The 57671-nt window shown below is 44.9% G+C and carries 42 protein-coding genes and 2 pseudogenes (1 of these 44 running past the window's edge); 32 read left to right on the top strand and 12 right to left on the bottom strand.

Annotated features, from left to right (window positions below):
- Positions 1-226, bottom strand: the 5' portion of a protein-coding gene (locus D829_RS34380; protein WP_017690584.1) for a DUF6713 family protein. The gene continues 140 nt to the left of window position 1, outside the view; 226 of the gene's 366 nt are visible here — the first part of the coding sequence; its start codon is at positions 224-226; its stop codon lies beyond the left edge, outside the window.
- Between the two features lie 168 nt (positions 227-394).
- On the opposite strand from D829_RS34380, the gene D829_RS0119385 reads away from it, so the two are divergent.
- The 7 genes from D829_RS0119385 to D829_RS0119355 all read left to right on the top strand — a co-directional run bounded on the left by D829_RS0119385 (position 395) and on the right by D829_RS0119355 (position 12237).
- Entirely contained in the window at positions 395-2368 is a 1974-nt protein-coding gene (locus tag D829_RS0119385; RefSeq protein WP_017690583.1) for a serine hydrolase domain-containing protein, read from the top strand.
- Between the two features lie 54 nt (positions 2369-2422).
- Positions 2423-3097: a response regulator transcription factor gene (locus tag D829_RS0119380; protein ID WP_017690582.1), complete on the top strand. Its 675-nt coding sequence runs from the start codon at positions 2423-2425 to the stop codon at positions 3095-3097.
- Positions 3094-4446 carry an ATP-binding protein gene (locus D829_RS0119375; protein WP_017690581.1) on the top strand — a complete coding sequence of 451 codons (1353 nt, stop codon included), beginning with the start codon at positions 3094-3096 and terminating at the stop codon, positions 4444-4446. The genes D829_RS0119380 and D829_RS0119375 overlap by 4 nt, the downstream gene beginning before the upstream one ends.
- A 305-nt stretch (positions 4447-4751) precedes the next feature.
- Positions 4752-8207 carry an S-layer homology domain-containing protein gene (locus D829_RS31545; RefSeq protein ID WP_017690580.1) on the top strand — a complete coding sequence of 1152 codons (3456 nt, stop codon included), beginning with the start codon at positions 4752-4754 and terminating at the stop codon, positions 8205-8207.
- A 193-nt stretch (positions 8208-8400) separates the two neighbouring features.
- Positions 8401-9780, top strand: coding sequence for an amino acid permease (locus D829_RS0119365; RefSeq protein WP_017690579.1), 1380 nt, complete (start codon positions 8401-8403; stop codon positions 9778-9780).
- Between the two features lie 302 nt (positions 9781-10082).
- Positions 10083-10985, top strand: a complete 903-nt coding sequence (locus D829_RS0119360; RefSeq protein WP_017690578.1) for an SDR family oxidoreductase — start codon at positions 10083-10085, stop codon at positions 10983-10985.
- Positions 10986-11241: 256 nt separating this feature from the next.
- Positions 11242-12237 (top strand): hypothetical protein, encoded by a 996-nt coding sequence (locus D829_RS0119355; protein WP_017690577.1) that lies wholly within the window; start codon positions 11242-11244, stop codon positions 12235-12237.
- Positions 12238-12307: 70 nt separating this feature from the next.
- On the opposite strand, the gene D829_RS32570 is transcribed toward D829_RS0119355, so the two are convergent.
- The gene (locus tag D829_RS32570) at positions 12308-14830 is read right to left on the bottom strand and encodes a transglutaminase-like domain-containing protein (protein WP_017690576.1); all 2523 of its coding nucleotides are present in this window, start codon (positions 14828-14830) and stop codon (positions 12308-12310) included.
- 278 nt (positions 14831-15108) lie between these two features.
- Between D829_RS32570 and D829_RS34095 the strand changes: the two are divergent.
- Positions 15109-15216 (top strand): annotated as a pseudogene (locus D829_RS34095) (ester cyclase); the annotation flags it as partial.
- Between the two features lie 130 nt (positions 15217-15346).
- Positions 15347-17725: a hypothetical protein gene (locus D829_RS0119340; protein ID WP_017690574.1), complete on the top strand. Its 2379-nt coding sequence runs from the start codon at positions 15347-15349 to the stop codon at positions 17723-17725.
- Between the two features lie 186 nt (positions 17726-17911).
- On the opposite strand, the gene D829_RS0119335 is transcribed toward D829_RS0119340, so the two are convergent.
- Positions 17912-18667, bottom strand: a complete 756-nt coding sequence (locus D829_RS0119335; protein WP_017690573.1) for a GNAT family N-acetyltransferase — start codon at positions 18665-18667, stop codon at positions 17912-17914.
- A 152-nt stretch (positions 18668-18819) separates the two neighbouring features.
- Here D829_RS0119335 and D829_RS0119330 point away from each other — a divergent pair, with 152 nt between their 5' ends.
- A complete protein-coding gene (locus D829_RS0119330) occupies positions 18820-19482 on the top strand; it encodes a SprT family zinc-dependent metalloprotease (protein WP_036661651.1) in 663 nt (220 codons plus the stop codon).
- Between the two features lie 117 nt (positions 19483-19599).
- Here the strand turns inward: D829_RS0119330 and D829_RS0119325 are convergent, their stop codons facing one another.
- Together D829_RS0119325 and D829_RS0119320 are read right to left on the bottom strand one after the other, a co-directional pair.
- Positions 19600-20682 (bottom strand): hypothetical protein, encoded by a 1083-nt coding sequence (locus tag D829_RS0119325; protein ID WP_017690571.1) that lies wholly within the window; start codon positions 20680-20682, stop codon positions 19600-19602.
- A gap of 99 nt (positions 20683-20781) precedes the next feature.
- Entirely contained in the window at positions 20782-21102 is a 321-nt protein-coding gene (locus tag D829_RS0119320; protein ID WP_017690570.1) for a metalloregulator ArsR/SmtB family transcription factor, read from the bottom strand.
- A gap of 184 nt (positions 21103-21286) precedes the next feature.
- Here D829_RS0119320 and D829_RS0119315 point away from each other — a divergent pair, with 184 nt between their 5' ends.
- Together D829_RS0119315 and D829_RS33015 are read left to right on the top strand one after the other, a co-directional pair.
- Complete coding sequence (locus tag D829_RS0119315) at positions 21287-21673, top strand: DUF1801 domain-containing protein (RefSeq protein ID WP_017690569.1); 387 nt, start codon at positions 21287-21289, stop codon at positions 21671-21673.
- A gap of 117 nt (positions 21674-21790) precedes the next feature.
- Positions 21791-21916: pseudogene (locus D829_RS33015) on the top strand (cysteine hydrolase); the annotation flags it as partial.
- 395 nt (positions 21917-22311) lie between these two features.
- Here the strand turns inward: D829_RS33015 and D829_RS0119300 are convergent.
- Positions 22312-22599 carry a DUF6809 family protein gene (locus D829_RS0119300; protein WP_017690567.1) on the bottom strand — a complete coding sequence of 96 codons (288 nt, stop codon included), beginning with the start codon at positions 22597-22599 and terminating at the stop codon, positions 22312-22314.
- Positions 22600-22736: 137 nt separating this feature from the next.
- Here D829_RS0119300 and D829_RS0119295 point away from each other — a divergent pair, with 137 nt between their 5' ends.
- From D829_RS0119295 to D829_RS0119250, 10 genes are all read left to right on the top strand, one after another.
- Positions 22737-22952 (top strand): helix-turn-helix transcriptional regulator, encoded by a 216-nt coding sequence (locus tag D829_RS0119295; protein WP_017690566.1) that lies wholly within the window; start codon positions 22737-22739, stop codon positions 22950-22952.
- A gap of 103 nt (positions 22953-23055) precedes the next feature.
- A complete protein-coding gene (locus D829_RS0119290) occupies positions 23056-23265 on the top strand; it encodes a helix-turn-helix transcriptional regulator (protein WP_017690565.1) in 210 nt (69 codons plus the stop codon).
- Positions 23266-23463: 198 nt separating this feature from the next.
- Complete coding sequence (locus tag D829_RS0119285; protein ID WP_017690564.1) at positions 23464-25047, top strand: glycosyltransferase family 39 protein; 1584 nt, start codon at positions 23464-23466, stop codon at positions 25045-25047.
- A 4-nt stretch (positions 25048-25051) separates the two neighbouring features.
- Positions 25052-25600: a hypothetical protein gene (locus D829_RS0119280; protein ID WP_152417092.1), complete on the top strand. Its 549-nt coding sequence runs from the start codon at positions 25052-25054 to the stop codon at positions 25598-25600.
- Positions 25601-26004: 404 nt separating this feature from the next.
- Complete coding sequence (locus D829_RS0119275) at positions 26005-27000, top strand: phosphotransferase (protein WP_017690562.1); 996 nt, start codon at positions 26005-26007, stop codon at positions 26998-27000.
- A 337-nt stretch (positions 27001-27337) separates the two neighbouring features.
- Positions 27338-31960, top strand: coding sequence for a non-ribosomal peptide synthetase (locus tag D829_RS0119270; protein ID WP_017690561.1), 4623 nt, complete (start codon positions 27338-27340; stop codon positions 31958-31960).
- An 11-nt stretch (positions 31961-31971) separates the two neighbouring features.
- A complete protein-coding gene (locus D829_RS0119265) occupies positions 31972-32976 on the top strand; it encodes a TauD/TfdA family dioxygenase (protein ID WP_017690560.1) in 1005 nt (334 codons plus the stop codon).
- A gap of 68 nt (positions 32977-33044) precedes the next feature.
- Positions 33045-36140, top strand: a complete 3096-nt coding sequence (locus D829_RS0119260) for an amino acid adenylation domain-containing protein (protein WP_017690559.1) — start codon at positions 33045-33047, stop codon at positions 36138-36140.
- Positions 36141-40166 (top strand): non-ribosomal peptide synthetase, encoded by a 4026-nt coding sequence (locus D829_RS0119255; RefSeq protein ID WP_017690558.1) that lies wholly within the window; start codon positions 36141-36143, stop codon positions 40164-40166.
- Positions 40167-40235: 69 nt separating this feature from the next.
- The gene (locus tag D829_RS0119250) at positions 40236-41579 is read left to right on the top strand and encodes an MFS transporter (protein WP_017690557.1); all 1344 of its coding nucleotides are present in this window, start codon (positions 40236-40238) and stop codon (positions 41577-41579) included.
- A 228-nt stretch (positions 41580-41807) separates the two neighbouring features.
- Here the strand turns inward: D829_RS0119250 and D829_RS0119245 are convergent, their stop codons facing one another.
- The gene (locus tag D829_RS0119245; protein ID WP_017690556.1) at positions 41808-42410 is read right to left on the bottom strand and encodes a hypothetical protein; all 603 of its coding nucleotides are present in this window, start codon (positions 42408-42410) and stop codon (positions 41808-41810) included.
- A 293-nt stretch (positions 42411-42703) separates the two neighbouring features.
- Here D829_RS0119245 and D829_RS0119240 point away from each other — a divergent pair, with 293 nt between their 5' ends.
- Genes D829_RS0119240 through D829_RS0119230 form a run of 3 tightly spaced genes read left to right on the top strand, consistent with a single transcriptional unit; the run spans position 42704 to position 44092 of the window.
- Positions 42704-43180 carry a GyrI-like domain-containing protein gene (locus D829_RS0119240; RefSeq protein ID WP_017690555.1) on the top strand — a complete coding sequence of 159 codons (477 nt, stop codon included), beginning with the start codon at positions 42704-42706 and terminating at the stop codon, positions 43178-43180.
- A 25-nt stretch (positions 43181-43205) separates the two neighbouring features.
- Positions 43206-43655, top strand: a complete 450-nt coding sequence (locus tag D829_RS0119235) for an SMI1/KNR4 family protein (protein WP_017690554.1) — start codon at positions 43206-43208, stop codon at positions 43653-43655.
- A complete protein-coding gene (locus tag D829_RS0119230; RefSeq protein WP_017690553.1) occupies positions 43652-44092 on the top strand; it encodes a hypothetical protein in 441 nt (146 codons plus the stop codon). The genes D829_RS0119235 and D829_RS0119230 overlap by 4 nt, the downstream gene beginning before the upstream one ends.
- A 113-nt stretch (positions 44093-44205) precedes the next feature.
- Here the strand turns inward: D829_RS0119230 and D829_RS0119225 are convergent, their stop codons facing one another.
- On the bottom strand, positions 44206-44610 hold the full coding sequence (locus D829_RS0119225) for a CBS domain-containing protein (RefSeq protein WP_017690552.1): 405 nt from the start codon (positions 44608-44610) through the stop codon (positions 44206-44208).
- Positions 44611-44793: 183 nt separating this feature from the next.
- On the opposite strand from D829_RS0119225, the gene D829_RS0119220 reads away from it, so the two are divergent.
- A complete protein-coding gene (locus D829_RS0119220; RefSeq protein ID WP_017690551.1) occupies positions 44794-46881 on the top strand; it encodes a penicillin-binding transpeptidase domain-containing protein in 2088 nt (695 codons plus the stop codon).
- Between the two features lie 112 nt (positions 46882-46993).
- Here D829_RS0119220 and D829_RS0119215 read toward each other — a convergent pair whose 3' ends face one another.
- Positions 46994-47749, bottom strand: coding sequence for a class I SAM-dependent methyltransferase (locus D829_RS0119215; RefSeq protein WP_017690550.1), 756 nt, complete (start codon positions 47747-47749; stop codon positions 46994-46996).
- A gap of 279 nt (positions 47750-48028) precedes the next feature.
- Between D829_RS0119215 and D829_RS0119210 the strand changes: the two genes are divergently transcribed.
- From D829_RS0119210 to D829_RS0119200, 3 genes are all read left to right on the top strand, one after another.
- Positions 48029-48445 carry a VOC family protein gene (locus tag D829_RS0119210; RefSeq protein WP_017690549.1) on the top strand — a complete coding sequence of 139 codons (417 nt, stop codon included), beginning with the start codon at positions 48029-48031 and terminating at the stop codon, positions 48443-48445.
- A 147-nt stretch (positions 48446-48592) separates the two neighbouring features.
- Complete coding sequence (locus D829_RS0119205) at positions 48593-49192, top strand: TetR/AcrR family transcriptional regulator (RefSeq protein ID WP_026081288.1); 600 nt, start codon at positions 48593-48595, stop codon at positions 49190-49192.
- Between the two features lie 33 nt (positions 49193-49225).
- Entirely contained in the window at positions 49226-50446 is a 1221-nt protein-coding gene (locus tag D829_RS0119200; protein WP_017690547.1) for an MFS transporter, read from the top strand.
- Positions 50447-50545: 99 nt separating this feature from the next.
- Here D829_RS0119200 and D829_RS0119195 read toward each other — a convergent pair whose 3' ends face one another.
- The 3 genes from D829_RS0119195 to D829_RS0119185 all read right to left on the bottom strand — a co-directional run bounded on the left by D829_RS0119195 (position 50546) and on the right by D829_RS0119185 (position 54947).
- A complete protein-coding gene (locus tag D829_RS0119195) occupies positions 50546-51955 on the bottom strand; it encodes a glycoside hydrolase family 1 protein (RefSeq protein WP_017690546.1) in 1410 nt (469 codons plus the stop codon).
- Between the two features lie 42 nt (positions 51956-51997).
- On the bottom strand, positions 51998-53893 hold the full coding sequence (locus tag D829_RS0119190) for a beta-glucoside-specific PTS transporter subunit IIABC (RefSeq protein ID WP_017690545.1): 1896 nt from the start codon (positions 53891-53893) through the stop codon (positions 51998-52000).
- A gap of 193 nt (positions 53894-54086) precedes the next feature.
- Positions 54087-54947: a PRD domain-containing protein gene (locus D829_RS0119185; protein ID WP_017690544.1), complete on the bottom strand. Its 861-nt coding sequence runs from the start codon at positions 54945-54947 to the stop codon at positions 54087-54089.
- Between the two features lie 312 nt (positions 54948-55259).
- Here D829_RS0119185 and D829_RS33010 point away from each other — a divergent pair, with 312 nt between their 5' ends.
- The 3 genes from D829_RS33010 to D829_RS0119170 all read left to right on the top strand — a co-directional run bounded on the left by D829_RS33010 (position 55260) and on the right by D829_RS0119170 (position 57281).
- Positions 55260-55427 carry a DUF3934 family protein gene (locus D829_RS33010; protein WP_017690543.1) on the top strand — a complete coding sequence of 56 codons (168 nt, stop codon included), beginning with the start codon at positions 55260-55262 and terminating at the stop codon, positions 55425-55427.
- Positions 55428-55593: 166 nt separating this feature from the next.
- Positions 55594-56025 (top strand): MarR family transcriptional regulator, encoded by a 432-nt coding sequence (locus D829_RS0119175; RefSeq protein ID WP_017690542.1) that lies wholly within the window; start codon positions 55594-55596, stop codon positions 56023-56025.
- An 80-nt stretch (positions 56026-56105) separates the two neighbouring features.
- The gene (locus D829_RS0119170) at positions 56106-57281 is read left to right on the top strand and encodes an ABC transporter permease (RefSeq protein WP_017690541.1); all 1176 of its coding nucleotides are present in this window, start codon (positions 56106-56108) and stop codon (positions 57279-57281) included.
- The last annotated feature ends 390 nt before the right edge of the window (positions 57282-57671 follow it).

Here is a 57671-nt window from a genome sequence, read left to right as displayed (position 1 = left end):
TATCCAACACCCAAAATGTAATGGTCTGATATGAGCTAAAAAGAAGAGAGAGGATGATGGTATACATTGGCAGGTGAATCCAAGTGAAATACCTATAGGCTTTATCATCTTCCATATCTTTTAACACCATAAACAATTTCCACTCGGACCGCCTGATGGCATCCATTTCGTGAAGCAGAAAGAGAGACAGGTTAAACAAAAATAAAACCAGTAAAAAGTCAGGCATGCAAAGTCTCCTTTTCCTATTCAATCTGCTCCTATCTTACTAAAGGTAATTTAATTTGGCAAAATATGAAAAAAAGGTTCACGCTCCGTTCATACGTGCTTGATATGCTCTCGAAAGAAAGCGTAAGGAACAGGTATCAAAAAATATGCGGAGTGGTGGGGGCAATTCATGTCATCGTTGATAAGAAAGATTTTTGGGAAAATGATTTTACTGGTGTTATTGTTAGGCATGATATTAGGGGCAACTGGATTAGGGACCATGCCACTATCGGCAGCAGTATCCAATCCGGGATTAAATTCGGGTAAATTGGAGCAAGGAGTCGTCGCTAATCTGGAGGATACTGATCAGTTAACGGCATTCATGGATGGGATGATGGATGTGCAAATGCGATCTTTACAGATTCCAGGCGCAGTCATTTCGATTGTGAAGGATGGGAAGATCCTGCTCTCCAAAGGGTACGGACATTCGAACATCGAAGAAAATAAACTCGTTGATCCCCAAACCAGCTTATTTCGAATTGCTTCAACAACAAAGCTGTTCACATGGACGGCCGTGATGCAATTGGTTGAGGCGGGCAAGCTTGATCTCGATACAGACATCAACATCTATCTAAAAACGGTGAAAATACCGAAAACCTATGAGGAACCGATTACGTTGCGCCATCTCATGACCCATACCGCTGGGTTCGAGGAAGGCGGTGTAGGTTACCAGATCACTACCGATCCGGGGAAACTGCCCGTCTCTATTGCCGAAACGATGGCGAAACATATGCCTGCACGGGTTAAGCCTCCAGGCGAGATGCTATCGTATTCCAATTACGGTGCCTCACTCGCGGGACTTATCGTCGAAGAGGTCAGCGGTGTTGCCTATAATGACTATATACAGAAAAATATATTTGATCCGCTGGGCATGAATTATGCTACGGTAGAGGAGCCTGTTCCAGCGTCTCTTGAACCTTATGCCGCCCTTGGATACGCTCGAGCTAACGGCGAGTTTGTAACCAAACGGCCAACGTATGAGGGCGGATTCCGTCCTGCGGGATCAGGGAGCGTGTCGGCGAACGATATGGCTCATTTCATGATTGCCCATCTTCAAGACGGGCGATATGAAGATAAACAAATGCTCAAGCCGGAAACAGCCAAGCTCATGCATTCTCCGGCATTCCAGTTTGATGAACGTTTACCCGCCATGGATCTGGGCTTTTACGAGTTGAATATGAATGGACTGCGTGTGATCTCTCATGGAGGGGCCGATGAGCTGTTTAATACAGCCCTTTATCTTGTACCGGACAAAAAAGTGGGCATCTTTGTTTCCTATAGTGGAGGGGAAGGCGGAACGGCAGCAGAAGGGTTGGCGCAAGCCTTTTTTGACCGATACTATCCTGTACATGCAACTGAGCAGCCTAATGAAGGTTCTATCGAATTAGGAGAGTCCCTGGAAAAATATGCAGGCTCTTATCAATTTACCCGTCGTAATCACACAAAAATTGATAAGTTTTTCAGTTTTCTGACTCAAATCAATATTGAGGTTTCGGATAACCGACTGTTTATTGGAAGTGGTGCAGATAAGCAAGTATATACTCCGATTGGCGTGAATTTATTCCAGGAGGTCGGAGGAAAACATCAGATGGGGTTCCGCACCAATGCAGAGGGCAAGGTCACGTATCTATTTCTGGATATGTTAAACCCAATGCCGCTGGAACCTGCACCGTTAATGAACCAATCGAAGTTCTGGCTCCTGTTGCTCGGCATTTCGGTTGTTCTGTTCATCACCGTATTGCATGGATTTGTTTATCGCAGACGCGAAATCAAAGTGATGCCAAAAGCGCAGAAATGGGCAGTCCGGCTGTCGGCCGTTACGTCCGTGTGGGCATTGGTAACCTTGGGTGCAACGCTTCTGGTGATGAACATGAATCTGATTGATCGGCTTAGCCATATTTCATTATCTTTACGTCTCTACCTGATCATGCCCGTGATCTTTGTAGGATTGACTGTGGCCCTATTCATGATGAGCTTGCTGGCATGGAAAAACCAATATTGGACGTTACTGAAGCGTGTGCACTATACGTTTGTAACGGTAGCAGCAGTGATCTTGAGTTTATTTTTCTATCATTGGAACCTGCTGGGCTGGCATTTTGGTTGAAGGCCTCCTCCCAAGTGGAAGAAACAAGATAGATATCGGAGGCATGCATTTGATATGACCAAAATCCTAGTTGTGGATGACGATGTGCATATTCGTGAGCTGATTACCTTGTTTTTGCGTAATGAAGGATTCGAGATTGTGGTAGCTAAAGATGGTGCAGAAGCATTGGATATTGTGGAGAAATCCCCAATCGATCTGGTTATCCTTGATATTATGATGCCACGATTGGATGGTTGGGAACTATGCCGGGAGATCCGGCGCATGGATCTAAATATGCCGCTCTTGATGGTCACGGTGAAAGGGGAATCGGCTCAGAAAGTGAAGGGATTCCAGCTGGGAACAGACGATTATCTGACGAAGCCCTTTGATCCACTAGAGCTTGTGATGCGAGTAAAAGCTTTGCTGAAACGTTACCTGATTGTCTCCTCCCAGACCATTCAACTAGGGGGCATTGTGCTGAATCGACGCAGCTTTCAAGTGATTCGTGGAGAGGAAACAATCAATTTGCCTTTAAAAGAGTTTGAGTTGCTGTTCATGCTGGCAAACCAGCCTGGGCAGATTTTTACCCGGGAACAATTAATCATCAAGATCTGGGGAAGTGACTATGAAGGGGATGACCGGACAGTTGATGTTCACATTAAGCGACTACGTGAAAAATTCGCTGGGGATGCACACCATTTTCAGATTGAAACGGCTCGTAGTCTGGGCTACCGGTTAGTCATCACATGATCAAAACCTTATATGTTCGTATTATTTGCACGTTTCTGGTCGTCATTGTTTTCAGCTTGCTGACCTCTTTCTTCATGGGGATCTTCCTTTTCAAAAAAGAAGTAAATCATATCGGTCAGAATGACATGATTTCTGTAGGGGAGGAACTGATCCATCTATATGAGCAAACGCAACCTGAGGACAGGGATGCTTTCATCAAAAGTATGGTGAAAGTGTCCACCTATCCCATTCATCTATATGACGTTTCGGGTAACGTAACCTATTATGACCTAGACCATACAGAGACCGTTGAAATCGCACCAGAAGTGGTTCAAATGGTGTTGCAGGGTCAGATCTATCGCTCTCCCGGAGAAGTGGAGCAGACGTTCATAGGTCTCCCTTTTCCATACAAAGGGGAACCACAAGCCATGTTTATGCAGTATTCTCCGCAGAATGAAAATATCATTAATCGGATGGTTTTGCTGGTATTATTGCTTGCACTGTTGATCGGAAGTTTGTGTATCCTTATTGCTGCAAGGTATTTGGTCAAACCGATCCAGGTGTTGACGCGGGCAACCAAACGACTGGCGAAGGGTGATTTTAATGTGGAAATCCAAACAAAGCGCGTGGACGAAATGGGAGCATTGACGCAGAGTTTCAATGAAATGGCGAGTGAGCTTAAACAACTGGAACAGATGAGACAGGATTTTGTTTCCAATGTATCTCACGAGATTCAAACGCCGCTGACCTCTATTTCCGGTTTTGCCATGGCGTTGAAAAACAGCAGCCTGGTTGCGGAGGCCGATCGTAACTATTACCTCGATATCATTATTACGGAGAGTGGACGACTATCCAGACTAAGTGATAATCTGCTGGAGCTTGCGTCTCTGGATTCCGATCATCATCCGTTCGAGACAACCACCTATAATCTTGATGAGCAAATCAGGCAAGTGGTGGTGACTTGCGAGCCTCAATGGTCAGCCAAAGGCATTCCAATTCACTTAGAATTGGCGGACGGTATCAAAATCAGGGCAGATCAGGATCAGCTTAACCAAGTGTGGATGAATTTACTAGGCAACAGCATTAAGTTTACTCCCGTGGGTGGGCGTATCGAAATACGCACGAGCCAGTCGGTAGATGGAATCTTTTTCACGATAACCGATTCGGGCATTGGAATAGCGCCAGAGCAACTGGATTATGTTTTCGAGCGGTTTTATAAAACAGACCTGTCACGCGATCGTAGCATCAGTGGTAACGGTCTGGGCCTCGCCATCGTCAAAAAAATCGTGATGCTTCATCACGGAACTGTTGAAATGAGAAGCCAGGTGGGCGTGGGGACAACGGTGATGGTTCATTTGCCTTCCGGATGATTACAGAAATCAATTTGGGGCTGCCAAAGATATTTTTCTGGTAGCTCTTTTTTTATGGGTTTTCAGATCACTATTCCAGTGGCGATAAATGGAGGATATAAAATAGTTTAAAAATAAATATTTTATTGTTTAATGCACTAAAGGATTTCGCAGAAAAATGTCGAATAATGTCTATCGATAAGGCATATTCAGTTGATGGGGGTCGATATGAAGCAGCAATGGTTTGGACGGTATCTCATTTCATAACGAGGAAGGAACTGATGACTATCAACAGTTCAGTTAACATGTACAAGAGAGTCTTAATCATGCTTCTATGCTTTATCTTGGTTTTAGCCAATGGATTCTTCGGGAGTCGGTGGGCTGGAGTAGCAGCGGCATTAGCATCCCCAACAACAGTAACGTTTTCTACAAATGATGAGGCTGCATGGGATGATGGTGTCGCCGAAGATGGCACTGGGTCTTCCGAAGATATTCCTGATAAGGTTTTTCAATTTTATAGGATCAGTGACACCAACGGTACGATGTTTCCCGGGACATTGTTCTTTTCTGTAGGCAGTGACGAATTCAGATATCTCACCATGTACGGTGATCCTTGGAAAGGAATGGGGATAAAGAAGGATGATGGTTCCGCTTTTCAGATTAATAGCTTCGTTTATTCTAACTATGGAGAGACTTCTCCAATAAACATCACGGTAGATGGATATCGTAACGGAATAAAAGTGGCATCATCTGTATTCCAAACCGAGCTAATCAATTTTTACGAAACAAAACATGTCTCATTAAACGAGGACTTTGATAATGTGGACAAGGTTCTTCTATATTCAACTAACGATAGTTGGCATGGTATTAATAACATTGTACTTGATGATGCTGTCCTTTCTGCAGTAGCACCAACGATCAACTCACAGCCAGCGAATGAGACGGCCAATGAGGGAGCGAGCAGTCCAACACTGAGCTTAGGTGCTACGGTCAGTGACGGGGGAACGCTGAGCTACCAGTGGTACAGCAACGTAACCAATAGTACAACGGACGGCACGCCAATCAATGCGGCAACGGGCTCAACGTATGATGCGCCAACGACGAGTACAGGCACGACCTACTATTATGTAATCGTGACGAACACCAACAATGGCGTAAATGGGACCAAGACGGCAACAACAACAAGCAATGCGGCACAAGTAACGGTGAATGCGCTGGTTCATGCAGCAGCACCAACGATCAACACACAGCCAGCAGATGAGACAGCCAATGAGGGAGCGAACAGTCCAACGCTGAGCGTAGGCGCTATAGTCAGTGACGGAGGCACGTTGAGCTACCAGTGGTACAGCAACACGACCAACAACAATACAGGCGGTACGCTGATCAATGGGGCAACGAATCCAACGTATGCCGCGCCAACGACAAGTGTGGGAACGACCTACTATTATGTGATCGTGACTAACACCAACAATGGTGTAAATGGAACCAAAACCGCAATAACGACAAGCAATGTTGCTGTAGTTGCGATTCAACCAGCACTAACGTATATCATTGAGAATATTGCGGATCAAACCCCAGCAGCACTGATTCAGGGCTATGTCTCGGGTAGTCAAGAAACATTAACCATTACCGTGAAAAATATCGGTACGGGTACATTGACTAACTTCGAGGTAACATCTGGTGGGACGAATGGAACGGATTTCGAAGTAACACAACCTACAGTGTCGACCCTTAACCATGGGGCTGAAACCAGCTTCACAGTGAAGGTCAAGGATAGTTTGCCTGCGGGTACCTACTCTGGAACGGTTCTTATATCTGCGGAAAATATGCTGGACCAGACATTCCAAGTTGTTCAAGCGATCAACTTGCCAAATGCACCTGCCAATCCTCAGGATCTGGTAGTGACCCCTGGAGATCGTCAGGCTCAGCTGAATTGGAGTAACGTGCCGGGAGCGACATATTACGAAGTTTATTCATCAACAGTATCCGGTCAATTTAGCAGTAACGCCATCACCACCGTGACGGATGGGAATTATCGTGTGGAAAATCTGATTAATGGAACGACTTATTTCTTTATGGTGAAAGCAGGCGGATTGGGTGGCTTGAGTGCGGATTCCAATGTGGTAAGTGCAACTCCATTAACAGTTCCGGGAGCACCATCATCCGTGATAGCAGTCGCTGGTAACGGACAGGCTGCCCTTAGCTTTAATCCTCCAGCAGACAATGGAGGAAGTGCCGTAACGGCATATGAGGTGAATGTTCTACCAGACAATAGAGTCGTGACTGGAACACGTAGCCCAATAATCATCACGGGATTAACCAACGGAACGAGCTATACGTTTACAGTGAAGGCAAAGAACAAAGCAGGAGTTAGTGAGTCTTCGTTACTATCCAATGCAATCATTCCGTTGGTACCAACAGGTAATGGCGGCAATACCGGTGGCGGAGGAGGAAGTACTGGCGGTATTGGAGGCAATATGACTCCAAGCCAGCCACCTACATCAGGAACTCAAGTTCCGAACCCAGGAAATTCAGGGGTGGATGTAATGGTCAACGGGAAAGTGGAAAACATCGGATCAGCAACTTCAAGTGAGCGAAATAGTCAAAGTGTAACCACAATAACGGTAGATTCCGTGAAACTGGATGAAAAGCTCTCGGCTGAAGGAAATGGGGCTACGGTCACCATTCTGCTAAATACACAATCTGATGTTGTCATTGGGGAACTTAATGGTCAGATGATCAAGAACATGGAGGAAAAAAACGCAACTCTGAAAATTCAAACGCCTTCTGCGACCTACACATTACCTTCTCAGCAAATCAATATCCAAGCGCTGTCCAATCAACTGGGGCAGTCAATTAATCTCAAAGATATTCAGATTCAGATTGAGATTTCGACTCCTGGAGCAGAGATGCTGCGGGTAATAACAGATGCGATTGAAAAAAACAGATTTACGCTTGTTGCCCCAACATATAATTTTGAAGTACGCGGCATTTACGGTAATCAGACGATTAACATTTCTAATTTCAACGCGTATGTTGAACGAACGATTGCGATTCCTGAGGGAGTAGATCCTAACCGAATCACGACAGGTATAGTCATCGACACGGATGGATCAGTTCGTCACGTACCGACTCAAGTCGTTGTTAATGATGCCAAATATTATGCCAAGGTGAACAGTCTGACCAATAGTACTTATTCTATTATATGGAATCCAATTGAGTTTCAGGATGTTCAGAACCATTGGGCTAAGGCCCAGGTAAACGATATGGGTTCACGTATGGTCATGGATGGAACGGGAAAAGGTATGTTCACTCCTGATCGAGATATTACGCGAGCAGAATTCGCCACGATATTGGTACGCGGTTTGGGACTGAAACTGGATACATCCAATAATGTTTTCTCGGATGTATCCACCGATGTTTGGTACAGTAGGGCGATCAATACGGCATATGAATACCAATTGCTAGATGGCTTCAAAGATGGAACTTTCCGTCCTGATGACAAAATTACACGGGAGCAAGCCATGAACATTATGGCAAGAGCCATGGCAATTACGGGGCTAAAAGCAAAGCTTCCTGTTCCATCTGGATCAGCTGGTCTTCAGATGTATACAGATGCAGCAGACTCATCAGTGTGGGCATACAGTGGTATGGCTGAAAGTGTACAAGCCGAAATTTTCTCAGGGAGAAGTGATGGGAAACTTGCGCCTAAGGCATATATTACAAGGGCTGAAGTGGCTGCAATCGTCTCGCGGCTTCTCCAAAAATCAGGATTGATCTGATTGTAATAAACTTTAAGGGGTTATCCTAATCATGTCCAATAAGGGCGTGAGGAGGAGGCCCTTTTTTGCCATACAAGAGTCGTCTCCACCCAACTTCCTCACATTCCTTGTTGTATTTCTGCGGCACATCTCGTACAATTTGGTGAAGTAATTCTGCATTGCGTTAATGTGAATGTGAAAAGGGGAGAATCGTTTGGAGTCAAAGCAACTATCTAGAGGGCTAAAGCCCCGCCATGTAGAGCTGATTGCACTCGGAGGTACAATCGGCGTTGGTTTGTTCATGGGATCGGCAAGTACGATCAAATGGGCAGGTCCATCCGTGCTGCTGGCTTATTTATTGGCTGGTATCGTTATCTTTTTTGTCATGCGCATTATGGGGGAAATGTTGATTCAGGAGCCGGTCACGGGTTCGTTTGCAACATTTGCTCACAAATATATTAGTCCGCTTGCCGGATTTCTGACCGCCTGGAGCTATTGGTTCCTGTGGGTTACGGTTGGTATGGCGGAAGTTACGGCGATTGGCATCTATGTCGGGTATTGGTTCCCGGATATTCCACAGTGGCTGCCTGCACTTGCTGGGGTGCTGATCATTGCAGCAGCGAATCTGGCGGCGGTGAAGTTCTATGGGGAATTTGAATTCTGGTTTGCGATGATCAAGGTGACGGCTATTGTGGCGATGATCGTGATCGGAACCGGGCTCATTTTCTTCGGCTGGGGGAATGGGGGTCAGGCCATCGGGCTGTCGAATCTGTTCAGCCATGGTGGCTTCTTCCCTGGGGGCATCAAAGGTTTCCTCTTCGCGCTGTGTATCGTAACGGCTGCGTATCAGGGAGTTGAAATGGTCGGTATTACAGCAGGCGAAGCGGAGAATCCGAAATACACCTTGCGTAAAGCTATCAAAAATATCGTGTGGCGTATTCTTATTTTCTACGTTGGTGCCATATTTGTTATCGTAACCCTGTACCCTTGGAACGAAGTGGGCGAGACGGGCAGCCCGTTTGTGCTCACCTTTGCCAAAGTTGGTATTGTTGCTGCAGCGGGGATCATTAACTTTGTGGTGCTCACGGCGGCCATGTCGGGATGTAACAGCGGGATCTACAGTGCAGGACGGATGTTATACACACTGGCTGAGAATGGGCAGGCACCTGCCTTTTTCAAAAAGCTGTCCAAAGGCGGGGTTCCCCGCAACAGTATCGTCATTACAATCTCCTTGCTGCTGATTGGGGTTGTGCTGAACTACCTGATGCCGAACTCCAAGCTGTTCCTGTACATCTACAGTGCAAGTGTTCTTCCGGGTATGGTTCCATGGTTCGCGCTGGCGTTCAGCCAGTTCCGATTCAGAAAGCGTTGGGGCAACGAGATGGCGGATCATAACTTCAAGTCCAAATGGTTCCCGATCAGCAATTACATCATTATTGTGTATCTGATCCTCGTCATTATCGGTATGGCGTTTAACCCGGATACGCGCTTGCCTCTGGTTGTTGGAGCTACGTTTATGGCCATCGTGGTGGCTGGATATTTCGCATTTGGCATTGGCAAAAGACAACGGATAGATGGCGGTGAAGATCGCTAGTCTAATATTCAAAAATCAACTTATATCGTAATATCATACATGCATTCCTTGAAACAATTGGAGAACCTGAGGGTGATTCAGCGTCATTCAGGGAGTGCATTTTTTTATCCGCAAAATGGCATGGATTTAGAGGAGATTCAATGTTGGGCGGTTGTCAGGGAATCTGGTTAGCTTAGTTTAAATAACGCCCAACTCGGTTACAAAGGAAAGAGTGCAACTTTTACGCAAATTAAATTCACAACAAATAAAAAAATACGTTTATACGATGGGTATCGTGTAAATAACCAAGGAGGAAATTGAACATGGCTAATCAAGACCAGCACACCATGCAAGATCCAACGACCCAATATCCAAAGGCGACACCGGAGTGGAAACAGCAACAGGATGAGCCGGGACTTCAGCGTGAGATGACTCCTGTTCCTGATGCGGGTGAGAAAAGTTATAAAGGTAGTGGACGTTTAACAGGACGCAAAGCGGTTGTGACCGGAGCCGACAGCGGAATTGGCCGAGCGGCAGCGATTGCGTTTGCTCGTGAAGGCGCAGATGTCGTTCTGGCCTATCTGCCGGAAGAGGAAGCAGATGCGCAGGAAGTTGTGAAGCTGATTGAGGAAGCCGGTCGCAAAGCAATCACGATGCCAGGTGACCTGAAGGATGAGAAATACTGTGAGGAACTCATTGAATCTGCGGTAAAAGAGCTTGGTGGGATTGATATCCTCGCTAACGTGGCAGGTAAACAGCAGTTTGTAGAGCAGATTGCGGATCTGACCACCGAGCAGTTCGATGCAACGTTCAAAACAAATGTCTATTCCATGTTCTGGCTCTGCAAAGCAGCTGTGAAACATATGAAGCCGGGCAGCTCCATTATCAACACATCATCGATTCAGGCGTATAAACCTTCGCCAATCCTGCTGGATTATGCAACAACGAAGGCATCGATCAATACGTTTAGTAAAGCATTGGCCCAACAGGTGGGTAGCAAAGGGATTCGTGTCAACGTTGTTGCACCAGGCCCAGTATGGACACCGCTCCAGGTCGTAGGTGGACAACCGGTCGAGAAGCTGGCCGATTTTGGCTCCAACACACCGCTTGGTCGAGCAGGACAACCTGCCGAGATGGCTCCGGCATTTGTGTTCCTGGCAAGCCAGGAATCCAGCTATGTGAGCGGTGAGACATTGAATGCAAATGGCGGTACGGTTAGTCCGTAAAAAGTTTTAGGTAATCCGATCATTGTATAAGAGGATACGGTCTCCATATTGGGGGCGGCATCCTCTTTTTTGTCGTTAAGATGAGAGAAATAAAATATTTTTTTATATGAAAGCGTTCTTATATAAAACAGGAAAGGTACATGGTAATATATTCAAGAACATGATCTTCGCTCCCAGCTCTGAGAGTGCGTTGCTTATACAATGAATCTGTTCAGATCAATACACTATGCCTAGTAATCGAAGGAGGAATTCTGTAATGGCCAAGAATGTACTTAAACTAGGTGACCCTGTCATAAGCACGTACACATCATATGGGACATTAACATCCGTTATGCACGAAGATTTATGGCCATGGATTTTCAATAACTTTATACAAATCAGGTATGCACATGGATGGGGAATTTTTTCGTTTGATTCTCATCAGTTTCTGCTAAGTACCTGTCCGGGAATTTCCTTTTACAACCTGCCACAAGAAATTGTAATTAGCAAATGGGGAACATCACTTAAGCAAGTGATTACGGAAGCGATAGATATGGGGTATTATCTATATATTTATGCAGATAGATACTACATTGCGTGTACAGACTATTATCAGAAAGAACATCTCATGCATGAATTATTGGTGTACGGGTATGACCTGGATCAAAATTTGATATACATTGCTGACAATCTTGATGATGGTAAATTCATACAAAGCGTATGTAGTCTGGATGAACTTGAGAAAGGCTACTGGACCATGTCTAATGAGTACAGTTTTTGGACAGAAGTGAGATTTCTCAAGCCTATCCAGAATATCAATTATGCAATTCATGTGGAGCAGATTATAACGGCGATGGAAAACTATCTTAACTCAAGCGAGACATATGACTTAGTGAGAGATCAGAAATACGATTTTGGAATGCAAGCCATTCAACGCATCTTTACAGACATTGAGCAGGCAGCCCTAGTTGGAGAAGCATTGGATTCACGAGTCTTTCATCTTTTGTATGAACATAAGCTACTAATGGAGTTACGTTTATCTTATTTAATGGAGATATCAATCATTGAGCCAGATGCAACTTTTATGGAGTTAAGCACTGTTCTGAAACAGGACTACTTTAAATTGAGAAATATAGTTCTGAAGTACAATATAACGCGTGATACAAGTACACTAAATAAAATAAGTGAGAGATTGCAAGAGAATCTCATGAAAGAAAAAGCATTTATTTCTTCTTTTATTACCAGATTGCAACAGGTTAAATCAATGGCTTGAAGTCATCTAATAATAGACAAAAAATCCCCTTTGCTTGTTGAAAAGCAAAGGGGATTCCTGTGTAACTAAGTTACTTCTGTTCTGGTTTCGGGTCCAGAATGGCATAACTGCCTAGCGTGGCTAATTGTGCTGTATTCAGAAGCGCTTCATCCACTGCTGCGAGGGCTTCGCCGGCAGCTGTCATCAGCTCATCAGAGTCAACAGGTGAGGCGAAACGGAGAATGACCCGGTTCTCTCCTTTTTTGAGTTCACTCTCAGCCTTGGTTTTGTACTCATTAATGGACGCGACTTCGAGATCATTCTGTACATAATAATCATTGGCATCGCTATCGCCATTAAACATCGCGAGCTCGGAATCAAGCCAATAATCTTGATCCGCTATTGTTTTCTGACTTGCAGCAGTCTCATCGTTGGCATTATACAGGAAGTATGGGATGCCGGAGTTCGTCAGGTTGTTGGTGGCATCGACATGGAACCATTCGTTCCCGATTTTGACCTTGTTCCATGCATGTGGAACGCCGCTGGAAGCGCCCGTTACAACGATGCTTTCCAGTCCCGAGAGATCGGAGAGCAATTTGTAAACGGAAGCATAGCTGGCACATACCCCAACTCCTTTGACCAGAATACCGTATGTGGTGAACGAGTCATTGAACTGCGGATCGACATTTTTGAAGTTGTTCTGCTCCGCATTTTCCAGCGCTGCATCATCATACTTCGCGTTATCGTTCAGATAATCGTAGATGGCTTTACGTTTCTCATCTTCGTTCATGCCATCCTTAATGATGGAAGCCACCACTTCGTTCGCTTTGGCAATAATCTCATCTTGCTTCTTTTGGATACCACTAGCCAATTCATTGTAATGAATCGAAAGGGTAAGCGTACCATAGTTGTATTCGAAACCTTCCACACCAAGAATCAATGGATTCTGGTACATCACTTTCAGGACAACATCCGAGAGTGTCGTGAAATTTTGAGCTTCGGGGAAAGCTTTTAACGAAATTTTATCTTGTGCCGCAATCATGTTTTTGGCTAAAACTTCTTCTAATGCGGAATCTGCATTAATCATTGCATCGCCTGTAGCAGGCTGAGGTACGGTTTCCTGATTACCTTGTTCTACATTTTGCTGTGTATTGGACTTTTGTTCATCTACCAGATTGTCTTCTTCAGCTTCAGGAGCTGGAGCAGGTGTTTCATTGGAAGTTTCTTCAGAAGCCATATCTGAAGAATTATCAGAATTATCATTAGAAGCCTCGTTGGATACCGGATCTGCTGCATTCTCTGAAGTCCCAGTATCGGTTGTAGACTCTGTAGTTGGAGTTTCCGAAGCCGGTGCTTCTTCTGTTTCTGTTGCAGACTCAGGTGTATCATGATTGTTGATGATCGTTGGCACATCAGGTGCAGGGACGTAAGGTGTGTCATTCTTCGGTTCCACCAGTCCGTTGCTGGAATCGGCTACGGTTTGATGAGCAAGTTTGTCCAAATCTGCTTGAGTCACATTCTCTACGCGCACGTAACTTTTCAGAGCTGTTCCTTTAATATGAAAAGGAATATTCGTTTCATTGAACTCTGAAATTTCTACGCTTTTGGTATCATAGACTATGGTTTCACGAGCTAGAGAGCCGTCATTGTACTCAACTGTTGCTTTCTGAGGAAGTACATCTATATTCTTTAATTTCTCCCTATACAATTGTTCTTTCAGAGATGTTGGCAACTGGGAAGCAAGCGGAGCTGTAGGGACACCTCTGCTAAAATTGGATTCTTTGCCTCCGCCGATTGCAGTGACGTAATATTCTCCTCGTATACCATGGTTCTGAGTGGTAGTTATCATTTCATTATAAGTGCCTAGCCCGCCTTTTCCGTCTCTCAAAAAATCATTGAAAGACGTCTCTGTTGTTACCGCAATATCTAAAGGCAGACTATTACTGAAAGCGTCCTCTGCGCCAGTTAGAGGTACATTTGTATCGAAGTTGGTTAGGTCAGAACGTTTATAAATTTTATATTCTGTGGCACCTTCAACCTTGTCCCAGACCAACTTGAACCGTCTATCTTTGTCAATTTCGTATCTTAGGTTAGGTACGGGTAACTCCGATTTCACTGTAAACGGAATAATGATGGGCTGATCGAGTAGTGTTAGCTTCTCAGCATCTGGATCATAATTCAGACGAATGTAATAAATGGGGGCACCGCCCCAAGAACTTTGATCCTTGTTCATCATGGAATCTGAACTTAAAACGCCCCATCCAAGAGGCTTAATGGAAACACTATTGTCGTTTGTCTCTGGAATGGCATATACATCGCTTGCTTTGAGTGCTTTAATATCGGTATGTACACTAATAATGTCACTAGCTCGCAGGTTACTTTTACGTAAATCTGCTTTAAACTTGAACGTAAATTCTTCATCCTGAGCTACATTGTACATCGGCATGATCGCTTGCTCCGATTCAGAGCCGTATTTCTGTTTCAAACTTAAAATGGTAGAACCTTCTACTACTTCTGTAGGATTATTCTCGGACGGACTGCTTTCCTGCTCAGTACTCTGGCATCCAGCCAGTAACAGGGTGAGTGCAAACATAATGAAAAATAGACGTTTCATGATACACCGCTTTCTTGTTTTTCTGAGTTGCTCTAATGCTACATTTCTACACACCGAAAGATTATCAGATATGGTTAAAACCCTTACTCGAACCTCTTAACGGCCAAACCTCCTATTAATTTCCTGATATCCTTTGCTAGTTTATGGTCATATTGACGCATTGTCAAGGTGAGAGGGTAGGTTTCAAGTCCTGTAGAACAATAGAACAGTTGTAATTCCGTAGCGGGGGGACCATGTTAAAATACAAGAGTTACTACATATTTATATATAATAGAAGAATAATTGAAATTGCCAGTGCGGTATACCGAGTGGAAAACGAACAAATTGCAGAGTATTGGATACAGATCGACAGGTTGGGCATCGAAAAACAACGTAATCAGGGCTGAGTTTCTCAGCTCTTTTTTTAGTTTTCAATTCTTTGTAAGCGTTCCCGTGTTATAATGGACAAAGTTGTATACAAGTTACCTAAAACGTTTTCTGTCTTTTGACTCCATAATCTGAAAGTGAGGTTCAGTGATGATTAAAGCAACGGAAGATAATCAATATGTTGAACTGACAAGCCCGACAAGTTTACCGAAGGCATCCGGATTCCTTTGGAATGAAAAGATGATGATTCATGTGAATTGCCGGGGGTACGCGGTGGCCCAATTCATGCAGCCCGAACCTGCCAAATACTCGTATGCGCCCAACCTGGAAGCCAAGACGTTTATGCAGCCGGAGCAGCCATACTATGCCCACCATCCGGGACGGTTTGTGTACATTAAAGATGAAATAAGTGGCGAAATCTTCTCCGCCCCGTATGAACCCGTTCGCAAGCAGGCGGATAGCTATACGTTCGCTGTCGGCAAACACGATATTCACTGGAAAGTGATTCAGGACGACATTTGCATCGAGATGTCCCTGCGTTTGCCGAAGGAAGATGTCATGGAGCTGTGGCGTGTGAAGGTGACCAATCTGTCTTCGAGAAAACGCAAGCTTAGTATCTACCCGTATTATACGGTCGGTTATATGTCATGGATGAACCAGTCCGGTTCATATGTGGAAGATTTGCAGGGCATTGTCTGCTCGGCGGTTACGCCGTATCAGAAATATCAGGATTATAGCAAAATCAAAAACTATAGTGACAAAACCTATCTGCTCGCAGATCACCAACCGACCGCGTGGGAAGTGAATCATGAGACTTTTGAAGGCGAAGGTGGACTACATAATCCTTCGGCCCTTCAGTCGGAGACGCTCGCTGGTGGAGATGCCTGCTATGAGACACCTGTGGCTGTATTGCAATACAGAGTAGAGCTGGAAGCGGGAGCTGAGCAGGCATATCGATTTATCTTTGGCCCGGCTCATGATGAGACAGAGATCGAAGGCATTCGTCAGCATTATTTTGTGAAGCAGAATGAGGCAGGAAAGGATGGTTTCACCGCAGCCGAGCAGGAGTATGCTGAGTATATTGCGGAAGGGCAAGGAAACATCCAGATCGAGACACCGGACAGCTGGTTAGATAATGTCGTGAATCATTGGCTGCCTCGTCAGATGTACTATCATGGCAAAACCAACCGTCTGACAACCGATCCGCAGACGCGGAATTATTTGCAGGACAACATGGGCATGAGTTATATTCAGCCGCAGATTGCGCGGGCTGCGTTCTTGACCGCTTTGTCTCAGCAGCATATAAGCGGTGCGATGCCAGATGGCATTATTTTGCACCCGGACGCAGAATTGAAATATATTAACCAGGTTCCTCATACCGACCACTGTATCTGGCTTCCGGTCTGTATGAAGACCTATCTAGATGAAACGAATGACTATAGCATTTTGGAGGAACTGGTTCCTTTTACAGACAGTGAACAGAAGGTTAGTGTACTCGAGCATATGAATCTTGCGATGCGCTGGTTGATCCATGAGCGGGATGCGCGCGGGTTGAACTATATCAATCAGGGTGACTGGTGTGATCCGATGAACATGGTGGGATACAAAGGCAAAGGAGTATCCGGCTGGCTGACCATTGCGACGGCATATGCGTTCAATGTGTGGGCATATATTGGTGAACAGGCGGGACATGCCGAGGTTGCAGCGGAATTCCGTCAGGAAGCCACTCAGACCAATGCGGTAGCAAATGAGTATCTGTGGGATGGGGACTGGTATGCCCGAGGAATTACGGATGATAATGTAGTGTTTGGTGTAAGCAAAGACGTGGAAGGACGCATCTATATCAATCCTCAGAGCTGGGCACTTATGAGCGGTGCTGCGGATCAAGATAAACAGGAGAAGTTAATCCGCGCCGTAGAGGAGCAATTGGAGACGCCGTATGGTGTCGAGAAGCTCGCGCCGTCTTTCACAGCTATGCGGGAAGATGTAGGTCGAGTTACGCAGAAACATCCGGGAAGTGCAGAGAATGGAGCAGTGTACAATCACGCGGCGGCGTTCTATATATATGCGTTGTACCTGGTGGGCGAGAAGGAGAAGGCGTATCGTTTGCTGCTTAAAATGATTCCGGGTCCTGATGGCGAGGATATTCTCCAGCGGGGTCAGCTACCTGTATTTATCCCGAATTATTATCGCGGAGCTTATCGGCAATTCCCACGTACAGCTGGGCGCTCCAGTCATCTGTTCAACACCGGCACAGTACCTTGGGTGTATCGCTGCCTGATCGACGGATTGTTTGGCCTGCAAGGTCACGCACAAGGGCTTCAGGTTCGTCCGCAGTTACCAGAAGATTGGAACGAGGCATCGGTTACGCGGTTGTTCCGCGGAGCTGAGCTGAATGTAAACATGAAAAAGGATGCAACTGTCCAGACGATTGAAGTGCATGTTGACGGTCAACGAATTGCAGGGGACATCATTAAGAATATACAAGCTGGCGTGAAATATGAGGTGCTGGTGAAGCTGCCTTTGTAGAAAAGCGCAAGGAGTAATGCTGAACGATGTGAAGAGTTTTGGAAAATTACGAAGACAAATTAAAAACTGCCTTTCCTTCATAGGAGGAGGGCAGTTTTTGCTTTCAAGATGTTGTTTTGAATTGATACGTTTGTCAGACTGAATATGATGAAAGAATCCACAAGCTAAGCTTGATTAGCAAACACTCTATTCTTTGACTCTGTACCAATAGCTATAAATCTCTGAATAACCCAGCTTGGCGTAAAGCTTCAGGGCAGGTGCATTATTCGCAACCACTTGCAGGAAACTGGAGGTAGCACCTTGTTTTTTTGCCCAATGCAATAGATGCAGGATCATCTGTTCAGCAAGTCCCCGATTCCGGAAGTTAGCGTCTGTAATGATGTCATACAATCCAATATAGCCACGTTCGATGACACCAAACCCACAAGAGACGACTTGCCCATCGATCAACAGCGAGATGAAACCTACCTTTGTGCGGATATTGTCCAACATTAGTTCCGTCGTTTCCCGTTGCAGATCATTCACCTGATTCAACCGGCAAAAGTGATCCAGCCACGCTGCGGTCAACTGTTCGTCGATCTGTACAGCTTGGTGCACAGGCTCTTTGATCTCTTCCAGACTCCGAGTCTGGATACGGGTCAGATCGACAACGCCATACCCTTTGTCTTGCAAAAGTTGGTCGAGATGATCCGGCTGAATAAACGGCGTGATTTTGAATATGGTATTTAACTGATTGGAAGCATAGATGCGCTCACATTCCTCAATCTTTTCATGCACATCCAGAGTGGAGTAATGGATAGGTTGAACGGAGTTGGCACGTTTGGTATATCCTTTGGCGAAACGCAGTACCCAGCCGTCATACAGTAAGGTGGACAAGGGCTGCCAGTGATTAAGGGATAGTTCTTCAATGGTTTTGTATTCTGTATCCGTAGTATGAGTCATATCCAACCTCCGATTTTAGAATTAAATAATAATACATAATAATGTATAAAAATACAACAAGGATATTATATCGCCGAACAGTATGCATTATGGTCGGAGATGGTATACAATTTGATTTGGTTGAATGAATAACTTCAGAAGCGGAGCGCATTATGTTAACTATAGAACTAAATAATCATAGCATTAACTGTCATATCCAATACGGCAAACGTAAGAAAGTGTCCATCACGATGGACTTGCCTTATATGGTAACAATCAAAGCACCCAATGGCACCAGTGAAGACATGATCCGGCAACTTGTAGAGCAGCACGGGGATGTGATTTTGAAGAAATCCGCTCTGATGCAGCGGGCGCTCGACGGTCCTCAAGCCAAGGAATACGAAGATGAGGGCAAGGGGAAGTTTCTGCTTTTTGGCAAGGAGCATGCACTGCATGACTTAATCCTTGTAGAGGGGCTGACAGAAGAAGAGCTGCGAGCGAATCTGAAGAAGTTTTATTTTGCCGAGTGTAAACGCATGATTGGGGAGCGCATCGTTCGTTATCAGCAGGAGTTGAAGGTGAAGCCGAAGTCAGTAGAGATCGTAGATTCTCCCACGAAGTGGGGCAGTTGCAGCTGGGACAAAAAGCTGACGTTCAATTATCGCCTGGCGATGGCGCCACTGGAAGTGATGGATTATGTCATCATTCATGAACTGTGCCATATTCACCACATGAATCATGATCGCTCCTTCTGGCGGCGGATCGGTAGCATCATGCCGGATTACAAAACAAAAGAAGATTATCTGATGCGCAATGGTCGAGCCATGACGCTATAATTTCAGACCCAAGTTTGTACTTGATACGATAGATCCCTCCATTATTATTCGTAAAATCCGCGAAGGTCCCACTGTTTGCAGGGAGCGGCTTCGCGGATTTTTTGTTATGTCTGGATATCAGGAATGGGATATTTGAACGCCGTATTGTTTGAAAAAATGAGTAACCGCATCCATGTCCATTCGATCATCGAACAGATGCTCAGGATAATAGATGCCTGGAGCCATAGGCTTGTCCGTTGGCATCATCAGTATCTTCTCGGCTTGAACCGCAGCGCCAAGTGCAGTCATATGGGTCTGACCAAGTGGGTCAGAGACCGTCATCGTTCGTTCAACCTCATTCCCTTTCGCATCCAATCCTTTCAATTGAATGACCAGATGATGTGCACTCCCAGTTCCTGGATTATAGAGCAACTTTCGCCGGAATGGCTTGAAACGTTCACCGCTGATCATCTTCCATACTCCAGTTTTAACCAGTCCCGTGAGTGCATAGGTAGATACTTTACTATCGAATGCAATGCGGAAGCTGGTTGAATCAATATGACTGGTATGAGGTAATGTGACGTGATCGGGTGTATCCAATCTGTAACATGGAGTCGTATACCCGTTCGGGAAATGAACTTTGATCGGATCTGTCATGGGATAGACGAGTCGATGCGTATTGGATTCGGTTATCTGAAAAGGAATACTCATCCGGTCCATGAAGGCTGCCGAATCAGGGCCGGCCTTATCCCGCAGCGACCATAGGGCATGAATGTTTACTTCGACATGTTGCAGAGAGTTAGAAAGTATCATGGCAAAGAGTGACGCCGTTCCTGCCATCCATCCAGAGGACAGCACTACCGGAGCATGAAGCTCTTCCTGCTCTATTGTACGGATCGCTTGATTGAACACCTCAGTCCAGCGTGTTATATCGATGAGGGGAATTTTTCTCTGTACGGCCGACACCAGTAACCGATCATCCAGATCGTTCACTGCATTAATGATTAATGATATATTCTCTCCTGCGTGAATCAGTGGATCGTCTGCATTGGTATCAACAACAATCGTTTGGACACGATTGGATGGAAAAGGTGCTGCTTTACCCGCAGAACGGCCTCCCAATACCAATTCCAGATCAGGATGCCTGTCATGTAAAATGCGGGCAAGCTGTGCACCTACAGCACCATAACCTCCAGCGATAAGAACTCTTTTTCTATTCATTCGATAAACCTCCGTTGATATGTTTATGTACTTATATGTTTAAACTATTGAACATAATAGAGTGAAGAAAAGGAATGCGGTTCACCAGCGCGGTATGCGCTAGCTCTGACATTCCACTTCTACGAGATGAACGAGCTGTTTGAGTAATTCGATCGCATCGTTGAACTCCAGCTTGTAATACATCTCCGTACCTTTTTTCTGAACCGATAACAGCCCGGATTGACGCAATATTTTCAAGTGATGAGAGACCGTAGGGCGTGACATGGGGACATGCTCTGCAATCTGCGATACGTTCATGCTCTCTTGATCAATGAGCAGCGATATGATTCGCTGGCGAACGGGGTCTCCCAAACCTTGAAGATAAGGACTTAGATTCTCGAAAATATCAATAACTTTTTGGTTACCCATCGATTCGTTCATGGCTCACTCCGTTATAATGTTTAATTGTTTAAACGTATTATAAGGCTTAGTTCACTTAAAAATCAAATTTAACATTCCAAGTTGCAGGAAATTAGCTGTTCCGCTTGTCCATTTGAAGTACAATATAAGCAAATATGCCCGTACCACGGATCCATTGATGTATCCGTGGTGGAAGGAGTCCAAGATGGCTGAGAGTAACCATTATTCGGTGCTGGTAGATGAATATATCTCGGAGTTTGCACCTGATGTACAGGTGAGATTACAGGCGTTAAGACAGATTATTCGTGAAGCGGCTCCGAACGCCGAAGAGAAGATCAGTTACAAGATGCCTACGTATGCACAGCATGGGAATTTGGTTCATTTTGCCGCATACCAGCATCATATTGGATTTTACCCTGCTCCAAGGGGAATTCAAGCTTTCAAAGAGGAACTCTCCAAGTATAAAGGGGGGAAGGGATCTGTCCAGTTTCCACTGGATCAGCCATTGCCGGAGGATCTAATCCGCCGGATTGTGGAGTATCGGGTAAAAGAAAATGTGGAAAAAGCTCGGGAGAAGAAGCAGAAGAAGTAGTAAATGGTAAAAAACGGATCTCACAGTTCAGTTGGGCAAGATTGAAGCGGTTATCGCTGATTTTGAACAGCAACATGAGCCAATCATATACATGAAACATGTAGATTACGATCAGAGGTAACCTTGATTGAGGACGCAACAGGTTCGGTGAACACAGCGGAGACGTATGAGATGCCGGGCCTGGACATTCAGGATTTTGTCGGTTCGATTCTGAATTGGTCGAATTGTATTGAAGTTTTATAAGTGGATGAGTATAAAGAAATGTATCGTATCTAGCGTGGTTTACATGTGACGCCGGAGATTTGAGTATGGTATAATAAGAGCAGATTAGACGTAAAATGCAAAGAGAGCCGTGCTGGTAACACGACTCCTCCGAGCAATAGCCGCTTTTAAGGGCGGTGGGCTTCGGTAACATAAGGGCACGATGAAATAGACCGCATTCCTTTGCTACGGGGGCGGTCTATTTGCGTTTATCGGACAGAATGGCAACGATGAGCGTACCAAAGGTAAGCATCAGCAAGATTGCTTCAAAAACTGTCACAGGGCATCCCTCCCTTCATGGCGAGGTAGCCGACCGACCCTTTAAGCCTATTCTATTGCTTTGTTGATTATAGCATATTTTGTAAGAAGCCAAGTTGTTAGAAGCTGTTTATATGTAACTCGTTCATTAGCTGAAGGGCATCCCGAAACCCTTGTAAATAAATCTCTCTTTCGAGAAGTGTTTGCATAGAGAGTTGAGTATCTTCATATAGAAAAAGGGTTTGATTCAGTTGCTCAGGTAAAGCTTGGCGAATATTATGAAAGTAATGATCAGATTCTTTAGATAGTTGGGTATAATCAGGCTGCGTGTGAGATAAATTGTTGTATAATAACTCTAAGCGCGTTCGGATTAACGGTTCTGCTAAAGATTCCAGAGATTCAAGCATGTTTTCTCCCTACTTTCTATATGTATAGACTAATAATAACTCGTTGCGTTATGTTTGTATTTATATTAACTCACCGAGTTAATATCGTCAAGAGTTATTGAATGTGATATAAAATAAATATTGAGGGATGTTCATAGATGATAAAATTTACTCTCGACGAGGTTCTCAAAGATAAAGGAATGACCATGTACGCCTTAGCTAAAAAATCCGGTGTACGACCCAACACAATAGGTCAGTGGGTAACGGGTAATGGTGCTGAGGTCAAATCCATCACCATCGATACACTTGAACGAATTTGTCTTGCCTTGGAATGTAAGCCAGGAGATATAATCAAGATGATTGATAAAAATTAAATAGTTGTACAATAGTTTAAGGCGTGTGAGAATTAAGTTTTCATATAAGTAATTCTGCAACTCTGTATCATCTGCTCTTTATGCTTTCTGGAGGGGAATTCGTATGATCAAGATTCATTTATCTCGTATTATGGGTGAGAAAAGAATTAATATTGCTGATTTATCCCGACTAACCGGATTACATAGAAATGGGATTGCCAAATTATATAATGAAGAAACCGATGGTGTGAAGTTCGATACGCTGAATCGAATATGTGAGGCTTTGGATTGTGAGATCCAGGATATCATTGAGTTTATTAAGGACGAGAAGTGATCTTCAACAATTAGCTAAGGCCCTATACTTTTAAAAAATTGGATATATAGACCGTTACCTTATCGAAGGGACGGTCTTTTTCTGTTTGTATACACATACTGATCCGCACCGATCGCAAGCGTTACTCCCTTTCAGCGATTTTTCAGCCAGAGCCATTATAATACTCACGGAATCCTGTAATCGAAAAGGAGTTTTGGCATGTCTAAGGTGCTGCATAAGTCGTTTTATCTCATTTTGCTCGTGTTTGTTGCGGTGTTTATTGCTTCGTCCTTGTTGGTTCGGGCACAGTACAACTACGCCTTGTATGGGGACAATCCCATTTTGGGCATGCAGCAGTGGGGTGTTTTTCTCCCGGTCATTCTTTTGCTTCTTGGTTCAGGTGTCGGGTTATATGCTCTGTGTCTGAAACTGAACAAATACAGCCCGAAGATTGTCATTCCGATTGTGCTGTTATGTTCTCTGGTCATTCAGATCATCATCATTTTTGTATTTCCGAGAGTGCCCACCGATGATTCACAGACCGTTCTTTCACTCGCCATGAACATGCTGTATGACCAAGACTACTCTTCGTTTGAAACGGGTGGTTATCTGCACATGTTCCCGTTTAACTACTCGATCGTGTTGTACCTGAAGACATTGCTGTACCTGTTCCAGGATAACTATCTGGTCATCAAACTATTTAATATTTTGTTTTCAACGTTAACAACGTTCATGATTTATCTTATTTATAAAAAAGTGAATGACAGATCTACGGACCGTGATTACGGTGTGTTGATCTTTGCAGCCACGTATCTGCCGTCCCTGTTCCTGAACAACCTGATCTATAACGATGTGATTGCCACAGCTTTTCTGACATCTTGTTTATACTTTGTTATTCGTTTTGTACGTGAAAAGTCTTGGAAAACAATTGTCATTGCCGCCGTTTTTCTCGCGATGGGCAATTACTTCCGAAGCATCGGCGTGATCGTGCTAATCGCTGCCATCATATATATCCTGCTAAATATGCGGAGCATCGGAGCGAAGAAAGTTGTCATTTCCATCGGTGTGCTGTCTATGTTGTTTAATGTACCAACCTGGACTCAGAATGCGGTTCTTCAATCCTCCGGTGCTGTGAGCGAACCTGTTGGAGAGAATTCTGCACCGGTCTATATGTGGCTGAACATGGGGATTAATCTGGAGCGTTTTGGCTTCTGGGATAATATGGAGAGTTATCAGATCTATCAGAGGCAGGCCAACTACAATAAGGCTGAGAGCGCAGCATTGTTCAAACAAGAGATTGGCAACAAGCTGTCTGAAGCAAGTGCGAGTGAATTGGTGCAGATGTATTACAAAAAGATTATATGGACCTGGACCGAAGGGACATACCAGATGGACCGCTACGGAATCGGCAATGAAAGTTCCATGGGTGCCGGAAGAGGAAGGGGAGGCGGAATCGCGGGCTCCTACAGTTACACCAATGCGATAACAGAACTGTTGCAAGGGAATTCGGCTTATCGGACAGGTTTGCTCTGGATCGTATATGTGATGAATTTCTTGATGTACTGTTTTATTTTCATCCGGTTGGTCGGTGGAATTCGTCGTAAACGGTATGATGAAGTCTCCTTGATCCTGATCATTCTCGGATTCATCGGATTTTATATTCTGTGGGAGATTAAGTCCAGATACATCTACCCTGTATATCCGTTGTTGGTTGTGCTGTCCTATATGGGTTTCAAAGATACGTATGACTTCATATTCCATCGTAAAGGTACCTTGGAGAGATATTCCCTGAGAAAAAGGTGATCATATGCGAAAAAATAAATATTTCACATCGGTTACAATACTCCTTTTGCTAGTGTGCTCGGTTATGCTTACGGCCTGTGATGTTATAACCGCCCAGAATATTACCAAGACCAGTTCTGTGCAAGGCATGAACGGTGACGGTATGCCGAATGGTGGTGGCCTGGGAATGAATGGAGGAACACCGAGAGGTGGAAGAGGCACCGCGGGCATGAATGATCGAACAGGCAGTCCTGACATGACGCAGGGGATGATGAATGCCGACATTACGGGTAGAGTCATCTCCGTGAATGGAAACACAGTTACGCTGGCGTTACTTGAGGTGCAGGATACCTCATCTCCAAGCATGGAGTGGAAGGATACCGGAATGGAGATGAAATTGAATATAAGTGATGATGTTGCTATCACGGAAGGCATAAGGATGCCGGGTTCGGGCAATTCCAGCCCACGTGCGAATTCGTCCATTCAAATGTCTGATCTTCAAAAAGAAAACATCGTGATGGTGTGGTATAAGGACAACACCGAGACGGTGGAACGGGTGATGGTTGTCCAGTAAAAAATGATGGGATTATCGTCATTTTGTAATTGCTTACATTTGGCTTATCGGCTATTATGGTAACAACTGGTTTTTTGAAGGGAGTGAGCGTCATGAAACGACGGTCTAAGATGGTATGTTCTATCACTACAATGAAGGTAAGAATGAACTGAATAATTCCGGCAGACCATCAAATACAGGGTGGAAACATCTAGTTTCCCAGTCCGGTCTGAACTCTGCCGATAAATAGGGATATAACTGCTCAATTTTTCTGGCGTATGCGAGGTTTGTTTGCTTGTGCAAATTTCTCATACACTCAGAATTTTTAAAAGCCGCAGGCATAGCCTGCGGCTTTTTGCGCGCAAAAATAGGCATTCGTTGGCTACAAGCAATGCACATGAAATGACCAAAAAGGAGAAATGTCCATGTTAAAATTAAAATATTTATTTCAAAATAAAGACCTTGCCGAGATGATTCTAAAGAATTGGAGTTATGATCCTGAGTCGCTGGACATGTTTCAGTATTATCGTATATCCTCCAATGCCGTGTATCCGTTCAGAGATCAGGGCGAAGTGAGATTACTTCGATTTGCCCCGGTAGAGGAAAAAAATCAAGTCAATCTCAGCGCTGAACTGGAGTTTCTCCGTTATCTTCGAACGAATCAGTATGGAGCCATGGAGGCTGTACCTGCCCATTCAGGAACAGAACTTGTAGAAGCTCATACGCCATGGGGAACGTACTATGCTTCCGTATTCAAGCGAGTCCCCGGATCGCAGTTAGGAAGCATCAATTTAAATGACTCCATCCTGTACAGCTATGGTCAGGCTTTGGGGGAGCTGCACCAGCTATCGCGTACATTCACGCCTGAGCAGGAGGAGAAGCGGCGCTGGACCTATACGGATGTATTGAATTGGATGCAGGAGATCCTGAAGGGTTTTCCTGCCGAGATGGCTGCTCTCAGTGAGGTGGAGTTTCTCCGAACATATTTTTCGGCTTGGCCGATGAACAAGCAAAATTTCGGACTCATCCACTACGATTTTGAACTGGATAATGTCTTCTATGACGAAGATAGCCAGTCTTGTTATGCCACTGATTTTGATGACTCAATGTATCACTGGTACGCGATGGATGTGGAGCAGAGTCTGGATAGCTTATTAGAGGAAATCGAGCCTGATCAATGGGAGCAGAAGAAACAATTGTTCCTGAACGGGTATTGGTCCAAGGTGGGAGAACGTTATGATCTGGAGAGCATGTTCCCCGCATGCCGCCGGTTTGCCAATCTATATGGATATGTGCGTGTGCTTCGGTCTGCTGCAGAGCAGTTTTCGCATGAGCCGGAATGGATGAGTGGATTAAGAGCAAGATTGAGTAGGAAGATGACGGAACATGCAGAGCAATTCGGAAAGGGAGTCGATAGCTGAAATTTTTCCAATTCCGTTAGGCTAGTCATGATCGATAAGCACTGAAGTTCGGAATAATTCACGTTAATCCGGCCCCGCGGTCAGATGCAGATGCTCTGTATCGATCACGGGGCTTTTCATTTGTTCGAACTTTACCGAATAATGAAACGGAAGTGGATATCTTGTAGAAGGGATGGTTGGGACTTTCATTCTTTCCATGAAATAAATGGTGTTTTAATGTCGAAATATATAAAATTTTGTTAAAAAAACAAATAAAATAGTTATTGATTAAATTTTGGTGGGGTGATAAGTTGTTATTAACTTATTTTAGGATAAATTATATATAAAGGAGAATTAGATGGGAAATGTATGCGTCGATCTGCATCCTTTAACAGAGCATCAACGAAGAATATGGTATATGGAAATGATATATCCGAATTCAGATGTATGGATGATTACATCCAAGATGAGCATACCGGAACCGATCGATTTCACCTTGTTAGAGCGGTCGATTAACAGGGTTTTGAAGAATAACGAACTGCTTCGAACCCGAATTATACTGGATCAAGGTGAGAATAAACAATACATCCAACCTTATGAGTACAGATCACTCAAGCATATTCATGAAGATCCAGCCTTGACGGGTGTGACATGGACTGAGTATGTGGGTAACCATCCGATTCATGTACATAGTGAAGATCTATGTCAGTTTTATACGTATGAAGGTCATGGACAATACGGATACATCATTCAGGTTCACCATATCATCTGTGATGGCCTGGGGTTATTCCAGTTGACGAATGAGATTACGGAAACCTATCATGCCGAACTGAAAGATGGTAATGCAAGCAGGATTGAATCTACGATTCACGATTATGAATACTATATTAATAGTGAACAACAATATCTCGCTTCCAAACGCTATGCGAAAGATCAGGACTTTTGGAGAGAGAAGTTTCATACGATTCCCGAATTTATGGAACTGAAAGCGCACAATCCCCTTCTAACTCACACCGCAGCCAGAAGAAAAACGATGAATATGGATTACTCCATGTATGTACGTTTGAAAGAGTTCTGTCGTCAGAAGAATGTCAGCGTATTCACCTTTTTTCTCTCAACCCTAGCTATTCTGCTGAATAAACTCACTCACCAAACCGATTTGGTCGTTGGAACCAACTACGCGAACCGCACTAGTAAAACAGATAAAGATATGATTGGCATGTTTGTCACAACCATACCTGTCAGGATCGGGGTAGAACCCTCTGAATCCGTGTTATCCTTGCTGCAACGCATTTCCAATGAACAGAAAGAAATGTTGCGTCATCAGAAATATCCCTATAATCAGCTCATCCGTGATCTGAGAGAGTCACTCTCGTTACCGGAACTGAACAGACTGTTCGGCATATCACTGGTCTATCGACCAGAACGTTTTGACAAGATGCAGGGACATGATGTCTTCATGGACAACAAGTTTAACGGTCATGAGACGAATGATCTGCTTATCAACATTATTGAGAAAATCAATGAGGATCGTATCATATTTCAGATGGATTATCGGACCCAGTTGTTCAGTGAAACGTTCATGGACAATCTGCTCGATCAGTTTCTTACGGTTACGGAAGCCATTCTGGAACATTCCGAACAAAGAATTGAACAGATCAGTATTGTGAGCGAAGCCGATAAACAATCGATGCTAACCGAGTTTAATGATACCGGGGCGGTGTACCCAAGCGACAAAACCGTCATCCAGTTGTTTGAAGAACAGGCAGCTGCTACCCCTCAACATACAGCACTTATCCTGGGGGATCAGGAGATGAACTATGAACAATTGAATGCCAGAGCTAACGGCTTGGCTACAGTATTGATCAGCAGAGGAATCAAGCAGCGAGAACTGGTAGGCATTATTGCAACACACAGTATGGAGATGGTTATCGCGATTCTGGCTGTTATGAAAGCCGGGTGTGCTTATATTCCGATTGATCCCGAGTATCCCGATGAACGAATTCAGTATATTTTGAAAGATTCTCAAGTAAGGTTTGTCCTGGTTAACCAGCGTATCACTTTGCCGGACAGTCTAAAAGTCATTCATATTCTTGAAGATAATGATGGGCATATACCAACAGATAATCTGAATCTGACCATAGATATGAAGGATCTGGCTTATGTCATCTACACATCAGGGTCAACTGGAGCACCGAAGGGTGTATTGGTGGAACATAAGGGATTGACGAACTATATATGGTGGGCGAGTCAGACGTATGTTACTGACAGGAAAACGACTTTTTCACTGTATTCATCCATCGCGTTTGATCTGACCATTACCTCCATCTTTACACCGTTAATTACGGGCAACACAATGATCATATACAATTCGTCTCATAACAAGGCATTGATTACTGATGTTGTCCTAGATCCGCGAGTGGATCTGGTCAAGCTGACGCCGGCTCATCTGCAATTGATTCAGGATATGAACATTATGGACAGATCCAATGTCCGAACATTTATTGTGGGTGGCGATAATCTGAGTGCTTCACTGGCTGCGAATATTACCCGGCAAAGCAAGCATGAGGTTACCATTTTCAATGAATATGGACCGACAGAGACGGTGGTGGGCTGTATGATCTATGCCTACGATCCGCATGTTGACCAAACGGAGTATGTGCCCATCGGCAAGCCCATTCAGAACACATCCATATATGTGCTTGATCAATCACTGCAATACGTTCCTGTCGGTGTTCAGGGTGAATTGTTGGTTGGGGGAGACGGGGTGACCAGAGGCTATCTGAACCAACCCGAATTGACGGGCAGAAAATACGTCGAACACCCGGATCGTCCTGGCGAGCGATTGTACCGGACTGGGGATCTATGCCGGTTAAGAGAAGACGGTCAGATGGAATACCTCGGAAGAATGGACGACCAAGTGAAGATTCGCGGGTATCGAATTGAACTGGGTGAGGTCAAGGCGGCTTTCTTGAAAATTAAAGGAGTTCGGGATGCTGCTGTAAGCGTCAAGACGGATCAGCAATCCCGTCAGTTATGTACTCATTACGTCAGCGATGCACATGTAACCCGAAGGATGATTCGGGATACCTTGCTATCTCTGTTGCCGGAGTATATGGTTCCCACACATCTGATCAAGGTGTCTTCCATTCCACTTACGATTAACGGCAAGATTGATTACTTGGCGTTATCGATAGAGAAGCCACAATCGGATGAAGAAAATGTGTATGTGGCGCCGAGTTCTAGCATGGAACAGACGATATCTGCCATCTGGTCTGAGATTCTTGGCCTGGAAGAGGTGGGTGTGACGGACCATTTCTACGAACGGGGTGGTGATTCACTTAAGTTGATTCAGATCTACACAAGGCTTTCCGAGATAGGTTTTAATTTTTCGATTAACGATATGTTTAATTTCCCTACAATCCAATCCTTAAGTTCACATCTGGATCAGATCATGGAAGGAAAGGAAGGCATGATGAGCATGGAACACAACACAGTGAAGAGATCCAAAGTGGATGTATTGAACGGAATTATGGACAAGCCGATCTTCCTGTCAACAGATATTCCCAGAGTAGATCCGGCGCTCAAAGGTGTAATGTCATTCAATCAGGAATCCCTGTGGCTGGTTGAACAGTTCGAGGGGAAGAGCACCAAATATAACATTCCCGGACATGTCCTTTTCGAAGGCGCATTCTCGGAAGAGGCTTACATCTATGCATTGAATCAGATTGTGCAGCGGCATGATGTATTGAGAACGTATTTTGTTATCGAGAACAATTCACCGGTGCAGCGAATCAGGCCTTATGAGCCTTTTGACATCGAGGTCCAGCATACGCTGAGGGATAATTCCCAAGCCAGTCTGAAGCGTGTGATTGAAGAAGAATCCAGACACCAGTTCAACCTGGAAACCGGGCCGATGTATTATTTTGGATTGTATCAGATCCATGCACATCAATATTTTGCCTATTTTAATTTTCATCACATTATCTTCGATGGCTGGTCTCAGGATATCCTGATGGCTGAACTGGGGTCATACTATAATGCTTATCTGAGGGGAGAAAATGCAGCAATAGAGAATTTGAGTATTCAATATTCCGACTATTCACATTGGCAAAAAGGAAAATGGATGACTGAAGAATTTCCGACAGTTCTAGATTATTGGCGCAACCAGTTGGGAAGTACCGTCAACCGATCGGTAAAAGTATTGCCCTATGACCGGGAGCCTTCGCTGAACAACGTGGATACCGGAGATATACTGCTCGCAGAAATTCCGATACAAACCATTGAAATGATCAAAAAGGCCGGTATGAAAAACAATGCCAGTCTGTACATCACCATGCTCACCGCCTACAAAATGTTGCTGTACTTTTACTCGGGTGAAACCGAGATCGTCGTAGGAACACCCGTTGCAAACCGTAATCGTGCCGAGGTTCAGAGATTGATCGGATATTTCTCCAACAGTCTTGCCTTGAAGACGGTCATGGACCCGGAACAGTCCATAGACGCCCAGATTATTTCGGTTAGAAATACGGTATTTGAAGCGTTTGATCATCAGGAGATGCCTTTCGGCAAGCTGATTGAACTGCTGAACCCGGATCGTGCTTCTGGGCTGACCCCTTTCTTCCAGACGTGGTTTGTACTTGATGTCAAAAATACGTACAACATCGAAGGGCTGAATATTGCTCAGAATGAAATTTTGTGGGGCCACAGTGGCAAGAGCAAGTGGGATCTGACGTTGAATCTCATCGAGGCTGACCATGTCATGAATGCAGTAGTTGAATACAAAACAGAGTTGTTCGGCAAATCCACCATGAAGAGATTTCTGCATGATTATATGGCTGTAGTGAAGCTGATTGCAGCTGATTCCTCGCGGAGTCTTCAAGCTGTACGCCATGATTGGGAGGTGATGGCCCACGAGTACAAGATGGAGTTGCTGAATAGCAGTAAGAGCAAAAAGAAATTCAACAAAATCAAATCTTAGGAGGAATACACATGAAGAAAAAATTTGATAAAGGTGCGCAGATGGTCATTCAGAAAGAAATCGTGAAGCAATCGTTTCTGAAAGAAGGTCAAGAGCTGCCATTGGTAATTAAACCCAATGTAGCCGGTCTGGATCTGAATCAATGGTATCTCAACAATAAGGGTATGGTGGAAGAGAAAATTTTGAAATATGGTGGCGTCCTGTTCAGAGGTTTTGATACTACCACACCAGAAAGCTTTTATGGTTTCATCGATGTAAGCTGCCCCGAACCGCTCAGTTATAAAGAAGGAGCGACACCGAGAACCCAAGTACAGGGCAAGGTGTATACGTCAACGGAATTTCCGAACGAGGAATCCATTGCACCGCATAATGAACTGTCCTACGTCATGACATGGCCCAAAAAAATCTGGTTCTCCAGTATCGTTGTCGCTGATGAAGGAGGAGAAACACCTATTGTGGATGTACGGAAAGTATATAACCTCATTGATCCGGACATTCGGGATGTTTTTGCAGAGAAAGGCTGGATGTTGGTTCGAAACTACGGAACCGGATTCGGACAGACCTGGCAGTATGTTTTCCACACGGAGTCCAAGGACGAGGTCGAGCAATATTGCCTGGACAACAACATGGCTTGCCAATGGAATGAGGATGGAACATTGACAACGAAGCAGGTGAGACCGGCCATTACGATCCACCCGGATACAAATGAGAACCTGTGGTTCAATCATATTGCCTTCTGGCATAGCAGTAGCTTGAACGAGGAAGTTCGCAACTTGATGCTCGAAGAATTTGGAGAGAGCGGCTTGCCATACCAGACGTATTATGGAGACGGAACTTCAATTGATGCTGATGTGGCTGCACATATTCGTCAGGCTTATGCCGATGCCACGATCGCCTTTCCATGGCAAGAGGGAGATATTCTTATGCTGGACAATATGCTGGTGGCGCATGCACGGAACCCGTATCAGGGAGATCGAAAAGTACTCGTAGCCATGGGAGAACCCGTGAGCCGTTAAGCCTCAATTGCGCCTAAATGAAATTACATTCGAACTGAAAATACATTAGAAATGCAGGAGGATTGAACATGGAAAATGTAATGCTGGGTTATCCCCTTTCACCACAACAGAAACGACTGCATGAACTGAATAATAACGGATTAACATCACTGGTCCCAAGTGTAATTGCTGTTAACATCGAAGGTGAGTGCTCGAATGGTCAGATTGAATTAGCCGTGAAGAGAATAGCCGAGAAATACAGCACACTCCGCACTTCCATAGAAGCCGATCCCAATTATGGGGTCCATCTTCAGAAAGTAGATTCGGAGACCAGAAGCCGATTCCGTACTGCATATTCCGATGAACCGATCCAAGAGCAGGATATCCAAGGGCTGATCCGAAAGGAGTTGGACACATGGACAGGTGATTATTCGCTGGAAGCCATTAACGTGGATCTGTCCGAACGTACCAAAGTGTTGATTCTCGCTTTTGATCCACAGTTCTCGGATATTGAACCTGCCGTTATTCTAGCCGATGTATCACAATTAATCGTGGCTGAGGTGGACCCTGAACTTTTGGAAGAAGAGGTACCGTACTATGCTGTATCCGAGTGGTTGAATGACCTGTTGACCAATGATGAGCACGCGGAGGAAAGAAGTTTTTGGAACAATAAACGGTTTGATCATGTTGATAAACAATTGTCCATGGTATCCGGTAGCGGAACCACGAGTATTACGATGGCAAGTTTCCCTGTGGAAGGGTCACCAGAATTGTGGGTTGAACTTGAGAAGGTAGCGGAGAAGGCTGGAAGTACAATAGATAACGTTGCGCTCGCCTGTTGGAATCTGACTTTGCATCTGCTGGGCGAGGATAAGGAACTAACGGTTGGCGTACATACGCGTGGCCGACAAGATGAGGATTTGGAGAAGGTTGTCGGTGCATTGAATCGATACGTACCTCTGTACTCGGGCTTGAAAGAGGACGACACGCTGACTCAGTTTTTCCAAAGAACGACGAGTGAAGCGAAAGATAGTGCAGAATATGCAGATTATTTTGACTTCAAAATGTTTAGCAAATCGGATTCGAGTCAGTCGGTGTTCTCCTATGGATTCGAGAGTCGGGATGCATCATCCGTGGTGGAAGCGAGTGGTCACACATTTCGTGTTGTGTATCAGTCGGAACAGATTGAACCGGTTCACCTCGGACTCAATATCCAGCAATATCCTGAACGTAGAGATATCGTTCTTCGATATAACGAGGAAGCTTACACTCCGACAGAGATTGGCTATGTGGCGGATATATTCACACATATTTGCAACAAGGCCTATGTGAATCTGGATGAACCCGTATCGTCCAATATCATTCCTGATCATCTGACAGTTACATTACAATCGATTCTTCAAGGAGAGGTTCGGGAATATGCAACATCGACATTGGTGGAGATGCTGGACGAACAAGCCTTGAAGACGCCAGATCAGATTGCGGTTGTGTCTGGTAACACGCTGTTTACATTCCGGGAAATCCATGAGAAGTCCAAACAGCTTGCCCACTATCTGCATCGGACAAGAAGTGTCGGACATGGAGATGTAGTCGGGGTAAGCGTGGAGAGATCTCCTGAGCTGGTCATAGCCCTTCTGTCGGTGCTTCGAGCAGGTGCGGCTTATGTACCACTTGATCCGGATTATCCCAATGAGCGATTGTCCTATATCCGTGAGAATGCCCGCATTGAAACGGTGCTGTTGTTGAATAAAAACAATGAACGGCTCAATTCCCTTTTTGCCAATCCTGTATTTCTTGAAGAAGAAGGTGAGGCAATTGCGAACGAGCCCACGGACGCACCGGGAATCGGAGTAGATGCCAGAGACATCGCCTATATCCTCTATACTTCCGGTTCCACAGGCAGACCCAAAGGGGTCAAAGTGTCACATCAGGCCATCAGCAACCATATGCATTGGATGAACAATGAATTTCCACTGAGCGGGGAAGACGCTGTATTGCAGAAAACATCGATTAATTTCGATGCATCGGTATGGGAATTCTATGCACCGCTCACTACGGGCGCAAGGCTGGTTCTTGCTGAGCCGGACAAGCATGCTGATCCCGACTATCTGCTCGATATTATTCATAAGGAACGAATTACGACGTTACAGGTTGTACCTACCATGCTTCAGGCTTTGGTGGAAAAAGAAACCCTCTCTTCAGCACCGTTAAAAAGGGTGTTCAGCGGCGGAGAGAGACTGGGAATTCCACTCCAGAAGGCTTTCTTTGCTGGATCCAACGCTCAGTTGATTAACTTGTATGGCCCAACTGAGGCGAGTATTGATACGACGTATCATATCTGTGATAAGGATAACGTTCATGAAACGATCGGCAGACCCATTCATAATACGGATCTGCTCGTGCTCGACTTGAACCTGAATCTTGTCGCGCCAGGTGTTGCGGGAGAGTTATATATCAGTGGAAAGGGCCTGGCAGATGGATATGTGGATGAACATCTAAATGATCAGGCTTTCCTGACACATGCTTATACGCCGGACAAGGTGATGTACAAAACCGGTGACAGAGTTCGTTATTTCCCGGATGGTCATATCGAATACATTGGCAGGGTTGACCGGCAGGTGAAGTTAAGAGGGTACCGGATCGAACTCGGTGAGATCGAGAAGGTTCTAAATGAACACCCTCATGTGCGACTTGCAGCGGCGAAGTTGCTAGAGAAGACAGAACCATTGCTGGCTGCCTATGTAGAACTGGATACCGCTGGAGAGATTCAGGATGTCAAACAGTGGATTTCATCCGCACTTCCAGAATATATGATTCCAAACGTCATCCAGGTGTTGGAGCATTTACCGCTGCTGAGCAATGGGAAAATTGATTATCACGCCCTGCCGGACGTGGATGTAAGTTCCGGGACGGAATATGCCGCACCAACGACAACCGTTGAGCAGATTGTTGCTCAGATCTGGAGAGCGGTATTGAAGCGGGAGCAGATTAGTATTGATGAGAATTTCTTTGCACTCGGAGGGCATTCGCTTATCGCAACGCAGGTCATCTCTGGAATCAGACAACAGGTAGGTGTTAATCTGCCGCTACGTAAAATATTTGATGCGCCTACCATTCGTGAATTGTCCGCAGTGATTGAGAATCTGTTATTGGAAGCGAATGGTTATTCTACGGAGGGTAATTAAGTGAAAAAATCCGGTGCAGTAATAAACAAAAGCGAACTGATTGATCGAATATTAAGTCAGATGAACGTTACCAATACAGTACAGCGCACTTCTCGCGACATTAATCGCTTTCCGCTATCTTTTGCTCAGAAGAGGTTGTGGCTTCAGCAGCAGATTGAGCCAGCAAGTACGGCATATAACATGGTTTTTGCCAATGAGATTATGGGAGAGTTCGATAAGTCTGCATTTGAACAAGCCATCGGACTGCTGGTGGAGAGGCAAGAGGCACTACAAGTTCGGATGGATGTCGAGGAAGGCATACCATATCAATATATTCAGGAAGACCAACCGGATTATGAATGGGTTGATGTATCGATGTATCCGGGCGATCAAGCCGAAAGGCAGGTTGTAGATGGAATCAAAAGGGCCGATGGCCCTTTTGATTTTACCCGGGATAGACTGTGCAGATTCAAAGTGTTTAAGCTGAACGATCACCGCCACATTTTTGTTCTGATGATGCATCATATCATCTCGGATGGTCAATCGATCGAGATCATACGAAGAGACCTGTTATCTTATTATGAACATTTCCGCGGAGTGGGCTCATTGCCGGCATATAACCCATCCGCGACCCAATATATAGATTACTCAGTATGGCAGAATCAATTACTGGGAAGTAACGAGTTTGCAAATCAGAAGAGGTACTGGCTCGATCAACTGAAGGGACACTCCTACACGCTCACTTTGCCATATGATCATGAGCGTCCGCAGAAACGGAGTGAAGAGGGGATTTCCGTATACTTCACGATTCCGGCACCGCTTACCAGCAGATTAAGAGAGATTTCGGAGAAGCATCATTCCACGCTATTTATGGTGATGTATACCTGTTTTGCGATTTTGTTACGCAAATATTCGGGTGAAACGGATCTGATGATCGGTACGCCTGTCTCCAATCGTCCACAGTCCGATTTGGAGAAGATTGTTGGTTTCTTTGTTAATACACTGGTACTGCGAAGCCGTATCGATGATCAGCAATCATTTCTGGAACATCTGGACGCTTCCAAAAATACGATCCTTGATGCATTCGACCATCAGGATGTACCGATTGATCTGTTGTTCGATGATCTGATCCAATCCAGAAATACGGGATATTCGCCATTGTTTCAGGTCATGTTCAGTCTGGCGAAGGCGGGAGATTTCGAACAAACAGATCAACATGCTGTGTTCAGGGAGATCAAGCTGAAGCAGACCAACACATCCAAATTCGATATGTCCCTCGATTTGACGGAAGATCGGGATGTGATTAAGGGTACGTTTGAATGTAGTCGGGATCTGTTCCACGTGAGTACGATCGAACGCTGGGCCAGTAATTTTATAGCGTTGCTTGAACATATTGTGGATCATCCAGGGAAGCCAATCGCAGGGGTTGGAGCCGTTAGTGATGAAGAACGACAGAAAGTTCTATATGAATGGAACGATACCGTAATGGATTACCCTGATCATATCTGTGTACATCACCTGTTCGAAGCATCTGTAGCCCGGGCCCCGGATCAAGTGGCTGTGGTGTATGGGGGAGAACATTTATCTTATCGCGATCTGGACTGCCAAGCGAATCAATTGGCTCATCTTCTGATCGAAAAGGGAATTGGACCTGACAAGGCGGTAGCCATTGGCATAGAACGTTCGCTGCATTTGCCCATTGCCCTTCTTGCCGTGTTAAAAGCGGGAGGAGCAATCGTGCCGCTGGATTTGGATGCACCTGTGGAGCGAAATCGTCACATGTTAACAGATTCGGGAGCATCCATCTGTCTCATTAATACGAATACGTTGCCGATCCCGGATGATGTTGCCCTTCTGATCGACGTATCTCAACCTGAAATATATATGGACAAGCCGATTACAGTTCCACAGTCACAAGTGGGGCCTGATCATCTGGTAGCTATTTATTATACGTCAGGCACTACAGGGAAACCCAAAGGGGTATCTGTGCGGCACGAGGGGTGGGTGAACCGTATCTGCTGGATGCAGCACCAATTCAAGCTCGAATCCCATGAAACGGTACTTCAAAAAACAACCCTGACCTTTGATGATGTCGGTCTTGAATACTTCTGGACATGGATGGCAGGGGCAAGGGTTGCGCTGTTGGAGCCAGGATTCCATCGTGATCCGTATGCGATCATTCAAGCTTTGAAGCAATATGAAGTTGCCATCGTCTTTTTTGTTCCGAGTATGTTGAAGATGATCTTGGAGCGAATTGGTGGGGCGGATCTGGAGCAGTTAGCGTCATTACGGGAAGTATTCTCTAGTGGAGAGGCATTGAAGCCCGAGATGGTTGCAGCGTTTCACAACCATCTTCCCGAGCGTAATCTGCATAACAGTTACGGGGTAACCGAGGTTTCCATTGATTCGACCATTCATATGAATGTGCAATTAGAAGGTCGCCGTGCTCGAAGAAATATATCCATAGGACGGCCAATCGGGAACAATTTCATCTACGTTCTGGACGAAATGCAGAAACCAGTGCCCATTGGGGTTCATGGTCATTTGTATATTGGTGGTGTTGGTCTGGCGAGAGGCTACTATGGAGATCCCGTAAAGACCGAGCAGGCTTTCTTTGCGAACCCGTTTACGGATGGACGGATGTACAGAACGGGCGACATTGCTTATTACGATGCCACTGGCAAGTTATACATTGTCGGACGAATAGACAACCAATTGAAGATCAGAGGCATGCGTGTAGAATTGGGGGAAATCACCGATGTAATCTCCAGACACGCGGATATTCAGGAGTGTGCGATGCTGGCTGAGAGATGGGGAGAGGATGAAGAACTGTCACTGAGTGCTTATATTCAGCTGGCTCCATCCTCTGAGATTCTCAGTACGGATCTTCGCAACTTCTGCCGAACGCTGCTGCCGAGTCACATGATTCCCTCACGTTTCATTACGATTGATCGTATTCCTCTGAACAGTAACGGTAAGTTGGACAAGGCAGCGCTGAAGCATCTGGACCGTGGCACATTGAAGGATTATATCGCTGCTCCGCAGGATGAGCTGGAAGAAAAGGTCATGCAGATCTTCATGGATATCCTTGGTGTGGACACCATTCATCTTCATGAAAGCTTTTTCGATCAGGGTGGACATTCGATCAAAGCCGTCCGTTTAATGGATGTTCTGAACAGAACATTTCATACCGAGCTATCCGTAATCACTTTGTTTGATTACTCCACCGTGACCGAGATTGCACATATCATTCGGGAGGGCAACCTGCCCCAAGATCAATCGGTTGTTGTGTTGAAAGAAGGCGGCCGCGCGGATGAAACTCCACTGTTTCTTATCCCGACGGGTGGCGGCAATCTCATCAATTATTATGAGTTGGTTAGCCAACTGGAAGGCCTGAATATCTATGGATTTGTGCCAAAAGGATATGAAAACGACGAAGAACCGCTCTATACCGTCCAGGAACTGGCCCAGTATTATTACAGTGTTCTTACGCAATTGAATCCGATAGGCCCGTACCGATTGCTGGGTTGGTCGTTTGGTGGCAATGTGGCCTTTGAGATGGCACGGATCATTGAAGATGCGGGACAACAGCTGGAGTGGCTGATTATTCTGGATGCACCTGCCCGAAGCCATGAGCGGGATGTTCGTCCAATAAACAAGATGGAGGCTCTTGCCGAATTAGCACACAATAACGGATTTGAATTCGAGCACAATGCAGACTATGAGGATCGGTTAAAAGAAGCTATGCATCACTTTCCTGATGAAAGCACGCTTAGACATTTTAAAGTGCGCCTGGCTAATGAGGTGGCCTTTGATAACTACTATTCAACAGAGCCGATTCAGTCCGACATCCATCTGTTGTACGCAACCGCTCAAGATGAGCAAAGTCCAGTTCCGTTAACGGATGCACAGTCGTGGCTTGCCAAGACGACCGGTACATGCACTGTCACTCCCATTCCTGGCCATCATGAGAATCTAATCGATTACAATCATGCCGTGAATGTGGCCCAATATGTGAACCAATTGGTGAAGGGACGGATCAGATGACTTCGCTCGTCTTCATTCTTTATAGCTGGATGAACCCGATACAGGTTCGACGTAGGTGGAGGTGAACCAATGGAGATTTTCAAAAATAAGAACTTCACTTTGATGTTTTTTGGCCGAATCTTAACCAACATTGGAGATAGTCTATATGCGGTATCCGCAATGTGGCTGGTATACAATCTGGGAGGATCATCATTCTATACAGGACTTGCGGGATTTCTTTCTATTTTGCCGAAAATTATTCAGCTTCTATCCGGACCGATGATAGATCGAATTCCGATTCGGGGGATTCTGGTATACGGTCAGTTAATTCAGGCTGTATTGTTATTAATTGTTCCTATTGCAGCATATTATGATTTTCTGAGTGTAGGATTGGTATTGGTGATAACCCCTATTCTGAACATCTGTAATACCTGGGTGTATCCGGTTCAAATGTCAGCTCTGCCAAGAGTATTGGAGAAAAACCAACTAACACAGGGCAATTCCCTGTTCTCCATTGCCTATCAAGGTATTGATGTAGCCTGTAATGCCATATCGGGAATACTCATTGTAGCGCTGGGCGCGGTATCTCTGTATTTTTGGAATGCCATCGGTTTCTTTATAGGTGCGCTGTTATTCTCCCAATTGCGGATTGCTCCTTATATCGTTGAATCGAAAATGAAGAAGGATCAGGATACATATGATGAGATCATTGAACCGGTGAACCGGAGTAAGTCAGCGGGGATGCGCTTGTTTTTTAGAAATTACACCGATGATTTAGTGATTGGAATCAAGTTGCTTACACAGACGGCATTAGCCAAACTTCTCTTTGGCATTATGGTCATCAATGCTGCGGGGGGAGCGACATTCAGTGTGCTTCCCATATACAGTGATGAGATCGGTGGAGCGGGTATCTATGGTTTGATGCTGATGGCACAGGCGCTGGGCAGTGTCATTGGCGCAACATGTGCACCTTATCTCAGACTGGAAAAAGTACGTTTGGGTCGGTTGTATTCTGTAGCATATATCAGTTCAGGGATCGCTTGGATCGGATGTATATTTACCCCATGGAGCTGGCTAAGTATTCTGGTATACGGACTGGCCTGGGTTCCCGGCGGAGCCGTTAACGTCATCATTAACACCGTCGTTCAGAAGGGAGTACCGCAGCAATATTTGGGTTTGGTATTCTCTGCGACGATGGCGCTAAGCGGCATAGCTATGCCGCTTGGTAGTTTGATCGGCGGTACGTTGGGGGTCTGGCTACACAGTTCAACGGTAATCACCATATGTGGAATCATCGTTGCTTTGGTAGGTGTATACTGGATGTTCGATCGGGTATCACGTAACCTTCCCAAGACGGAGCAACTGGATGAAGGATATTTCAATTTCACACCACGGGGCGGTACTACTCATTCCAATACCGAAGTGGGGGCTTAACGCTGACACAGCATAATAAGTCCTTCGTTCATCCTGAATTTTTATGTCTATAGCATTAAAAAAGGCACCTCCAGAAGGGTATGAGGATAACGAATGGTTATCCCGTGCCTGTTCCGTGAGGTGCCCTATTCAGGTTCGTTAAATGCATGGGGGAGAGTCTAAAAGAGAACACCAACTATCCCCGTAATTCGGGGCAGCTTGTGCTCTTCCTACATATGTATCTTATCTTTAGTCGAGACTCAGGTCGAAATCAGGCTCACACATATAATCTAAAGGGTACAGATCATCTCGGGCCGAGATTAATGCACGGAAATGAAGATCCCTGATATCGTGCTCTGCCACATTTCCATCGGAGCGATTGGAGACAAGTTCAGCTACCACAAATACGTCTTCTGCGAGGTTACATCTAAAAAGAACATTCTTCGGATGAATGACTTCCTCCAGGTAACTGTATGTCATCACGTGAAATGTTTGTCCACGCCAGTTTGTCTTGATCACTTTATAGGACTGCGTTCGCACCAGATCCAAATAGCGTTCCAGCTGGAACGTATGTTCAAATTGCGTAATATAACCTTTTTTATCTACATCAATCGTAAATTCGACATCATAGCTCACATGCATTTCATCTGTATAAGTTCCCTTCATGACCTTCATGGTATCAAAGTGTGATCCGAATTCAGGATCTTCTACATAGGGAATGGTAACGAGTTCAGGGTCAACATGATCAGTGATTTTACTGTTCATGGAAGGTGCGCTGTAATACTTCGATGGCTGAAGATCAATCGATCCAATCATGCTTCCTGGGAAACCGGGGCTGCAAGTTATTCGCATAGTCATCTCCTTCGTTGTTGGTCAGTAGTTAGACGAACGAGTAAGAATAAAGTTGCACCAGAATAAGGAAATGAACCCTGTAGCTTTTTCTCCCAACATCGAGCCGGAACGAGTGGTAAGTTAGTTTTCTTCTCATATGAACAGGAGTACTGGCACTATTTCCAATCTACGTACTCTTTTGATACAGTAACTGTAGGACATATCGGAGGTATATATCGTGTATGGAAAAATGTTTTCATGAATGGGTGATGGAGAACCATGCCCCATATCGTTCTCAGAGAGGAGTTCATCTAATGAATGTACATGATAAAGTGATCGAACAACAGTCTCTTACCTTTGTGGGCATCAAACGAACGTTCTCTTGTGTGGATGGTGAGAATTTAAGAGAAATTCCTAAGATGTGGCAGGATGCTTTGGCAGACGGAATTGAGGAACGTTTAAACGGGTTCAATAGCGGAGCCATTCCCGGTCTGGTGGGCATCTGTGTAGATCAGCGAGAGCTGAAGGACAATCAAATGGAGTATTGGATTGCTACCTCTTACTCAGGTGAAGTGCCTGAAGGTTTGGTGTCCATCGAACTTCCCGCGTCCCATTGGGTTGTATTTGAAGCGGATGAATTAAAGCCGGAGGCGATACAACGGTTGTGGCACCATATTATGACAGAGTGGTTTCCTTCCACTTCATATCAGCATGCAGGGATTCCGGAACTTGAAGTGTACAGAGGTCACGGCACACCTCCCCAGGTCTGGATACCTGTAAAATCTGTGTGAGCAAAATTGAATGAGGAGGTCTGCGATGTTATCCAATAAAGTGATTGATCATTGCCAGGAGCAAGGCTGGTGGCATGAAGATATTCCAGCAGCCTGCGAAGAAGCGTTGCGGAAGCTTGGAATTGATCTTCAATCGGATTTTGCACAATTTTATCTACATGCAGAGGATGGACCGACATTCTACAGCAGGCATCAGGAGTTGTATCAGATCTGCTGGTTTATGGAGAACACCGTATATATGGAAGACATGAATGTAGCACAGCTTACACTGGGACTTCCCGAGGCGTATATTCCACTGGACAGTTTTGAAGGTGAAGGTGGATTTTTCTACAATCGTCAGACGGGAGAAGTGGTGCTGGTGGAACTGAGCGAATCGATTGAACGGTTTCTTAATGGCGAGAGTGAGCCGCAGTGGGCTGATTTCAATGCTTTTCTGGAGTGGTATTTCGTCCTGGAGGAGGAGACGGTGCAATGAAAGATCTAACACCGGAACATGCCGAACTGGAGCGACAAATTGTTGAAACCGTAGAAGCCGGTAATGTGCTGGATGAGACGCAACAACATGAACAAGCACTTATCTATTATGATCAGGCATGGGGCATGTTGCCCGAGCCGAAGATGGAATGGGAGATTGCAAGCTGGATCGCATCCTGTCATGCGAATGCACATATCGATCTGAAGCAGTATGGACTGGCGAAGCCGTGGGCTGAGATATCGTTAAGTACGCGGAGTTCGGATAGAAGTACGAGTCCGTTGATCGATCTCGGCATGATCTGCATGAGACTTGAACAGCATGACGAGGCGTATTCGTATTTGCATCAGGCGTATGAGTTCGGCAGAGAGCGTGCATTTCAGGGAAGCCCCAGGGACGTGTTGAGTTATTACATTGAAGAGCGGGCCAAGCGAAAGTAGAGTGATTCCTACCATACCATGAAACGAAAAGGGTACCCCGGTTTGGCCAAACATGACCACAGGAGTACCCTTTCGAGTTGAATATTCGTTTATTACAGGATGTTCGACTTCATCTAATCCGAAATGTTACGCGTATAGTATTCAATAATATCCTTACGACGGATAATACCGAGGAAGACACGATCTACATCCACCACGGGCACAAAATTTTGGTCTGCTGCAAGTGTCAGCATATCCTCCATCTCAGCCTCAATGAATACACATTCATTATATACCCGATTGTTAATCTCATGGACCTGAACCTGATCCATATTATCAAAAGTTAATCCGGGTGTATTTCGCATTTTCCATAACAAATCGCCTTCGGACAGGGTAGCAACATATTTTCCATCCTGGTCAATCACGGGAATGGCGGTGTAGTGGTGCGATTCCAGTTGCTCAATAGCATCTTTCATGGAAGCGGTAGACTTGATATAGGCCACTTCGGCTTGGGGGAGTAAAAAATAGCTGATTTCCATCATCGGGCTCCTTTTCAGCCTTTTGCATTTTGTATAGCAAAAAAGCTTTAATATGTAATTCACTATTCTTATTTAAACATATTATGTGAGTCTTCGGCTATTTTTAATGATAAATTCGTCAGATTTGTTTCATTGTTTAATTGGCTCTGGAAATCTATAGTATATATTAGAGGTGATATAACCATGAAATCCAAACGTAAATTAATGTACGGACTGCTGCCCATCTTGTTTGCAGGTGGAATCGGAATGTATCTGTACATGCAGAATAATAAAGAAGCAGAAGTCAAACCCCAGACCACCGTGAATCAGTACATAGAGCATTTGCAAAAAAAAGAATTTGACCAGTTATACACTTTGATGACGTCTGCTTCGCTGCAAGAGTCGGGCATGAACAAGGAGCAATTTGTTGAGAAATACAATGCGATCTATTCGGGTATGGAAGTATCCACCGTCAAGGCGGAGGTTAAACCTGTGGATGTTGCCGAAACGGCTTCCGATGGCAGTAAGACCGATGCAGAGAAACAAAACCCGGATGCGTATGAGGTGGATTACAACCTGCAACTGACAACTTTTTTGGGAGAAGTCAGTGAGACGCATACATTGAAAATGGTCCGGCAGGAGCTTGAGGAAGGTGGGAAAAACTGGCAAATTAACTGGCAGCCTTCACTGATCCTGAATGACATGGTTAAGGGCAGTAAGGTACGAGTGAGGACACTGTTCCCGGATCGTGGAGACATTGTGGATCGTGATGGTTTGCCGCTCGCTACCAAGGGCAAGATGAATGAATGGGGCATTGTACCGGAGAAACTTGGTGATAACCCGGACCAGATGATTACCCGAATCGCGAGCCATTATCAGGTTTCGGAAGATGCCATTCATAAGGCGCTTGCGCAGACATGGGTGAAGCCGGAGTATTTTGTCCCGATTGCATCCACGGAGGAGTTTGACGTGCCAGAATCTTTAAGTGGGGTTACGATGCAAAGCAAGGAAATCCGTTATTATCCACTCGGCGAGGCGGCTGCGCACCTGATTGGTTACGTGCGCAAAGCCACCAAGGAAGATCTGGATAAGGATACGGAAGGGTATTATCGCGCAGAGGATTGGATCGGCAAAGCGGGTCTGGAGCAGTCCATGGAGAAACAATTGCGTGGTGAACGTGGCGGTCTGATTGAAATCACCGATGAGTCCGGTAATGCCCGTTCCGAGCTTATTCGCAAGGATGCTGTAGATGGACAGAATATTCAACTGACGATTAGCTCCAAACAGCAAAAGAAATTATATCAGACATTATCCAGCGGAGGAGACGCGGGTGCGATGGTTCTGATGAATCCGACGGACGGCAACTTGCTGGCGTTGGTCAGTGCGCCCTCCTATAACCCGAACAAAATGGTCACAGGACTTACTCAGGCAGAGTGGGATGCTTATTCGGCGAATGAGAAGCTTCCTTTTATCAACAGAGTTACTACCCGATATGCACCCGGATCGACCTTCAAAGCGATTACAGCCGCAGCGGGACTGATGGAGAAAGTGACCACAGCGGACAAAACCCATGATATCTCTGGCCTGCAATGGCGCAAAGATGATAGTTGGGGCGGTTATTATGTCAAGCGTGTGAAGAGTTTATCTCCAGTAAATATGGTCGATGCTCTGGTGTACTCGGACAATATTTACTTTGCGATGGAAGCGATCGAGATGGGCAGCGCCAAGTTTATTGATGGGATCCAGAAGTTTGGTTTTGGCGATAACTTTGGACTGGATGAACTGTATCTGAAGCCAAGCCAATATGCCAATGAAGCACATCTGGATCTGTCGTCTGAGGTGTTACTCGCGGATACGTCCTACGGGCAAGGGGAGATGTTAATGTCCCCGATTCATCTGGCATCGTCATTTACACCTTTTATTAATGAGGGGAAACTGGTGAAGCCTGTTCTGATCGAGGGAAAAGAAAGCACTGACCCTGAGGTGATCATTACTCCGGAAGCCGCAAATACGGTTAAGGATGCTTTGGGAGAAGTTGTTTCCCGGCAGGGAGGCACCGCCCACACCTTGAATTCAATCCCTGGAGGACTCGCGGGTAAGACGGGAACAGCTGAACTAAAAGCGAAGAAGGGCGATAAGGGACAAGAGAATGGATTTTTCGTGGTGTTTGATACGGACTCTCCGACCTTCCTGTTATCCGCTGTAATTGAAGAGGTGAACGGCAGAGGGGGAAGCCACTATGTCGTGGATAAATTAAAGCCTTTTTTGGAAAAGTTGGAGATTACGCAGTAACTCCTATTTAATATATAGCCTCGCGAACATAATGAAAAGACCCGGTCACCATGTTATAGTTCGAACATGAGACTGGGCCTTTTTTGTTTCATTTTATTCAATATGGAATCATTTATTTCCGAGCAGTAATCATGAAGCGTGCCGAGTTGGTACGAATGCCCTTCTCGTCGTGATTTTCTTTCACAAACTGCTGGAATCGCTCAAAGTCAGTGTCTACCTTCCCGAAATCAGGAATGATGGGTGCATGGGTTAGGAGAAACATCAAATCTTCGGGTGTAGCGTAATGCTCGACCACATTATATTCACGGGCCTGAATGTCATGGAAACCTGCTATGTGCAGTTCATGCTTGTATCGTTCCATCAATGTGCCAGGTTGAATGCCAAGGCTCTGTCCACGGCCAAAAGCTTCTGAAAGGTTGGATTTATCATGTTCGCTGACCTGCTGGGTTAGAAATATCCCATCCTCAGCAAGAACCCTAAATACTTCTGAAGCAGAGAATCCGGAGTGTCTGGAGGATACCACATGAAAGAAGTGATCTGGAAAAGCCAGTTTTTCTGCGTCCATATGAAGAAAGCGTACATTGGAATGACCGCCCGTAGCCTGCAGATTATGCTGTGCGGTCTCAATCATTCCTTGAGCGAGATCAATTCCCACCAATAACAAGGCTTCTTTGGCAATGGACAGAATAGCTTCTCCACCACCTGTTCCAATATCCAGCAACAGATCGGACGATCGCGTATGGCGAACAACTTCCTCATAGAAGTTCCATCCGATTTTCTCCGAGACAACGTTCATGGAGCTGAAGTTCCATCCATTCGTCCGGCCTACTCGCTCATAAAAGTCAGCGTAATCTATTTTGTTTTTCATTTTCATATTCCTCCAAAGTGAGTTTGTTTGAACAGGACAAGAGAGTTGTGCCAAATTGTTCTAGTGTAAATGGTCGAATAGGATCAAATGGACAGACGTGTCCCTTGATAGCTGGTACGCGTTTTGACCCAGCCCGACGACTACTTACTTCGAACAATACGGAGCAACATCCGTGTCACCTCACAAGTTGGAATATCACTAATTATATTCAATTGACAGCGTATACGCGAGGTGTTATTTTGAGGTGGAATGTATTCTATGAGTTCGAGGTGATCGAGGGTGGCTATTCGTGCTAAGCAGATTTTTGTCAATTTACCTGTTCAAGATTTGAAGAAATCCGTTGAGTTTTTTACCAAGGTGGGATTTGAGTTTGACGCCAATTTTACGGACGAGTCTGCTACTTGTATGATCATCGGGGAAAATATTTACGCCATGCTTCTGGTGGAGGAACGTTTCCAATCCTTCATTTCGAAAAAAATCTCCAATGCTGCCGATACAACCGAAGTCATCGTTGCCCTGTCTGTAGATAGCCGTGAGCAGGTAGATGCGATTGTACAAGCTGCCCTTGATGCAGGAGCGAAGCCATCCAACGAACCGCAGGATCACGGATTCATGTACGGATGGAGTTTTCAGGATCTGGATGATCATCTGTGGGAAGTCTCCTATATGGATCTAAGTGCTTTTCCTTCGGAGTAATAAACTGAAAATAACTAGAGCCTTCCTAGATTAATAGGAGGGCTCTTTTTTGTCAGTCGTACCTTTTTCATTGCTTATATTGGGTGCATCTGTTAAAATACAGAACGAATGTTCAGTATGCATGGAACGGAGTGAAATGGAATGAATATGAATAAAAAACAACTACAGACTGAGCAGACCAAGAAAAAACTTGCGGATGCTTCCAAAGCCCTTTTTGTACAAAAAGGTTATAAAGCAACGTCCATTGAGGATATTGTAGCTGCGACGGGCAGCAGCAAAGGCAATATATATTACCATTTTAAAAGTAAGGAAGGTCTGTTCCTCTATCTAATCGATGAGTGGGATCGGGAGTGGGAAGCGAGTTGGGCGGCCAAAGAACATCTCTACCGCACCTCCACGGAGAAGATTTATGGTTTGGCGGAACAATTAGTTCTGGATGACATGAATCATCCGCTGACGAAGGCGGCTGATGAGTTCTTCACAGGGGAAAAGAAAGAAAATGATATTGAAGAGCGGATCTCCTTGATGTTTGAGCGGCATCTTCAATTCAACAAACAAATGATACAACAAGGCATTGAGAGCGGCGAGTTCAAAGCAGACAATGTAGATAATCTCGCGCTCATATTGGAAAGTACCATTATTGGTCTTAGTCAGATGTCACGGGGGATGGAGCCTGATCAGGCTCTTGCGTTATACCGCCAGGCTGTCTGTGTATTCTTGCACGGGATTGCAAAAGATAATAATTAAGGCAACATTTTGACAACTACGGAGGATGGAATCATGGCATTACTAACACGGAACAGGGGCGCATTGCTGCTGTTAATGTTTAATATTTTTCTCGTTTTTACAGGTATTGGTCTGGTTGTGCCGATCATGCCAGCGTATATGGATCTTCTGCATATCACCGGATTCACGGTGGGTTTGCTGGTAGCGGCATTTTCCTTCACTCAGTTTCTGTTCTCCCCGCTTGCGGGTCGATGGTCGGATACGTGGGGACGTAAGAAAATTATCGTTGGCGGCATGCTGATCTTTGCCGTATCGGAGTTTATGTTTGGTGCGGTCAATGCACCAGTCTTACTCTTCGCAGCCCGGATGTTAGGCGGTATTGGTGCGGCGATGATTTTCCCGGCGGTTATGGCTTACACCGCAGATATTACAACAGAGGAAGAACGCGGCAAAGGTATGGGATTGATTAATGCAGCGATTACAACCGGATTTATCATCGGTCCGGGTATTGGTGGATACATCGCGGACTTTGGCATTCGAATTCCGTTCTACGCCGCTGGGGTTGCCGGTTTGCTGGCATCCATCATTACATTGATTATTTTGCCGGAATCCACGCGAAGCACAGGAGAGCAAAGTAAACCTGTGGCTGGTGCAGAGAAGGTCAAAGCTCCGGGTATGGTATCCCAATTGCTGCGTTCGTATCGTGAACCCTACTTTTTCAGCTTGATTATCGTGTTTGTTATGGCATTTGGTCTGGCGAACTATGAGACGGTATTTTCACTATTTGTGGATCACAAGTTTGGTTTCACGACCAAAGACATTGCATTCATAATTACATTTGGTTCCATCGCGGGTGCGGTTGTGCAAGTATCCCTGATCGGTTGGCTGCTCAATCGGTTCGGTGAAAAAATGGTCATTTCGGTCTGTCTATTGTTTGTAGCTGTATTTGTACTGTTGACCTTGTTTGTGCATACGTACTGGCTCATTCTTGTCGTAACGTTTATCGTCTTTCTGGGTATGGATATTTTGCGTCCGGCGATCAGTACACAGATGTCCAAACTGGCACAAGAACAGCAGGGCTTTGTGGCTGGACTGAACTCGGCGTATACAAGCTTGGGGAATATCGCAGGTCCGATTGTAGCGGGAGCACTATTCGATGTGAATATTAATTATCCTTACGTTTCGGCATCTGCCGTTCTGGCGATTTGTTTCCTGTTATCCCTACGGGTACTCAGAGGGGGCAAAGCGGTAAAGCAACCGAAGGCTGAAATGTAATTTTATAATTGGAAAAGAAAGCTTCCACATCAATGAATCAACCCAAAAAAGTCGACTGCACATGAAACTTGTGCAGTCGACTTTTTTAATATTACAGTATTAACGGACTTCTCCATTCGTTTCAATCAGTTTTTGATACCAGTGGAAACTCTGTTTGCGGATACGTCTCAATTCCTTGATATCGAATTCCTCACGATCCACATAGATGAATCCATAACGTTTGCTTGACCCCTGATGTGTGCTAACCAGATCGATCGCAGACCAAGGGCAGAAGCCAAATACATCCACGCCGTCCGTAATCGCCAGTTGAATCTGTTCGATATGTTTATTGAAGAATTCAATACGATATGGATCGTTAACCACGTCGCCTTCCTCCAGTTTATCAAATGCACCCAGACCGTTTTCCGTAACGATCAATGGCAGATGATAACGGGAGTAGATCTGGCGAAGGGTAGAGCGGAAGCCCACCGGATCAATTTCCCAGCCAAACTCCGTTTTTTGCAGATTGGGATTCACAGATCCTCTGTATGCCCCTGGCTCTCCTACGATTTCATGTTGGTCTCCTGTATGGGAGAAGTCATTGCCATCGTTCCGACTTTCACCAACCGTTTGGGAAGTGTAGTAGTTAAACGCAATAAAGTCAGGGTTTCCTTGCGCCAGGATGTCCATATCTCCGTCTTCAATGACAGGCGTATATCCTTTCTCTTCGAGATAACTCCAGGCAATATGATTATAACGTCCATATACCGCCATATCGAGATAGAGCCAGTTACGGATGGCAGCATAGTTATCAGCCGCGAGAGTATCTTCTGGTTTGGAGCTCGCTGGGTAGATTACACCGATGTTGGGCGCTGGACCAATTTTGGCTTTAGGCAGCATTTCATGACACAGTACCATGGCTTTAGCTTGAGCAACCAGCATGTGGTGATTTTGCTGATACAGTGTTTTTTGCGGATCAACAAGTGTTGTATCCAGTGTACCCAGAGAGCCGGGATGCAGGATCAGCATATTTTGTTCGTTGATGGTCAGCCAATATTTAACCCGATCTCCGTAGTTCTCATAAAGGGTCTTGGCATATTGTTCAAAAGCATCAATTGTTGCACGGTTGGACCAGCCGCCTTTTTCTTCAAGCGCATAAGGAAGATCGAAGTGATACATGGTCACGATGGGCTCAATACCGTATTTCATTAACTCATTAATGAGAGAATCGTAAAACGCGAGACCCTTCGGATTCACTTCACCCGCTCCTTGCGGATAGATGCGTGTCCATGCGATGGAGAAACGGTAGGCTTTGAAGCCCATTTCAGCCAGCAACGCCACATCTTCTTTGTACATATGATAATGATCACTGGTTACCTTGAAGTCGGTTACGCCTTCCACATGATTCCCCATGTCGATGACAGAAGGGCCTTTACCATCTTCATTCCAGGCTCCCTCAATCTGATAGGCAGAGGTTGAACCTCCCCAGAAGAAATCTTTAGGAAATGGTTTCAGTTGAGTATGTTTCATGGTTAGTTCCTCCTAAATTGAATTCGTATAATATAAGTTGGGTCAGACAACGAGAGTCAGTAGGACATCATTTTTCTGTACCTGTTCCTGAGTCGTTTCGAACACATCTACTTCCTGCTGCGTTAGGGTAACAATGACAGGGGTTACGGTCTCGTATCCGGCTTCCTTGATCTTATCGATGTCAAACTGGATCAACAGATCGCCCTGTCTGACGATATCACCTTCCTGAACAACTGGAGAGAAGTGTTTTCCCTTCAGCGCTACTGTATTGATGCCAATATGAATCAGAATTTCCGTTCCTGCGTTGGTTGTTAATCCAATGGCATGTCCAGTCGGGAAGAGGGAAGTGACAACGCCGTCTACCGGAGCGACAACTTCACCAATCTCAGGGACAATCGCCAAACCTTTGCCCATAGCACCAGTCGAAAAGGCGGGGTCGTTAATGGTACTCAGTGCTACGGCTTTACCTGTAAGTGGGCTATATATTTGTTCTTTCTTGATCTCCGTTGTTTTGGTCTCTGTTACGACAGGAAGTTCTGCTGGTGTACTTTCAGCCGATGTGGAGACAGATTCGTTTTTCTCGGAATCTGTATCTTTGGTTTTGCTTTCGTAACCAAACATCACCGTTAATACCGCGGCTACCGCAAAGGAGCAGGCAATCGCAATCACGTAGACAACCGTTGGTGTATAGACGGGAATGGCAAATATATTGTGGAACACATAAGCAGTCATTTTAACACCAAAGTGACCATTGATGGCACCGCCGATCGCACCTGCGATAACCACGATAGGAATCACACGTTTATAACGCAGGATCAGGCCGTATACGATTGGTTCAGTTACTCCTGCAAGTAAACCTGTAAGACTGGTCGAGCCAGCAAGAGTGCGCAGGGTTTTGTTCTTTTTGGCTTTCAGGAAAATACCGAAGGCTACACCGATTTGTGCAAACACGGCTGCAGCAGCCATAGCTTCAATTGGATCGCCGCCAACCCCGATATTCTGAATCGTGATTGGTGTGAAGCCCCAGTGGAGTCCGAACACAACCATGAAGGTCATGAATCCACCGAGTACAACCCCTGATAATATACCGCTGACGCCAATGAGCCAAGTTACGCCGGAGGAGATCCAATCACCTACCGTGGTACCGAACGGTCCGAAGGCCATTGCGGATAGAGGAACCATAATCATCAAAGCAATCATCGGTACAAGGAACAATTGCAGGTCTTTCAAAATAATTTTCTTGAGTAACTTATCAAGCACAGCGTAGATACTGATCGATATGAAGATTGGGAATACGCTGGCTGAATAATTCATCATGACAACCGGTATGCCCAGGAAAGATACATCCGAGCCTTTATCCATCAGTCCAGTGAAGCTCGGTTCCATCAGAGCGGCACCAATTACGCCAGCTACATAAGGATTGGCTTTCAGCTTCATACCCAGTGTGATCCCAAGGAAGATGGGCAAGAAATAAAATACAGCGTTGCCGGCAGCGGATAAAATCAAGTGTGTGTCACTTGTATCCGACATCCATCCGAGCATGGTCAGGACAGTCAGCAAAGCTTTTAACATACCTGATCCTGCCATAGCCGGGATTAACGGCGAGAAACTTCCGGATATAATTTCAAAAACTTTGGATAATAGCGAGGTTTTTTTCCCAGTGGACTCAGTCGATGAGGAGGAATCTCCTCCGAAATCCCGGTTCTTCATAATCTCCGCATATACATGAGCCACGTTACTACCGATGACAACCTGGAACTGGCCGCCACTTTCGACAACGGTAATAATGCCGTCATGTTTTTCCAGCGTTTCGCGTTCGGCTTTTTTGGAATCCTTCAGGTCGAATCTCAGCCGGGTCGCACAGTGGACAAGACCATTAATATTGGCTTCTCCGCCGACGAGGCGAACGATGTCATCCCCCATTTTTTTATGATCCATGTTCATTCTCCTTTGTGGTTATTGTGGTTAGGATTGCCTAAAAACAAAAAAAATACCTAAACGAATGGCTATGATCATCGTAAAGATGATCTGTTGCCAGTCATTTAGGTATCGCCTGCTTGAGCAGTAACAATCCTTGTCGTTAAGTTGTGAGACCTACTATATATGACGCCGAAATCGTTTGCAAGCTTTTTTATTCCGCGTCCAGCAACTTGTTACGGGAAGTGACACGTTGAATATGGATCGTCAAATACACCTTTTCATCAATGGACATGGCACTTTCAAACCTTTCTTCAAGGTACTGATTGATCCGTTGTGTGCATTCAAATGCCTTGCTATATTTGTCCTTCACCTGCTCATACAGAAAGTTATCTCCTGAAGCAAATTGCTCCTGTTCATTACTCAACATTCTCTGCACAAAATATTGCAGGTGGGTAATAAACCGGGAATAATTAAACGAATTTTCATCCAGGGCGATGTGGTAATGGTTGGTCACAATGTTGAAGATATCATCAATAACTTCAGTAATTTCAAAGGTTTGTTTCATGCCTTGAGCATCTTGACGAGCGTTTACAAAATGCATTGCAATAAAGCTGGCCTCATGTTCATCCATTTGGATGCCGAATTGTTCCTGGATCAGCTCCACAGCGTTCATGCCAATCCCAAATTCCTTCTTGTAAAACTTTTTGATCTGCCACAAAAGGGAATTCTTCAGACCGACGGATTTACGGTACCGGGTAATGGCAAACTGAATATGATCGATCAATGATATATAGATATTATCACTAAAAATATCGCCCATTTCCTTTTTGGCATGGCCCACAATTTCGTCCGCTAACTTCAAGTATTCGACAGACGTTTCCCCAATCAGATCAATGAGTTTTTGCGGTATTTTATCCGATTTCAGCACAAAGGTTTTTTCGATTTTATCCTCATCCACAGGCTGTCCATTTTTCTTTTTGAAGCCAAGACCGTTGCCAATGACAACAAATTCGTGACCAACCTGGTTCTCAGCCCGGATGACATTGTTGTTAAAAATCTGACGGATGATCATATATGTGTTTCACCTCAATTGGTCGTAATAATAACAAAAAACCCAAACTAAGGCTTAATAGACAGCCTTGGTTTGGGTATCGCCTGCTTAGCAGTAACAATCCCGAAGAAGACGCAACTTCCTCTTTCAATTATGTCCACTATACCGCTTTCATAACAGAATAACAATACAATGATTTATGGAAATGGACGTAAAGACATGGATTTTTGGTATAATAAGAAATGCTGGAAGTGAATTAGATGGGCTGGGTTGCATAATAAGTTACCGAGGACGGTCATTTTTAAGCATATACAGGATTATTGGAGTGATAACATGAGCAATGCAAAAGGAAAAGGCGGCACCGGCCGTGGTACGGGTAAAAAAGGCTGGAACCGTTGGCAAGCCGCTGCTAATCGGGCGAAAAGTACCCCGAAGCCTTATAAAAGTAAAGGTACGAAGAAGAAGGACGATACCGAAACTTCAAGTGGCAAGCCCGAGTAAATGTGGTTTGACGATGCCAGAGGAGAGAGCTGCCTGACTAACGGGTGGGTCTCTTTTTGCTTGAAAAAGATAAAAAATTAAATTGACAGTATTGTAGATCTGGTAATAATATAGATCTTACGCAAATTAGATGGTAGTGCTACTATATGGAGAAAGGAGCATCAGCATGCCTGTTAATATGGATGAAAATCCACTTGGACTGATTCTGTCACGGACGTATCTGGCATACAAAAAAACAACAACCAGAAATCTGAGTGAACAGGATATTACTCCGGAACAATTTGCCGTTCTGAATGAATTGAGTAAGGCTGGAAGCCATATATCACAGAAAAAACTGGCTGAATTAACAGTGCGGGACCAGACAACGGTAGGCAAAATTATAGACAAGTTGATTCGCAAAGGTCTGGTGACAAGAGAAGAAGATCCACAGGATCGCAGAGCGGTTTTGCTTTGTTTGACGACGGAAGGACTGGAAATGAATAATGTTCTGACACCAAAGGCAAAACAGCAAGAGCAAGAGGCACTCGCCGAATGTTCCCCTGAAGAGCTTGAAGCATTCATGAATGTGATGAATCGCATCTATGAAAAGATGAAATAAATTTTTTTGGCCAAATATGTGCATGTGCATATATATGTAGTGCAATTATTTTAATTTTAACTAATGGGAGTCGTGAACGAATGAAAAGCTTCAAAGATTTTCTTAAAGTGCCACAGACAAAAATAGGGTTGGTTTTTGCATTGATTGTTCCGTTGTTATTTGTTGTGATCTGGATGACGGGTTATCATCAAGCCACGGAGAGAGTGGATCAACTTCAAGTTGCTCTTGTGAACGAAGACGGGACACAGGGAACAGAGGTGCAGAAGCAGATTGAAACGCTCGCGCCTTTCCATGTCAATGTACTGGGATCTGCCGAGGAAGCTGAGCAACAGATGAATGCAGGTAACTATGCGATGGTCGTTATTATTCCGGAAGGATTCACTGATCAGATTGCAGGAGGTACAGGGGCGAGCTTGTCCTTTTATATCAATCAGGGAAATGCCGATGTGGCCAAATCGATTGTGGAACATGCTGCGACCGGAATGACTGCACAAATGGGACAAGGGGTTCTGGAATCCAAGGTTCAAGTGACACTCAATAACGATAGTATAAACAGCGATGAACTGAGTGCAGCTATTGGACAAGCGATGGCGAAGATGAATGAAGGGCCTGTGAAGGCTGAAATTAATAAAACGAACAGCGTGAGTGATTTTGCAACATCAATGCTGCCCATGATTCTTGGTTTTATCACCTATATTGCTTCGATGACTATGAATATTCAGTTCAATATTACGTCGAATATCATGAAGCGTACCCATTCCAAATGGGAAATCTTCTGGGGACGGCAAATGTTGTTATTGTGTATAGCTGTGATTGTTCCCCTAATTGTGGATACAGTAGCTCTTCAGTTCACGGATGTTGCAAGCTCCTTCGGCGCTATGTATCTGTATCATGTGCTGGTGAGTCTGGCTTGTATCTGTTTTACACAAATGAGTTTTGCCCTGTTTGGTAATGCAGGTCCTCTATTTAATGTAGCGATGGTTCCGCTCCAGTTGATGACAGCAGGAAATATCATTCCAGCCGAGATGCTGGCACCATTCTACCGTTATATCGGAAACTTTCTGCCCGCTTCCAATGGGGTACAGGGTTTTATGCGTTTGATCTATAGTGGAGAAGCAGTGGGGGGATTCATGGTTCATCTTCTGTTGATCTCGATTATTACGTGGGGGATTACGGTGCTACGAGTTGGCATGCAAAAAGCAGGTAATGGACAAATGACGATGACGCCTCCAGCATCAGCACAGGCACAACATTAAGAGTTTCCTTCTATATATAATGTAATATCACACAAGAAAGTGGTTCACGTATAGTTATATGCGTGCATCACTTTTTTTGTGTATCTTCTATAATACTTCTACTTATACTCGTGGTAACCTACAGTGCCCCCAGTAATCTTGCATGACTTTGATAAAAGGACAACCTAAATTGAGCATATTAATGAAGTTAAAATATATGAGAGGAGATATAGCCTAATAAGTTTATAAGCAATTAGAAATGTATTACGATGTATGAATGGAAAGAATGTCATTTAAGCTATAATAAACTTTACACTGGGATAGAGGAGAGCAACACAGTAAAGGTAGTGGATTTGTAGTAAATGAATTTTATTAAATTAAGTATTGTAATTAATATCTATACGTGATATA

It is taken from the genome of Paenibacillus sp. PAMC 26794, assembly GCF_000316035.1.
Lineage (GTDB): Bacteria > Bacillota > Bacilli > Paenibacillales > Paenibacillaceae > Paenibacillus.
The sequence above is the reverse complement of the archived record's forward strand: the minus strand, read 5'-3'. Positions and strand labels throughout refer to the sequence as shown.

Bases quoted from the DNA above. Each gene is read 5' to 3' on its own strand.
- D829_RS0119335 (WP_017690573.1), bottom strand. From the start codon at position 18,667: ATGACTCATACTACGGATACAGAATACAAAACCATTGAAGAACTATCC.
- D829_RS0119170 (WP_017690541.1), top strand. From the start codon at position 56,106: ATGAAAAGCTTCAAAGATTTTCTTAAAGTGCCACAGACAAAAATAGGG.
- D829_RS0119325 (WP_017690571.1), bottom strand. From the start codon at position 20,682: ATGAATAGAAAAAGAGTTCTTATCGCTGGAGGTTATGGTGCTGTAGGT.
- D829_RS0119275 (WP_017690562.1), top strand. From the start codon at position 26,005: ATGTTAAAATTAAAATATTTATTTCAAAATAAAGACCTTGCCGAGATG.
- D829_RS0119235 (WP_017690554.1), top strand. From the start codon at position 43,206: ATGTTATCCAATAAAGTGATTGATCATTGCCAGGAGCAAGGCTGGTGG.
- D829_RS0119270 (WP_017690561.1), top strand. From the start codon at position 27,338: ATGGGAAATGTATGCGTCGATCTGCATCCTTTAACAGAGCATCAACGA.
- D829_RS0119260 (WP_017690559.1), top strand. From the start codon at position 33,045: ATGGAAAATGTAATGCTGGGTTATCCCCTTTCACCACAACAGAAACGA.
- D829_RS0119205 (WP_026081288.1), top strand. From the start codon at position 48,593: ATGAATAAAAAACAACTACAGACTGAGCAGACCAAGAAAAAACTTGCG.
- D829_RS0119340 (WP_017690574.1), top strand. From the start codon at position 15,347: ATGATTAAAGCAACGGAAGATAATCAATATGTTGAACTGACAAGCCCG.
- D829_RS0119215 (WP_017690550.1), bottom strand. From the start codon at position 47,749: ATGAAAAACAAAATAGATTACGCTGACTTTTATGAGCGAGTAGGCCGG.
- D829_RS0119245 (WP_017690556.1), bottom strand. From the start codon at position 42,410: ATGCGAATAACTTGCAGCCCCGGTTTCCCAGGAAGCATGATTGGATCG.
- D829_RS0119230 (WP_017690553.1), top strand. From the start codon at position 43,652: ATGAAAGATCTAACACCGGAACATGCCGAACTGGAGCGACAAATTGTT.
- D829_RS0119380 (WP_017690582.1), top strand. From the start codon at position 2,423: ATGACCAAAATCCTAGTTGTGGATGACGATGTGCATATTCGTGAGCTG.
- D829_RS0119265 (WP_017690560.1), top strand. From the start codon at position 31,972: ATGAAGAAAAAATTTGATAAAGGTGCGCAGATGGTCATTCAGAAAGAA.
- D829_RS0119190 (WP_017690545.1), bottom strand. From the start codon at position 53,893: ATGGATCATAAAAAAATGGGGGATGACATCGTTCGCCTCGTCGGCGGA.
- D829_RS0119285 (WP_017690564.1), top strand. From the start codon at position 23,464: ATGTCTAAGGTGCTGCATAAGTCGTTTTATCTCATTTTGCTCGTGTTT.
- D829_RS0119385 (WP_017690583.1), top strand. From the start codon at position 395: ATGTCATCGTTGATAAGAAAGATTTTTGGGAAAATGATTTTACTGGTG.
- D829_RS0119225 (WP_017690552.1), bottom strand. From the start codon at position 44,610: ATGGAAATCAGCTATTTTTTACTCCCCCAAGCCGAAGTGGCCTATATC.
- D829_RS32570 (WP_017690576.1), bottom strand. From the start codon at position 14,830: ATGAAACGTCTATTTTTCATTATGTTTGCACTCACCCTGTTACTGGCT.
- D829_RS0119175 (WP_017690542.1), top strand. From the start codon at position 55,594: ATGCCTGTTAATATGGATGAAAATCCACTTGGACTGATTCTGTCACGG.
- D829_RS33010 (WP_017690543.1), top strand. From the start codon at position 55,260: ATGAGCAATGCAAAAGGAAAAGGCGGCACCGGCCGTGGTACGGGTAAA.
- D829_RS31545 (WP_017690580.1), top strand. From the start codon at position 4,752: ATGCTTCTATGCTTTATCTTGGTTTTAGCCAATGGATTCTTCGGGAGT.
- D829_RS0119240 (WP_017690555.1), top strand. From the start codon at position 42,704: ATGAATGTACATGATAAAGTGATCGAACAACAGTCTCTTACCTTTGTG.
- D829_RS0119320 (WP_017690570.1), bottom strand. From the start codon at position 21,102: ATGAACGAATCGATGGGTAACCAAAAAGTTATTGATATTTTCGAGAAT.
- D829_RS0119290 (WP_017690565.1), top strand. From the start codon at position 23,056: ATGATCAAGATTCATTTATCTCGTATTATGGGTGAGAAAAGAATTAAT.
- D829_RS0119220 (WP_017690551.1), top strand. From the start codon at position 44,794: ATGAAATCCAAACGTAAATTAATGTACGGACTGCTGCCCATCTTGTTT.
- D829_RS0119375 (WP_017690581.1), top strand. From the start codon at position 3,094: ATGATCAAAACCTTATATGTTCGTATTATTTGCACGTTTCTGGTCGTC.
- D829_RS0119250 (WP_017690557.1), top strand. From the start codon at position 40,236: ATGGAGATTTTCAAAAATAAGAACTTCACTTTGATGTTTTTTGGCCGA.
- D829_RS0119200 (WP_017690547.1), top strand. From the start codon at position 49,226: ATGGCATTACTAACACGGAACAGGGGCGCATTGCTGCTGTTAATGTTT.
- D829_RS0119315 (WP_017690569.1), top strand. From the start codon at position 21,287: ATGGCTGAGAGTAACCATTATTCGGTGCTGGTAGATGAATATATCTCG.
- D829_RS0119330 (WP_036661651.1), top strand. From the start codon at position 18,820: ATGTTAACTATAGAACTAAATAATCATAGCATTAACTGTCATATCCAA.
- D829_RS0119195 (WP_017690546.1), bottom strand. From the start codon at position 51,955: ATGAAACATACTCAACTGAAACCATTTCCTAAAGATTTCTTCTGGGGA.
- D829_RS0119185 (WP_017690544.1), bottom strand. From the start codon at position 54,947: ATGATCATCCGTCAGATTTTTAACAACAATGTCATCCGGGCTGAGAAC.
- D829_RS0119295 (WP_017690566.1), top strand. From the start codon at position 22,737: ATGATAAAATTTACTCTCGACGAGGTTCTCAAAGATAAAGGAATGACC.
- D829_RS0119355 (WP_017690577.1), top strand. From the start codon at position 11,242: ATGGCCAAGAATGTACTTAAACTAGGTGACCCTGTCATAAGCACGTAC.
- D829_RS0119360 (WP_017690578.1), top strand. From the start codon at position 10,083: ATGGCTAATCAAGACCAGCACACCATGCAAGATCCAACGACCCAATAT.
- D829_RS0119300 (WP_017690567.1), bottom strand. From the start codon at position 22,599: ATGCTTGAATCTCTGGAATCTTTAGCAGAACCGTTAATCCGAACGCGC.
- D829_RS0119280 (WP_152417092.1), top strand. From the start codon at position 25,052: ATGCGAAAAAATAAATATTTCACATCGGTTACAATACTCCTTTTGCTA.